53 protein-coding genes and 1 pseudogene (1 of these 54 running past the window's edge) are annotated in these 57671 nt (G+C 66.7%); 32 read left to right on the top strand and 22 right to left on the bottom strand.

Going from position 1 to position 57671, the window contains the following annotated elements:
* On the top strand, window positions 1-255 hold the 3' portion of the coding sequence (locus D1832_RS01900) for an SCO1664 family protein (RefSeq protein WP_206609336.1). The gene continues 582 nt to the left of window position 1, outside the view; the window shows 255 of its 837 coding nt (coding positions 583-837); its start codon lies beyond the left edge, outside the window; the stop codon is at window positions 253-255.
* Between the two features lie 19 nt (window positions 256-274).
* A complete protein-coding gene (gene mshC, locus D1832_RS01895; protein WP_118912376.1) occupies window positions 275-1537 on the top strand; it encodes a cysteine--1-D-myo-inosityl 2-amino-2-deoxy-alpha-D-glucopyranoside ligase in 1263 nt (420 codons plus the stop codon).
* 69 nt (window positions 1538-1606) lie between these two features.
* Here the strand turns inward: mshC and D1832_RS01890 are convergent, their stop codons facing one another.
* On the bottom strand, window positions 1607-2485 hold the full coding sequence (locus D1832_RS01890) for a PAC2 family protein (RefSeq protein WP_225910760.1): 879 nt from the start codon (window positions 2483-2485) through the stop codon (window positions 1607-1609).
* A 100-nt stretch (window positions 2486-2585) separates the two neighbouring features.
* Here D1832_RS01890 and metH point away from each other — a divergent pair, with 100 nt between their 5' ends.
* Together metH and D1832_RS01880 are read left to right on the top strand one after the other, a co-directional pair.
* Window positions 2586-6362, top strand: a complete 3777-nt coding sequence (gene metH, locus D1832_RS01885; protein WP_118912557.1) for a methionine synthase — start codon at window positions 2586-2588, stop codon at window positions 6360-6362.
* Between the two features lie 2 nt (window positions 6363-6364).
* Complete coding sequence (locus D1832_RS01880; RefSeq protein ID WP_241510811.1) at window positions 6365-7084, top strand: HAD family hydrolase; 720 nt, start codon at window positions 6365-6367, stop codon at window positions 7082-7084.
* Between the two features lie 171 nt (window positions 7085-7255).
* Here the strand turns inward: D1832_RS01880 and thiC are convergent, their stop codons facing one another.
* The 3 genes from thiC to D1832_RS01865 form a co-directional block, all read right to left on the bottom strand.
* A complete protein-coding gene (thiC, locus tag D1832_RS01875) occupies window positions 7256-9121 on the bottom strand; it encodes a phosphomethylpyrimidine synthase ThiC (RefSeq protein WP_118912555.1) in 1866 nt (621 codons plus the stop codon).
* Between the two features lie 298 nt (window positions 9122-9419).
* Window positions 9420-10130: a CE1759 family FMN reductase gene (locus tag D1832_RS01870; RefSeq protein WP_118912375.1), complete on the bottom strand. Its 711-nt coding sequence runs from the start codon at window positions 10128-10130 to the stop codon at window positions 9420-9422.
* Window positions 10131-10232: 102 nt separating this feature from the next.
* The gene (locus tag D1832_RS01865; protein ID WP_118912374.1) at window positions 10233-11423 is read right to left on the bottom strand and encodes a CE1758 family FMN-dependent luciferase-like monooxygenase; all 1191 of its coding nucleotides are present in this window, start codon (window positions 11421-11423) and stop codon (window positions 10233-10235) included.
* 188 nt (window positions 11424-11611) lie between these two features.
* Between D1832_RS01865 and D1832_RS01860 the strand changes: the two genes are divergently transcribed.
* The gene (locus tag D1832_RS01860) at window positions 11612-12724 is read left to right on the top strand and encodes a type I restriction enzyme HsdR N-terminal domain-containing protein (protein ID WP_118912373.1); all 1113 of its coding nucleotides are present in this window, start codon (window positions 11612-11614) and stop codon (window positions 12722-12724) included.
* A 41-nt stretch (window positions 12725-12765) separates the two neighbouring features.
* Here the strand turns inward: D1832_RS01860 and D1832_RS01855 are convergent, their stop codons facing one another.
* Window positions 12766-13611 carry a RecB family exonuclease gene (locus tag D1832_RS01855; protein ID WP_118912372.1) on the bottom strand — a complete coding sequence of 282 codons (846 nt, stop codon included), beginning with the start codon at window positions 13609-13611 and terminating at the stop codon, window positions 12766-12768.
* 69 nt (window positions 13612-13680) lie between these two features.
* Here D1832_RS01855 and D1832_RS01850 point away from each other — a divergent pair, with 69 nt between their 5' ends.
* The 3 genes from D1832_RS01850 (at window position 13681) to arc (ending at window position 17759) form a co-directional block, all read left to right on the top strand.
* The gene (locus D1832_RS01850) at window positions 13681-14844 is read left to right on the top strand and encodes a site-2 protease family protein (protein ID WP_052947153.1); all 1164 of its coding nucleotides are present in this window, start codon (window positions 13681-13683) and stop codon (window positions 14842-14844) included.
* A 10-nt stretch (window positions 14845-14854) separates the two neighbouring features.
* Window positions 14855-15997, top strand: a complete 1143-nt coding sequence (locus D1832_RS01845) for a tRNA (adenine-N1)-methyltransferase (protein WP_118912371.1) — start codon at window positions 14855-14857, stop codon at window positions 15995-15997.
* 157 nt (window positions 15998-16154) lie between these two features.
* Window positions 16155-17759 (top strand): proteasome ATPase, encoded by a 1605-nt coding sequence (gene arc / locus D1832_RS01840; RefSeq protein WP_118912554.1) that lies wholly within the window; start codon window positions 16155-16157, stop codon window positions 17757-17759.
* 76 nt (window positions 17760-17835) lie between these two features.
* Here arc and D1832_RS01835 read toward each other — a convergent pair whose 3' ends face one another.
* Complete coding sequence (locus D1832_RS01835) at window positions 17836-18207, bottom strand: DUF3054 domain-containing protein (protein WP_118912370.1); 372 nt, start codon at window positions 18205-18207, stop codon at window positions 17836-17838.
* A gap of 141 nt (window positions 18208-18348) precedes the next feature.
* Here D1832_RS01835 and D1832_RS01830 point away from each other — a divergent pair, with 141 nt between their 5' ends.
* The 12 genes from D1832_RS01830 to D1832_RS01775 all read left to right on the top strand — a co-directional run bounded on the left by D1832_RS01830 (window position 18349) and on the right by D1832_RS01775 (window position 31827).
* Window positions 18349-20373, top strand: coding sequence for an MFS transporter (locus D1832_RS01830; RefSeq protein WP_241510810.1), 2025 nt, complete (start codon window positions 18349-18351; stop codon window positions 20371-20373).
* Between the two features lie 52 nt (window positions 20374-20425).
* Entirely contained in the window at window positions 20426-21943 is a 1518-nt protein-coding gene (gene dop / locus D1832_RS01825; RefSeq protein ID WP_206609335.1) for a depupylase/deamidase Dop, read from the top strand.
* Between the two features lie 108 nt (window positions 21944-22051).
* Entirely contained in the window at window positions 22052-22249 is a 198-nt protein-coding gene (locus D1832_RS01820; RefSeq protein ID WP_047312837.1) for a ubiquitin-like protein Pup, read from the top strand.
* A gap of 50 nt (window positions 22250-22299) precedes the next feature.
* Window positions 22300-23673, top strand: a complete 1374-nt coding sequence (pafA, locus tag D1832_RS01815; protein WP_118912368.1) for a Pup--protein ligase — start codon at window positions 22300-22302, stop codon at window positions 23671-23673.
* A 78-nt stretch (window positions 23674-23751) separates the two neighbouring features.
* Window positions 23752-24798, top strand: coding sequence for an FKBP-type peptidyl-prolyl cis-trans isomerase (locus tag D1832_RS01810; protein ID WP_118912367.1), 1047 nt, complete (start codon window positions 23752-23754; stop codon window positions 24796-24798).
* A gap of 33 nt (window positions 24799-24831) precedes the next feature.
* The gene (locus D1832_RS01805) at window positions 24832-25251 is read left to right on the top strand and encodes an FKBP-type peptidyl-prolyl cis-trans isomerase (RefSeq protein ID WP_118912366.1); all 420 of its coding nucleotides are present in this window, start codon (window positions 24832-24834) and stop codon (window positions 25249-25251) included.
* 140 nt (window positions 25252-25391) lie between these two features.
* Complete coding sequence (locus D1832_RS01800; RefSeq protein ID WP_118912365.1) at window positions 25392-26429, top strand: helix-turn-helix transcriptional regulator; 1038 nt, start codon at window positions 25392-25394, stop codon at window positions 26427-26429.
* Window positions 26426-27436 (top strand): helix-turn-helix transcriptional regulator, encoded by a 1011-nt coding sequence (locus tag D1832_RS01795; RefSeq protein WP_241510809.1) that lies wholly within the window; start codon window positions 26426-26428, stop codon window positions 27434-27436. The genes D1832_RS01800 and D1832_RS01795 overlap by 4 nt, the downstream gene beginning before the upstream one ends.
* Complete coding sequence (locus D1832_RS01790) at window positions 27433-27786, top strand: hypothetical protein (protein WP_118912364.1); 354 nt, start codon at window positions 27433-27435, stop codon at window positions 27784-27786. The genes D1832_RS01795 and D1832_RS01790 overlap by 4 nt, the downstream gene beginning before the upstream one ends.
* Before the next feature lie 52 nt (window positions 27787-27838).
* A complete protein-coding gene (gene tatA / locus D1832_RS01785) occupies window positions 27839-28117 on the top strand; it encodes a Sec-independent protein translocase subunit TatA (RefSeq protein WP_118912363.1) in 279 nt (92 codons plus the stop codon).
* A gap of 64 nt (window positions 28118-28181) precedes the next feature.
* Window positions 28182-28964, top strand: a complete 783-nt coding sequence (gene tatC, locus D1832_RS01780) for a twin-arginine translocase subunit TatC (protein ID WP_047312844.1) — start codon at window positions 28182-28184, stop codon at window positions 28962-28964.
* 73 nt (window positions 28965-29037) lie between these two features.
* A complete protein-coding gene (locus D1832_RS01775) occupies window positions 29038-31827 on the top strand; it encodes a DEAD/DEAH box helicase (RefSeq protein WP_118912362.1) in 2790 nt (929 codons plus the stop codon).
* Window positions 31828-31848: 21 nt separating this feature from the next.
* Here the strand turns inward: D1832_RS01775 and D1832_RS01770 are convergent, their stop codons facing one another.
* Both D1832_RS01770 and ybaK read right to left on the bottom strand, forming a co-directional pair.
* Window positions 31849-32775 (bottom strand): 5'-3' exonuclease, encoded by a 927-nt coding sequence (locus D1832_RS01770; protein WP_118912551.1) that lies wholly within the window; start codon window positions 32773-32775, stop codon window positions 31849-31851.
* Between the two features lie 37 nt (window positions 32776-32812).
* Entirely contained in the window at window positions 32813-33310 is a 498-nt protein-coding gene (gene ybaK / locus D1832_RS01765; protein WP_047312912.1) for a Cys-tRNA(Pro) deacylase, read from the bottom strand.
* Window positions 33311-33599: 289 nt separating this feature from the next.
* Here ybaK and lnt point away from each other — a divergent pair, with 289 nt between their 5' ends.
* Window positions 33600-35174: an apolipoprotein N-acyltransferase gene (lnt, locus tag D1832_RS01760; protein WP_241510808.1), complete on the top strand. Its 1575-nt coding sequence runs from the start codon at window positions 33600-33602 to the stop codon at window positions 35172-35174.
* A 7-nt stretch (window positions 35175-35181) separates the two neighbouring features.
* Window positions 35182-35781: an FxsA family protein gene (locus D1832_RS01755; protein WP_240730118.1), complete on the top strand. Its 600-nt coding sequence runs from the start codon at window positions 35182-35184 to the stop codon at window positions 35779-35781.
* 75 nt (window positions 35782-35856) lie between these two features.
* Here D1832_RS01755 and D1832_RS01750 read toward each other — a convergent pair whose 3' ends face one another.
* The 8 genes from D1832_RS01750 to D1832_RS01715 all read right to left on the bottom strand — a co-directional run bounded on the left by D1832_RS01750 (window position 35857) and on the right by D1832_RS01715 (window position 41698).
* Window positions 35857-36213, bottom strand: coding sequence for an RNA polymerase-binding protein RbpA (locus D1832_RS01750; protein WP_047312847.1), 357 nt, complete (start codon window positions 36211-36213; stop codon window positions 35857-35859).
* Between the two features lie 140 nt (window positions 36214-36353).
* Window positions 36354-37727: an MFS transporter gene (locus D1832_RS01745; protein ID WP_047312848.1), complete on the bottom strand. Its 1374-nt coding sequence runs from the start codon at window positions 37725-37727 to the stop codon at window positions 36354-36356.
* 122 nt (window positions 37728-37849) lie between these two features.
* Complete coding sequence (locus D1832_RS01740) at window positions 37850-38038, bottom strand: antitoxin (RefSeq protein ID WP_118912359.1); 189 nt, start codon at window positions 38036-38038, stop codon at window positions 37850-37852.
* Between the two features lie 10 nt (window positions 38039-38048).
* Window positions 38049-38750, bottom strand: coding sequence for an HAD hydrolase-like protein (locus D1832_RS01735; protein WP_118912358.1), 702 nt, complete (start codon window positions 38748-38750; stop codon window positions 38049-38051).
* An 86-nt stretch (window positions 38751-38836) separates the two neighbouring features.
* On the bottom strand, window positions 38837-39661 hold the full coding sequence (locus tag D1832_RS01730; protein WP_147362590.1) for a DUF1206 domain-containing protein: 825 nt from the start codon (window positions 39659-39661) through the stop codon (window positions 38837-38839).
* Window positions 39658-40200 (bottom strand): YbaK/EbsC family protein, encoded by a 543-nt coding sequence (locus D1832_RS01725; protein WP_118912356.1) that lies wholly within the window; start codon window positions 40198-40200, stop codon window positions 39658-39660. The genes D1832_RS01730 and D1832_RS01725 overlap by 4 nt, the downstream gene beginning before the upstream one ends.
* A gap of 66 nt (window positions 40201-40266) precedes the next feature.
* On the bottom strand, window positions 40267-41226 hold the full coding sequence (locus D1832_RS01720; RefSeq protein ID WP_118912355.1) for a pseudouridine synthase: 960 nt from the start codon (window positions 41224-41226) through the stop codon (window positions 40267-40269).
* Between the two features lie 10 nt (window positions 41227-41236).
* Window positions 41237-41698, bottom strand: coding sequence for an SRPBCC family protein (locus D1832_RS01715; RefSeq protein ID WP_118912354.1), 462 nt, complete (start codon window positions 41696-41698; stop codon window positions 41237-41239).
* 59 nt (window positions 41699-41757) lie between these two features.
* On the opposite strand from D1832_RS01715, the gene D1832_RS01710 reads away from it, so the two are divergent.
* Both D1832_RS01710 and D1832_RS01705 read left to right on the top strand, forming a co-directional pair.
* Complete coding sequence (locus tag D1832_RS01710; RefSeq protein WP_241510807.1) at window positions 41758-42195, top strand: PH domain-containing protein; 438 nt, start codon at window positions 41758-41760, stop codon at window positions 42193-42195.
* Between the two features lie 16 nt (window positions 42196-42211).
* Window positions 42212-43156 carry an aminoglycoside phosphotransferase family protein gene (locus D1832_RS01705; RefSeq protein WP_118912352.1) on the top strand — a complete coding sequence of 315 codons (945 nt, stop codon included), beginning with the start codon at window positions 42212-42214 and terminating at the stop codon, window positions 43154-43156.
* Here the strand turns inward: D1832_RS01705 and D1832_RS01700 are convergent.
* Window positions 43137-43544, bottom strand: coding sequence for a RidA family protein (locus D1832_RS01700; RefSeq protein ID WP_118912550.1), 408 nt, complete (start codon window positions 43542-43544; stop codon window positions 43137-43139). The two genes, D1832_RS01705 and D1832_RS01700, sit on opposite strands and share 20 nt — an antisense overlap.
* A 349-nt stretch (window positions 43545-43893) precedes the next feature.
* On the opposite strand from D1832_RS01700, the gene D1832_RS01695 reads away from it, so the two are divergent.
* From D1832_RS01695 to D1832_RS15100, 6 genes are all read left to right on the top strand, one after another.
* Window positions 43894-44322: a PH domain-containing protein gene (locus tag D1832_RS01695; protein WP_118912351.1), complete on the top strand. Its 429-nt coding sequence runs from the start codon at window positions 43894-43896 to the stop codon at window positions 44320-44322.
* 151 nt (window positions 44323-44473) lie between these two features.
* The gene (locus D1832_RS01690; protein WP_147362589.1) at window positions 44474-45178 is read left to right on the top strand and encodes a Pr6Pr family membrane protein; all 705 of its coding nucleotides are present in this window, start codon (window positions 44474-44476) and stop codon (window positions 45176-45178) included.
* A gap of 76 nt (window positions 45179-45254) precedes the next feature.
* Window positions 45255-45713: a hypothetical protein gene (locus D1832_RS01685; protein ID WP_118912349.1), complete on the top strand. Its 459-nt coding sequence runs from the start codon at window positions 45255-45257 to the stop codon at window positions 45711-45713.
* Window positions 45714-45948: 235 nt separating this feature from the next.
* Window positions 45949-46701 (top strand): TnsA-like heteromeric transposase endonuclease subunit, encoded by a 753-nt coding sequence (locus tag D1832_RS01680; RefSeq protein WP_182434616.1) that lies wholly within the window; start codon window positions 45949-45951, stop codon window positions 46699-46701.
* Window positions 46702-46712: 11 nt separating this feature from the next.
* Complete coding sequence (locus tag D1832_RS01675; RefSeq protein ID WP_182434615.1) at window positions 46713-48743, top strand: Mu transposase C-terminal domain-containing protein; 2031 nt, start codon at window positions 46713-46715, stop codon at window positions 48741-48743.
* A gap of 9 nt (window positions 48744-48752) precedes the next feature.
* Window positions 48753-49322: a TniB family NTP-binding protein gene (locus D1832_RS15100; protein ID WP_147362588.1), complete on the top strand. Its 570-nt coding sequence runs from the start codon at window positions 48753-48755 to the stop codon at window positions 49320-49322.
* Here the strand turns inward: D1832_RS15100 and D1832_RS01670 are convergent.
* Window positions 49270-50573, bottom strand: a protein-coding gene (locus tag D1832_RS01670; protein WP_415557091.1) for an IS3 family transposase whose coding sequence is annotated in 2 segments (ribosomal slippage) — window positions 49270-50225 and window positions 50225-50573 — 1305 coding nt in all. Because the reading frame shifts where the segments join, the coding sequence is not laid out codon by codon here. The two genes, D1832_RS15100 and D1832_RS01670, sit on opposite strands and share 53 nt — an antisense overlap.
* 273 nt (window positions 50574-50846) lie before the next feature.
* On the opposite strand from D1832_RS01670, the gene D1832_RS15230 reads away from it, so the two are divergent.
* Together D1832_RS15230 and D1832_RS01655 are read left to right on the top strand one after the other, a co-directional pair.
* The gene (locus D1832_RS15230) at window positions 50847-51206 is read left to right on the top strand and encodes a hypothetical protein (protein WP_182434614.1); all 360 of its coding nucleotides are present in this window, start codon (window positions 50847-50849) and stop codon (window positions 51204-51206) included.
* 796 nt (window positions 51207-52002) lie between these two features.
* Window positions 52003-53247, top strand: a pseudogene (locus D1832_RS01655) (IS256 family transposase).
* Window positions 53248-53588: 341 nt separating this feature from the next.
* Here the strand turns inward: D1832_RS01655 and D1832_RS01650 are convergent.
* The 4 genes from D1832_RS01650 to D1832_RS01640 all read right to left on the bottom strand — a co-directional run bounded on the left by D1832_RS01650 (window position 53589) and on the right by D1832_RS01640 (window position 57474).
* Window positions 53589-54425 (bottom strand): GNAT family N-acetyltransferase, encoded by an 837-nt coding sequence (locus D1832_RS01650; RefSeq protein WP_118912344.1) that lies wholly within the window; start codon window positions 54423-54425, stop codon window positions 53589-53591.
* A gap of 257 nt (window positions 54426-54682) precedes the next feature.
* Entirely contained in the window at window positions 54683-54904 is a 222-nt protein-coding gene (locus tag D1832_RS01645) for a DUF2188 domain-containing protein (RefSeq protein WP_118912343.1), read from the bottom strand.
* Window positions 54905-55514: 610 nt separating this feature from the next.
* On the bottom strand, window positions 55515-56678 hold the full coding sequence (locus tag D1832_RS15095) for a hypothetical protein (RefSeq protein WP_147362586.1): 1164 nt from the start codon (window positions 56676-56678) through the stop codon (window positions 55515-55517).
* A gap of 517 nt (window positions 56679-57195) precedes the next feature.
* Window positions 57196-57474: a hypothetical protein gene (locus tag D1832_RS01640; RefSeq protein ID WP_118912342.1), complete on the bottom strand. Its 279-nt coding sequence runs from the start codon at window positions 57472-57474 to the stop codon at window positions 57196-57198.
* Between the last annotated feature and the right edge of the window lie 197 nt (window positions 57475-57671).

The following is a 57671-nucleotide window of genomic DNA, read 5'->3' as shown; positions in this document are numbered from 1 at the left end:
GGCCTCACCTTCCACACCGACGACAAGCTGCGCACCGTCCTGTGGGGCTTCGCCGGTGACCCACTGGAGGAGCCGATCGAGGCGGCGCTTCGCCGCCTTGTCGCGGCGCGAGGGGAACTCACACAGGGGTTGGCCCCGCTCCTCACACCCGCCGAGATCAAGGCGCTGCACGCGCGCACCGACGCACTGCTCGAAGCCGGCACCTTCCCGGACCCACCCGAGGAGCGCTACGGCCTGCCCTGGCCGCCGCTGTGAGCGCGTTAGGCTGGGCCGCGTGAAATCGTGGTCCGCGCCCTCCCTGCCCGCCGTCTCGACCACCGCAGGAGCGGACACGCCGTTCGCCCTCTTCGACACGGCCGCCGGGAAACCCCTTCCGATCGAGCCCGCCGAAGCAGCCGGCATGTACGTCTGCGGCATCACTCCGTACGACGCGACGCACCTCGGTCACGCGGCCACCTACGTCACCTTCGACCTGGCCCACCGCGTCATGCGGGACATGGGCATGAAGGTCACCTACGTCCAGAACGTCACGGATGTCGACGACCCACTGCTCGAACGTGCCACCCGTGACGGTGTCGACTGGCGCGACCTCGCCACGAGCGAGATCGAGCTCTTCCACGGCGACATGGAAGCCCTTGCCGTTCTGCCGCCGCAGCACTACATCGGCGTCGTCGAGTCCATGGGCTCACACGCCGCCAATGTTACGAAGCTCGTCGAGTCCGGCGCGGCCTACGCCTCGCCGGTGCCCGAGGGTGAGGACGTCGCCGACGGCGCGGCGGACATCTACCTCGACCTCGCGCAGCAGCCGACGTTCGGCGACCTTTCGCACTGGAGTCGCGAGCAGATGCTCGACGTCTACGCCGACCGTGGCGGCGACCCCGAGCGGCCCGGTAAGCGCGACGCGCTCGACCCGCTCCTGTGGCGCGCGGAGCGCGCGGGGGAGCCCGCCTGGAACGGCGGTTCGGTCATCGGACGCGGTCGCCCCGGATGGCACATCGAGTGCACCTCGATCGCGCTCGAGCACCTCGGTACCGGTTTCACTCTCCAGGGCGGCGGCACCGACCTCGTCTTCCCGCACCACGAGATGAGCGCGGTCCAGGCCGTCGCGCTCACCGGGCAGGTGCCCTTCGCCCGCCACTACGCCCACCAGGGCATGGTCGGGTACGAGGGCGAGAAGATGAGCAAGAGCAAGGGCAACCTCGTCAAGGTCTCCGTGTTGCGCCGTGAGGGCGTCGACCCGATGGCCATTCGTCTCGTCATGCTCGCGCAGCACTACCGCAGCGACTGGGAGTACACCGACGCCATGCTCGAGGCGGCCAAGGAGCGACTGGCACGCTGGCGTGCCGCCACGTCGAACGATCGCGGCGACGCCGAGCTCGTCGTGGCCGCCGTGCGCCGGGCCCTGCGCAACGACCTCGACACCGCGTCGGCGCTCGCCGCCGTGGACGCTTGGTGTGAGACCGCGGAGAACGAGGCCATCGGTTCCGGTGGCCAGGTCCGCGAAGCGGTCGAGGCCCTGCTCGGCGTCCGCCTCTGAGTCACACTCCGACTCTCGCGAGGATCGGCCCGTCCCCACCTGGAGGCGGGCCGGTCCTTGTTCGTGCGCTCAGAGCTGGTCGTCGTCGCGGCGGCGCAGGAACTGCTCGAACTCCTGCGCGATGGCGTCTCCCGACGCCTCGGGCAGTTCGGTGACGTCGACGGTGTTCTCGAGCGTGTCGACGTAGGACGCCATCTCACCGTCCTCCGCCACGAGGTCGCTCACACCCCGTTCCCACGCACGCGCCTGCTCCTCGAGATCGGCCAGGGGAAGCGGCGTCTCGAGAAGGCGCTCCAGCGCGCTGACGACGGTCAGGGAGACCTTCGGCTGGGGCCCACCGAGCGCGTATCGAGGAACGGTCACCCACATCGAGAGCGTCTCGTACGCAGTGCGACCGAGAGCATCGACGAGCACCCCGACGATGCCCGTCGGTCCGATGTAGGTGGGTGTCCGTGCGTCGTGGGCCGCCCGGGTCACCGGCTGAGGGGACGTGAAGGCGACGGGGAACGGACGCGTGTGGGCCACTTCGCCGTCGAGCACGCCGCACAGGACCACGCGACGGGGGTTCACGTCGTCGAGCATCGTGAGCAGTTCGTCGAGGAACGCCTTCCAGCGGAACGACGGTTCGATGCCCTTGACGAGCAGCACATCACCCACCCCGGCCATCACCGCGTGGTGGACCTCGGTCGTGCGCCAGATGATGCGCCGCTCGCCGTCGACGACGTCGACGCGCGGCTGGTTGACCTGGAAGTCGTAGTAGTCCTGAGGATCGATGTCGGCCCACAGCCGGGCCTTCGTCTGGGTGACGAGGTGGTCGACGGCGTCCAGGGCCGCACCGGACACGTCGTTCCACCCCTGGAACGCGACGATGACGGTGGGCGCGGTCTCGGTGACGAGTTCGAAGTGACGACGCACTGCGGGCACCCCTTCGGGTCGAAAGATCGGCAAGCGTTCCAGTATGCGGCCACGAGGCTGCGCGCACCAAGGCCGGTACCTCGCTCCCGCTTAGCATGTGGCGTTCAGACCATCTTCGGTGAAGGGACGTCACGTGAGCAGCCGCTCCAAGACAACGACCGACCAGGACGAGTTCGTCACGACCAGCACGGATCGCACGGACGAACTCAGGCGCCTCCTGAGCGATCGCCTCCTCATCATGGACGGCGCCATGGGAACGATGATCCAGCGCGCCGGGCTCACCGAAGCCGACTACCGCGGCGAGCGTTTCGCCGACTACCCGAGCGACCTGCGGGGCAACAACGACCTGCTCTCGCTCACCGCGCCCGACGTCATCGAGGGGATCCACCGCGAGTACCTCGAAGCCGGCGCCGACATCGTCGAGACGAACACCTTCAACGCCCAGCGAATCTCGCTCGCCGATTACGACATGAGCGACCTCGCGTACGAGCTCAACGTCGCCTCGGCGAAACTCGCGCGCAACGCCGCCGATGCCGTCGCCACCGACGAGCGTCCCCGCTTCGTGGCCGGGGCCATCGGCCCGACGAACCGCACCGCGTCCATCTCGCCGGACGTCAACGACCCGGGCAAGCGCAACATCTCCTTCGACGAGCTTGTCTCGGCCTATCTCGAGCAGGCCGAAGGCCTGGCCGACGGCGGCGTCGACATCATGCTCGTCGAGACGATCTTCGACACCCTCAACGCCAAGGCGGCTCTGTTCGCACTCGACGTCCTGTTCGAGCAGCGCGGCCGCCGTTGGCCCATCGTCATCTCGGGCACGATCACCGACGCCTCGGGACGTACGCTGTCGGGCCAGACGAGCGAGGCGTTCTGGAACTCGGTGCGCCACAGCAAGCCGCTGGCCGTCGGCCTCAACTGTGCACTCGGCGCGGACGAGATGCGACCGTACGTCGCCGAGATCTCCCGCATCGCAGACTGTTTCGTTTCCTGCTACCCGAACGCGGGGCTGCCGAACGCCTTCGGTGAGTACGACGAGACGCCCGACGCGATGGCGGGGGTCGTCACGACGTTCGCCACCGACCGACTCGTCAACATCGTCGGTGGATGCTGCGGCACGACCCCGGACCATATCGCGGCCATCGCGGAAATGATCGAGAAGCTGCCGCCACGCCCGGTGCCCGAGATCGGTTCTGCTCTAAGGCTTTCCGGCCTCGAGCCCTTCACCGTCGACGACGACTCGCTCTTCGTCAACGTCGGTGAGCGCACGAACATCACCGGTTCGGCTCGATTCCGCAAGCTCATCAAGGACGGCGATTACCCCACCGCCTTGTCTGTGGCTCGTCAGCAGGTCGAGAACGGCGCTCAGATCATCGACGTCAACATGGACGAGGGGATGATCGACGGCATGGAGGCGATGGACCGCTTCTGCAAGCTCATCGCGTCCGAACCCGACATCAGCCGTGTTCCGGTCATGGTCGACTCCTCGAAGTGGGACGTCATCGAAGCCGGGCTCAAGTGCATCCAGGGCAAGTCGATCGTCAACTCCATCTCGATGAAGGAGGGCGTCGAGCCTTTCGTCGAGCAGGCGCGACTCGTCAAGCGCTACGGCGCTGCGGCCGTCGTCATGGCCTTCGACGAGGACGGCCAGGCCGACACTCTCGAGCGGCGCAAGGACATCTGCCGACGCGCCTACGACATCCTCACCGGCCCCGAGGTGGGCCTGCCGGCCGAGGACATCATCTTCGACCCCAACATCTTCGCCATTGGTACGGGTATCGAGGAACACGCCAACTACGGCGTGGACTTCATCGAGGCCACGCGCTGGATCAAACAGAACCTGCCGGGTGCCCTTGTCTCCGGCGGCGTCTCCAACGTCTCGTTCAGCTTCCGCGGCAACAACCCCGTGCGCGAGGCGATCCACGCTGTCTTCCTCTTCCACGCCGTCTCCGCGGGGATGGACATGGGCATCGTCAACGCGGGCGCGCTCGTCGTGTACGACGAGATCGACCCCGAACTGCGCGACCTCGTCGAGGACGTCGTGCTCAACCGTCGACCCGACGCCACGGAGCGCCTCCTCGAGGCCGCCGAGCGCTTCAACACCGGCGACGCCGTCGCCGAGACGAAGTCCGAGAGGTGGCGCGAGGAGCCGGTGCGCGACCGCATCACGCACGCCCTCGTCAAGGGCATCGACGACTTCATCGAGGACGACACCGAGGAGATGCGCGCGGAGCTCGAGGCCGAGGGAAAGCGCCCGCTCGAGGTGATCGAGGGCCCGCTCATGGACGGCATGGGCGTCGTCGGCGACCTCTTCGGTGCTGGCAAGATGTTCCTGCCCCAGGTCGTGAAGTCGGCCCGGGTCATGAAGAAGGCCGTCGCGTACCTCATCCCCTTCATCGAGGCGGAGAAGGTGAAGAGCGGCACGACGGGCAAGCAGACGAACGGCACGGTCGTGCTCGCCACCGTCAAGGGCGACGTCCACGACATCGGCAAGAACATCGTCGGCGTGGTTTTGCAGTGCAACAACTACGAGGTCATCGACCTCGGCGTCATGGTGGCCGGGCAGAAGATCCTCGACGCTGCCCGTGAGCACGAAGCCGACATCATCGGCCTGTCGGGCCTCATCACGCCCTCGCTCGAGGAGATGGTGAACGTCGCTGGGGAGATGCAGCGGCAGGGCTTCGACCTGCCCCTGCTCGTCGGGGGCGCCACGACGTCGCGCGCACACACCGCCGTCAAGATCGATCAGCGCTACGACCAGCCCGTCGTGTGGGTCAAGGACGCCTCGCGCTCCGTACCGGTCGTTGCCGCGCTCCTGTCGAAGGGCGCCCGTCGCGAGGCGCTCCTCGCGGACGTGACGGCCGACTACGACTCCCTGCGTGCGCGCCACGCGGCCAAGCGTGACGACCGCGCGCTGCTCAGTCTCGATGCGGCTCGGGAGAACCGCCCGCCGCTCGACCTCGGTGCTGTGCCCGCCGCGCCGACACTCGCCGCGGACGGTGCTCCGGTGACACGCACGTTCGCCGACTACCCCGTGAGCGAGCTGCGCGAGTACATCGACTGGCAGCCCTTCTTCGCCGCGTGGGAGATGAAGGGTCGCTTCCCGGACATTCTGAGCAACCCCGCCCAGGGTGAGGCAGCACGCAAGCTCTACGACGATGCGCAGGAGATGCTCGACCGTGTCGAGGCCGAGGGCTGGCTCCACCCGGCCGCCGTCATCGGCTTCTGGCCCGCCGCGGGCGACGGCGACGACACCGTCCTGTTCACCGACGCCAAGCGTTCCGACGAGCGTGCTCGTCTGCATCACCTGCGCCAGCAGGGTCAGCACCGCGAGGGCGTGCCGAACCGTTCCCTGGCCGACTTCGTCGCGCCGCAGGGCTCCGGCGTGGACGACTGGGTCGGCGCCTTCGCCGTGACCGCCGGTACCGAGCTTCCGGCTCGGATCGCCGCGTTCAAGGAGGAACTCGACGACTACTCCGCGATCCTGCTCGAAGCCCTGGCCGACCGATTGGCCGAGGCGCTCGCCGAGCGCATGCACGAGCGCGTTCGCACCGAGTTCTGGGGTCACGAGGCAGGGGAGAACCTCTCCAATGAGGACCTCATCGCGGAGCGCTACACCGGCATTCGTCCCGCGCCCGGGTACCCGGCGTGCCCCGAGCACACGGAGAAGGACACCCTCTTCGAGTTGCTCGACGTCACGCGTGAGATCGGTGTCGAACTCACCGAGTCGCGTGCGATGTGGCCGGGAGCGTCGGTGTCCGGGTGGTACTTCGCCCACCCCGAATCGCGCTACTTCGTCGTCGGACGGATCGGGCGCGATCAGGTGGAGGACTACGCTGGGCGAAAGGGCTGGTCGGTGAAAGACGCGGAGCGTCATCTCGCCCCCAACCTCAGCTACGACCCGGAAGACTGACCGTGAACCCGACGCCCCACCTCACGCGCCTCGAGCAGCGTGTCACGCACGCCCCGACGAGGCCTCACGGCGTGCTGTGGGACATGGACGGAACACTCATCGACACCGAGCCGTACTGGATGGAGGCCGAGAACGACCTCATCGAGTCGCACGGCGGCACGTGGAGCGACGCCCAGGCGTTCCAACTGGTCGGCAACGCGCTCATCGTCTCGGGGCGCATCATCAAGGAACAGACCGGCATTCCCCTCACGCCGGAGGAGATTGTCGACGCCCTGCTCGAACGTGCCGTCGTCAAGCTGCGTGAGCACGTGCCGTGGCGACCGGGGGCTCGCGAGCTCCTGCTCGCGGCGCGCGACGCGGGTCTGCCGTGCGCCCTCGTCACGATGTCGTACGAGTCGTTCGCCCGGGTTCTCGTCGATTCCCTGCCTGCGGGGACGTTCGAAGTCGTCGTCACCGGCGACATGGTCGAACACGGCAAGCCGCACCCGGAGCCGTACCTGCGGGCCGCACACAACCTCGCGCTCGCGCCCGAGCAGTGCGTCGCGATCGAGGATTCGGCGACGGGCGTGCGCTCGGCCGTCGCGGCCGGCGTCCCCACGCTCGCCGTGCCGCATCTCGTCGAGATTCCGCAGCTCGACGGCCTCGTGGTCGTCCCCGACCTCGCCGCCGTCAGCCTCGACGACCTGCCGCGTCTGGCAGAGCGGGCTCGGGCGACGCGCTGACGCTCGAGCCGGCCCGGCAGGCCGTGGCACAGGCGAATGTGACCGAAAATCGCAGATGGGTACGCCGTTCGCGCATGTGGACGTAGATCGCAGATGGGGTGGACACGGACGGAGACAAGAGTCGGTGAGGGGCGGAGTCGCGTCGCTCCACGCCTCACCGTTGCGAACCCGTCAGTCCTGGGGCGTGGGGGTTGCCAGGGCGTGGGCGGTGTCGGGTTCGACGTAGACGCTGCGCCCGAGCTCGACGAACGTCTTCGACATCTGCTGCATGCCCTCACGGGCCTCGCTCTCGCTGACGACGCGCTGCTGGGCGCCGGCGTCACCGAAGCGGTCGCGCACGTCCTGACTGATGCGCATCGAGCAGAACTTCGGCCCGCACATCGAGCAGAAGTGTGCCGTCTTCGCCGCCTCGGCGGGCAGCGATTCGTCATGCAACTCGCGCGCGGTGTCGGGGTCGAGCGACAGGTTGAACTGGTCGTTCCAACGGAACTCGAAGCGCGCCTTGCTCAACGCGTCGTCCCACGCTCGCGCGCCGGGGTGGCGCTTCGCGACGTCGGCGGCGTGCGCCGCGAGCTTGTACGTGATGACGCCGGTCTTGACGTCATCACGGTTCGGCAGCCCGAGGTGCTCCTTCGGCGTGACGTAGCACAGCATCGCGGTGCCACCCATCGCGATCGTCGTCGCGCCGATGGCGGAAGTGATGTGGTCGTAACCGGGTGCGACGTCGGTGACGAGCGGGCCGAGCGTGTAGAACGGCGCGCCGTCACACCACTCCTGCTGCAGGCGCACGTTCTCCTCGACGAGGTCGAGCGGCACGTGCCCGGGGCCCTCCACCATGACCTGGACGTCGAACTGCCATGCCCGCTTCGTCAGCTCGGCGAGGGTGCGCAGCTCGGAAAGCTGCGCCTCGTCGTTGGCGTCGGCAGTGCAGCCAGGGCGCAGGCCGTCACCGAGGGAGAAGGCGACGTCGTAGCGGGCGAAGATCTCGCACAGCTCGTCGAAGTGGGTGTAGAGGAAGTTCTCCTCGTGGTGCGCGAGACACCAGCCGGCCATGATCGAGCCGCCGCGGCTGACGATGCCCGTGATGCGCTCGGCCGTCATCGGCACATAGCGCATCAGCACGCCGGCGTGGATCGTCATGTAGTCGACGCCCTGCTCGCACTGCTCGATGACGGTGTCGCGAAAGATCTCCCACGTCAGCTTGTCGGCCTCACCGTTGACCTTCTCGAGGGCCTGGTAGATCGGCACAGTGCCGATCGGGACGGGGGAATTGTGGATGATCCACTCGCGCGTCGTGTGGATGTCGTCACCGGTCGACAGGTCCATGACGGTGTCGGCGCCCCACGTCGTCGCCCACGTCAGCTTGTCGACCTCCTCGGCGATCGACGACGTCACGGCCGAGTTGCCTATGTTCGCGTTCACCTTGACGAGGAAGCGGCGCCCGATGATCATCGGCTCGCTCTCCGGGTGATTGACGTTGGCCGGAATGATCGCGCGCCCGGCGGCGACCTCGTTGCGCACCAGTTCGACGGCGCAGTTCTCGCGGGCGGCGACGAATCGCATCTCGGGGGTGATCAATCCCCTGCGGGCGTAGTGCATCTGGGTGACGACGGCACCGCCCTTGGAGCGCAGCGGTGCGCGACGTTCGCCGCGCCACTCGCGGCTCGCCTCACCGCGTCGGACGGCCGAGCGGCCGTCGTCGAGCAGGGTGCGTTCCCGACCGGCGTAGGTCTCGACGTCGTCGCGCTCGGCGATCCACTCGGCGCGCAGCGGCGGCAGCCCGACCTCGGGGTCACTGCCCGGGCCGGAGGTGTCGTACAGCTCGACGGGAGCGTTGGCCGCGCCGGTGCCGGGGGAGTTGTCGAGGATGACCTCGGTGTAGGGCACGCGCAGGCCGTCCGCGTCGCGGTACTGCTTGCGGCGAGCGTCCGATCCGTCAGCGGGGGTGGTTGCGCGCGTCTGAACGGCGGCCGACGTCGGCGACGTGGCTGCTCGGTCGGTGGTGGCCGCGAGCTCGCGGGAGTTGAACGTCGTCATGATGGTGCCTCCTTCGGATCGGGCGAAGGCACGGCAAGACCCCACGCAACAGATGTCGACGAACGTCGGCACCGAACGGAGGATGAGCGACCACGAGGTCTCCTTGGCTGCCTGCGCCGGCATGATCCGGGTCAGGTCGGGTAGCGGTCGGAGCAGTATCAGCTCCCTCTCAGCCCTGTTCTCAGGACTCCCACGAAGGACGCTTCCGACTATGGCACATCCCGGCAGACGAACGTGACGAAGGGGTCCGTCAGGTTCATGACGAACCTGACGGACCCCTTCCGGTCACGAGTCGTGCTCAGCCGCGCAACATCTCTTCCATCGTCGGCACCGCGACGAACGGATCGCGCGCCCGATTGCGCGTATCGGCAAGCGTACGAAACGATTTCGACGATGTTCTCGGCGCCTCTTCAACCTTGGACGAGCGCGCCTCAGAACTGCCGTTCACCGCCACGTCCGCTCCGCCGAGCCCGCGCTCTAGCTGCTGCGTCAACTCATCGGCAGCCTCGCTCGCACGCGCTTCCAGGCCTCGCCCGGCCCATTCGTCGGGCGAGGCGTAGACGGCCGTCGGCATGACGAGCGCCTTCATGTACGCGAACAGCGGTCGCAGGGCCGTGTCCGTCACAAGCGAGTGTCGGGTGGAACCGCCCGTCGCGCCGACGATGACGGGCACGCCGCTCAGCACGCCGTCTGCAGTCGCGTCCCAGAACGACTTGAACAAGCCCGTGAAGCTCGCCTTGTACGTCGGCGTCACCGCGACCACGGCGTCGGCCGCGCCCAGCACCTCGTAGGCGTCCGCGAGCGCCGGGGGAGCGAACCGCGTCAACGACGCCGTCGTGATGTCGTGCGCCAGCGCCCGCAGGTCGATCCGCTGGACGACGACCTCGCCGCCCTGCTCCCGCGCACTCTCGACAACCGCGTCGCACAGCAGCTGGGCGAGACGATGCGTCGACGATTCCTCACTCAGCCCGCCGCTGATCACGGCGAGGCGTGCCGTCCAGTTCGTCATCTGTTCTCCTTCGTCTCGTTGCTCTGAGTCTGGGCCGAACGTCGCCACCGGCGTCGCCCGCCGGGCCCGGTTATCCGAGTTGTCGGCGAACCGGGCTGATGCTCAACGGTCTTCGGCGCGCGTTCCCGTCACGTCGTCGACCTTCGGAGCGCGCGGCGCACCTGTCTCGACGCTGCCCATCTGACCGGCGTCAGCCGAGGGCGTGTCGGTCGCCTGGGCAGCGCGCGCAGCCAGCAGGCTGGCATGCGTCGGGGCGTCTGGCACGCCAGCGGCGCGTCGGACGTCCATCTCGGCGCGCAGCTGCGGCACGACCTTCGTGCCGAGCAGCTCGATCTGGTGCATGACCTCGGCGTGCGGCAACCCGGCGTGGTCGATGAGGAACAGCTGACGCTGGTAGTCACCGACGTAGTCGCGGAAGCCGAGCGTGGCCTCGACGACCTCGTCCGGCGTGCCGACCGTCAGCGGCGTCTGACGCGTGTAGTCCTCCAACGAACCCGCCCCGCCGTAGACCGGCGCGTGATCGAAGTAGGGGCGGAACGTCTCCATCGCCTTCGCCTTCGACTCGGCCATGAACACCTGCCCACCCAGACCGACGATCGCGTCCTGCGCTCGGCCGTGACCGTAGTGCTCAAAGCGCTCCCGGTAGAACTGCACCATCTGCGCGGCGTGCTGCGGCGGCCAGAAGATGTGGTTGTGGAAGAAACCGTCACCGTAGTAGGCGGCCTGCTCCGCGATCTCGGGGCTGCGAATCGATCCGTGCCAGACGAACGGCGCGACGCCGTCGAGCGGGCGCGGGGTCGAGGTGAAGCCCTGCAGCGGCGTGCGGAACTTGCCCTCCCACGTCACGTTCTCCTCGCTCCACAGCTTGCGCAGCAGGGCGTAGTTCTCGATGGCCAGCGGGATGCCCTCACGGATGTCCTTGCCGAACCAGGGGTAGACCGGTCCGGTGTTGCCGCGTCCGAGCATGAGGTCGACGCGCCCGTCGGCGAGGTGCTGCGCGTAGGCGTAGTCCTCGGCGATGTGCACCGGGTCCGTCGTCGTGATGAGCGTCGTCGCGGTCGACAGGATGATGTTCTTCGTCACCGCGGCGAGGTTGCCCATGAGGACGGGCGGGCTGGCGGGGGCGACGAAGGGCGGGTTGTGGTGCTGACCGGTGGCGAAGACGTCGAGACCGACCTCGTCGGCGACCTTGGCCATCTCGACGGTGTTCTCGATGCGCTGGTGCTCGCTGATCGTGCGACCCGTCGTCGGGTCCGTCGTGACGTCACCGACCGTGAAGATTCCGAACTGCATGACCCCTCGGGAAAGTAGTTGAAATTGAAACCATATCTGCCAACCACATCCCGGGTGACTCTATTCCTGCACTACTCCAGGCGCTCCCGGGCGGTTGCCCAGACCCACACAACGCCTCACGACTTCGGGACACCGGCGACCAGGTGTGACATCGTTCACTAAAACCGAACCCTTGAAGGGACCCCACCATGAGCTTTGAGCAACGGCTGTTCACCCTGGCCGAGAAGATCGCAAGCCAAAAGGACGTTATTCAAACGGAAGAGGCGACAAAGAACGCTTTTGTAATGCCCTTCATCAGCAGCATCCTAGGCTACGACGTCTTCGACCCGCTCGAGGTGGTTCCAGAATTCACCGCAGATGTCGGAATAAAGAAGGGCGAGAAAGTCGACTATGCCATCCTGAAGGACTCGGAGGTTCAGATTCTCATCGAGTGCAAGCCCAGCATGGCAGAACTCCGAATTGAGCACGCGTCACAACTCTTCCGCTACTTTTCGGTCACCAACGCGCGGATCGCCATACTCACCAATGGGCAAGTATACAACTTCTACACCGACCTAGATGCACCCAACAAGATGGATGACCGCCCATTTCTAGTTCTAGATCTTCTTGAGGTCGACACAACCCTTCTTCCCGAGCTTCAAAAGCTAACAAAGGAGACCTTCGATCTTGATTCGATCATCAACGCAGCCGAGGAGCTAAAGTACGTCGGCGCCATCAAACGCCTGATCGCAGACGAGTTTTCCGCACCACAGGACGACTTCGTCCGCCTGTTCGCGTCGCAGGTCTACAGCCGTCGACTGACTGTCGAGGTTCGCGACACTTTCACAAAGCTAGTCGAGAAGGCTTGCTCCCAATTCTTGAACGAGAGAGTCAACGATCGCCTCAAGAAGGCACTCGGAAGTGACTACTCGCCGACCTCCCCCAGCGAGCGGGGCGAGACGCCTCAGGGTGAGCATGAGAGTGTCACGAGTGGGCCGGCCGTCGAGGATCACATTGCCATAGACTCCGATGTATTCACCACGGAGGAGGAGCTGGAGGGATACCAAATCGTCAAGGCTATCGCATGCAGCGAACTAAAGCCAATTAGGATTGCGGGCCGTGACGCAAAGTCGTATTTTGCCATCTTGATCGACGACAACAACCGAAAGCCTATCGCTCGACTTTGGTTTAACGGGAAGAGCAAGAAGTATCTCGGATTATTCGACGAAAACAAGAACGAGACTCGACACGAGATCGAGACCCTAGAGGATCTGTACGAGCACGCCGAGGCCATCCGCGCATCCGCACGTCGATACGCCTAGCCAGACCGACACTGCAGGGTAGCGAAAGCGCTCACTCGGGCTCAGTCACCGTCGACATCCCCCAGGTCGGCGCTCGCGTGCGGGTCGAGGGCGAGCACGCCGGCATTGTCGGGCAGCGGCGGGGGAGTGCCGCCCCAGGCGGGACACAGCGACTTGTGGTCGCACCAGCCGCAGAGGAACGACTTGCGTGGACGCCAGTCACCCGTCTGCGCGGCGCGCTCGATGGCTCGCCACAGAGCCGTGATTTTGCGCTCGAGAGCCCGCAGGTCGTCCTCGCCGGGCTGGTAGCGCACGAATTGGCTGTTGCCGAGGTAGACGAGCTGGAGCATGAGCGGCATGACGCCTCGAGTTCGCCAGATGACGAGCGCGTAGAACTTCATCTGGAACAGGGCCTTGCCCTCGAAGAGCTCCGACGGCGAGCGCCCCGTCTTGTAGTCGACGACGCGGATTTGCCCGCCGGGTGCTACGTCGAGCCGGTCGATGTACCCACGCAGGGTGAGGCCGTCGAGGTCGGCTTCGACGTAGAGCTCGCGTTCGGCGGGTTCGAGGTGCTGCGGGTTCTCCAGGTCGAACCACTTCTCGACGAGCTTCTCGGCGTCGCGCAACCACGTCGCGAGGTCGTGGGGCGTGCCGCCCGCGAGTTCGGCGAGTTCGGGTTCGTCGGCGAGCATGTCCTCCCACGCGTGCGGGACGAGGGAGAGCGCGTACTCGAGTGTTCGCTGCGGCGCCTCGACGTCGAAGATGCGCTCGAGCACCGAATGGACGAGCGTGCCGCGCGCCGCGGCCGGGCTCGGCGGCTCGGGTAGCTTGTCGATGACGCGGAAGCGGTAGAGCAGCGGGCACTGCATGAAATCGGACGCTCGTGAGGGGGACAGCGCGGCGACCATTCAGCGAGCCTATCGCGCGTAACTCACACCGCCCGAGCGACGCCGAGCCACGCCGCTTAGGCTTTCCTCATGCCGTCGACGTCCCCGGGTCTCAAGATCGCCACGCTGCGCGGCGTGCCCGTCTACATCGGCCGATCCTGGCCGATCATCGCCCTCGTCATCGTCGCGCTCTTCGGCCCGCAGGTCGCCCGACTGCACCCCGAATGGGGAGCCGGCGCCTACCTGCTCGCGGCCGCGTACGCCGTGCTCCTGCTCGTCAGCGTGCTCGCGCACGAGGCTGCTCACGCCGTCGTCGGCCAGGCCTGTGGTTACCGCGTCAACCGCATCGTCGCCGACCTGTGGGGCGGCCACACGGCCTACGACTCACCCGACGCGACACCCGGGCACTCGGCGCTCGTCGCCGTCGTCGGGCCCCTGACGAACCTCGTCCTCGCCGGCGCCGGATGGTTCGCCCTCACCCAGTCGAGCGGTGACGGCGCGGGCCATCTGCTGCTGCTCGCGTTCACCTTCAGCAACGGCTTCGTCGGGTTGTTCAACCTCCTGCCCGGGCTGCCTCTCGACGGCGGGTTCATCGTCGACGCCCTCGTGTGGAAGGTCACCGGTAGCCGGGCCAAGGGCATGAAGGCCGCGGGCTGGTGCGGCCGAATCGTCGCTGTCGCCGTCGTGCTCTGGGCCCTCGTGCCGGTGCTTCGCGGCGAGGGCTCGACGTGGAACCTCATGTGGTTCGCGCTCATCGCCATGTTCCTGTGGCGAGGTGCCAGCACCGCCGTCACCGTGGGCACGAACCGGGAATTCCTCTCCGGCATCCGAGTGGCCCAGGTGATGCGCCCCGCAGTGTCAGCCGCCGCCGACACGCCCGTCTCGGCGCTCCCCGAGGGGCCGGACCCCGTCGTCCTGCTCGGAGCTTCCAACGAACCCGTCGCCGTCGTCCCGCCCGGCGCTCACGTGCGGGTTCCGCTGGAGCAGCGTGACCGGGTGCCGGCCAGTGCGATCGCCGAAGCAATCGTTTCCGGCGCCACCGCCATCGTCGCCGACACCCAGGCTGACATCACCGCCGTCCTTCCGGGTTTCGAGGGCGACACAACGCCGCAGCTCGTCGTCGTCACGCAGCCCGCGCCGGCCGCCGCGCCGCCGCACGGCGAGCAGGTCATCGGCGTCGTCCTGCTCAGCGATCTCGAGCGCGCCCTGCAGGCGCACGCGGGAGCGCAAGGCCGCGACCTGCGTACCACCTAAACTTCTCGGCATGACCGACGCCGATCGCCCGTCCGACCTTCCCGCCGCACCCACGGGAGCCGAGTACCGCCGCGGCCCCTTCCGCGAGGGTGAGCGCATCCAGCTCACCGACCCCAAGGGCCGCATGCACACGATCACGCTGACGCCGGGCAAGCAGTTCCACACCCACCGCGGCTTCGTGCGCCACGACGACCTGATCGGCTCGCCCGACGGCGTCACCATCACGAACACCGCCGGCGTCGAGTACCTCGCCCTGCGTCCTCTGCTGTCCGACTACGTCATGTCGATGCCGCGCGGCGCCGCCGTCGTCTACCCCAAGGACGCCGGCCAGATCGTCACCATGGCCGATGTCTTCCCCGGCGCTCGCGTCGTCGAGGCCGGTGTCGGTTCGGGCGCCCTGTCGATGTCGCTGCTGCGTTCGGTCGGCGAGCACGGCCGTGTCTACTCGTTCGAGCGTCGTGAGGACTTCGCCGCCATCGCCGCCGGCAACGCGCGCGAGTTCTTCGGCACCGACCACCCGGCGTGGAGCATCACGATCGGTGACCTCGTCGACATGCTCCCGCAGATCGTGGAGGCCGGCACGATCGACCGCGTCGTGCTCGACATGCTCGCGCCGTGGGAGTGCCTCGACGTGACCTACGACGCGCTCGCCCCCGGCGGCGTCCTCATCTGTTACGTGGCCACGGCGACCCAGTTGTCGCGCGTCGCGGAGGCCACCCGCGAGCACGGTGGCTTCACCGAACCGCAGGCATGGGAGAGCCTCGTGCGCGGCTGGCACCTCGAAGGTCTCGCGGTGCGCCCCGAACACCGTATGCACGCCCACACCGGCTTCCTCATCTCCACGCGCCGTCTCGCGGACGGCGTCGAGGCCCCGCTGCGCAAGCGTCGCCCGGCCAAGGGCGCCTACGGCGAGGACTCTGCCGGAGGCGGCGCCACGGACAACGGCAACCCGCCGCAGACGCCGGACGACGCGTGGACCCCGGACGCCGTCGGCGAGCGCCCCGTGTCCGACAAGAAGATGCGCAAGCTCGTGCGCTCCTTCGAGAACACCCCGACCGCGCAGGCGCTCGCAGCCGAGTCGGGCGCGGTCATCGACGACGAGCCGCGTGACGAGGCCGACGCGACGGACGGCGTCGCCACCGATCAGGACTGACGCGTCCCCGCCGAGGTTCGTCGGCTGACCACAGCGAACCCCCGGATGCCGCACGTCCGCGCCGGGGGTTCGCTCTACCCGGCGAGCCCTGCTCGATAGGGTGGGCGAAAAGGCGCGCTCGACGCGCCACCCCGGCTTCGAAGGAGGACGAGCGGCGATGAGCGTCCCGCAGTTCGACCCGAGCGACACGTCAAAGCCCACCGACGCCGACGTGCGTCAGTTGCGCTCCAACCTGTCGACCATCTCTGCGCAGAACGAGCGCCTCGTGCGCACGCTCAAGGACGCCCGCGAGCAGATCTCCTCGATGAAGAGCGAGATCGACCGGCTCGCGCAGCCGCCGAACAACTACGCGACGGTCATCGCCGCCCACGGGGACGGCAGCGCCGACATCTTCTACATGGGCCGCAAGATGCTCGTCTCGTACTCGCCGACCCTCAAGGCCGAGGACCTCCGCCCCGGCCAGGAAGTCATGGTCAACGAGGCCATGAACATCGTGAAGGTGCTCGGATTCGAGAAGGCCGGCGAGATCGTCACGCTCAAGGAGACGCTCGAGGACGGGCGTCTACTCATCGCCACGTCGAACGACGAGGAGCGCGTCGTGCGCACCGCCGGCCCGCTGGCCGAGCTCACGGTGCGCCCCGGCGATGCCCTTCTGTTCGAACCGAAGAGCGGTTTCGTGCTCGAACGCGTGACGAAGGCCGAGGTGGCCGACCTCGCACTCGAAGAGGTGCCGGACATCGACTACACCGACATCGGTGGCCTCGCGGGACAGATCGAGACGATCCGCGACTCCGTCGAGCTGCCGTTCCTGCACTCCGACCTCTACACCGAACACCACCTGCGCCCGCCCAAGGGCGTCCTGCTCTACGGCCCGCCCGGATGCGGCAAGACGCTCATCGCGAAGGCCGTGGCCGCGTCCCTGGCCAAGCAGGTGGCGCAGCGCCAGGGCACGAGCGACCAGGCGAGCTACTTCCTCAACATCAAGGGCCCGGAGCTGCTCAACAAGTACGTCGGTGAGACCGAGCGTCACATCCGCGTGCTGTTCCAGCGCGCCCGCGAGGTGGCGAGCTCGGGTACTCCGGTCGTCGTCTTCTTCGACGAGATGGAGTCGCTGTTCCGCATCCGCGGCGCAGGCGTGAGTTCCGACGTCGAGACGACGATCGTGCCGCAGTTGCTCGCGGAGATCGACGGTGTGGAGAGCTTGGAGAACGTCATCGTCATCGGTGCGAGCAACCGTGAGGACATGATCGACCCGGCCATCCTACGCCCGGGCCGTCTCGACGTGAAGATCCGCATCGAGCGTCCCGACGCCGATGCGGGCCGTGACATCTTCGGCAAGTACCTCACGGCCGCGTTGCCGTTCCACGAGAGCGAACTCGCCAAGCACGACGGTGACGCGGGCGCGACGGCCGAGGCGCTCATCGACGCCGCGGTGGGGGAGTTGTACGCCCGCGACGACACCCACGCCTATCTCGAGGCCACGTACGCCGACGGCAGCCGCGAGACGCTCTACTTCGCGGACTTCGCCAGCGGCGCGATGATCCAGAACATCGTCGACCGCGCGAAGAAGTTCGCCATCAAGGCGCTCATCACGAACGGCGAGCGCGGCATCACGCGCGAGTTCGTCCTCGCCGCGTGCCACGACGAGTTCCGAGAGAACGAGGACCTGCCGGGCACGAGCAACCCCGACGACTGGGCGCGCATCTCCGGCCGTCGCGGCGAGCGGATCGTCGACATCCGCACCCTCGCCGACAAGAACTGACCGGCGCGTTCCCGGAACGCAGTGAACCTCCCCGACCATCCGTGGTCGGGGAGGCTCACTGTTGTTGTCGAGTGGGTCAGGCGTGGGCGCGGCGACGCTCGAGGAAAGCGACGAGGGCACGCCAGCCGAGCATGAAGAAGCCGTTGAAGACGAGCGAGACGATGACGAACGAGATCGCGGTGCCCTGGTCGCTGAGCTGACGCAGCAGCATGCCGACGACGATCGTCGAGAGCCACACGACGACGCCGCCCGTCAGGGCCCTGCCCGCGAGCAACGAACGTCGGGCGACGAGCACGATGGCCCACCCCACGCAGGCGCCCACGAGGAAAGGCCATGCTGTCGTCAGTACGCCCTCGAGCGCACCCGTTTCGCCGTGGTTGCGTCGGCCGGTGGCCGCGAAGACGAGAACGATGACGAGGTCGAGAACCGGAGCGAGGGCGGCAGGCATGGCCTCACGCTATCGCGACCGCTCGTGCCGCCTTCGGCCTGTCCGAGCGTGAGCTGAGCCTCGTTCAGTCCCGCCGAGATGACACGGGCTCCCCACCCTTTTATATTGTTTATCAATACGACACCACCGATGAGGAGCCCTGTGACCGCCCGCCACGCCGCAACGGCGAGATCCACCCGCCAAAGTCTCGTCGTCGCCGTGTTGTGTGTGGCCGGCACGGTCGTGGCGCTCCAGCAGACGCTCGTCGTACCGCTCATCCCGGAGTGGCCGACGTTGCTCGACACGAGCGCGGAGAACGCGGCCTGGCTCGTCACCGCAACGCTGCTCGCAGGAGCCGTGGCAACGCCGATCCTCGCGCGCCTGGCCGACATGGTCGGCAAGCGGCGCATCATGCTCGTCTCGCTCGGGTTCGTCATCGCCGGATCGCTTCTCGGCGCCCTGGGTGACGGTCTCGCCGCCCTCATCACAGCTCGCGCCCTCCAGGGTGTGGGCGCCGCGATGATTCCCATCGGCATCAGCATCCTGCGCGACGAACTGCCCCGCGAACGCGTCGGGGGAGCGGTCGCCACGATGAGCGCCACCCTCGGCATCGGCTCCGCCATCGGTCTGCCGCTGGCCGGCGTCCTCGTCGAGCACTTCAGCTGGCACATGGTTTTCTGGGTCTCCGGTGCGTCGGCCGCCCTCATGTTCCTCGGCGTCGTGCTCGTCGTGCCCGAATCCAAGGTGAAGTCATCGGGCTCGTTCGACCTCGTCGGTGCGCTGCTCCTGTCGGCTGCGTTGCTGTGCTTCCTCGTGCCCATCACGAAGGGCGGACACTGGGGATGGACGAGCGAGAAGGTGATCCTCGGGCTCGCCGCAAGCGTCGCCATCCTCGCGGCGTGGGCGCCCTGGGAGCTGCGTCACCGCTCACCGATGGTCGACCTTCGCACCTCGGCCCGACGCCCCGTACTCCTGACCAACGCGGCGTCCCTGCTCATCGGCTTCGCCATGTACGCCAACATGATGACGACCACGCAGCAGTTGCAGATGCCGGAAGCCACCGGTTACGGCTTCGGCCTCTCACTCATCGCCGCGGGCATCGCGATGCTGCCGGGCGGTCTCGCCATGGTCTTCCTGTCGCCCGTGAGCGCCGGCATCACGAAGCGCTTCGGGGCTCGGACGACGCTCATCGTCGGTGCCACGACGCTGGCGCTCGCCTACGGCATGCGCGTGTTCCTCACCGGCTCCGTGTGGCAGATCGTGCTCGGTGCGACGCTGTGCAGCGCCGCCACCGCCATCGCCTATGCGGCGATGCCGACGCTCATCATGCGCTCGGTGCCGATCACCGAGACGGCCGCCGCGAACGGTCTCAACACGCTGCTGCGCTCGATCGGCACCTCGACGTCGTCGGCCGCCGTTGCCGCGGTGCTCACGAGCATGTCGTTCTCGCTGGTCGGCCACGAGGTGCCGAAACTCGACGGCTTCAAGACGGTCTTCGTCATGGCTGCACTCGCCTCGCTGGCGTCGGCGCTCGTGGCCGGCTTCGTGCCCAAGGCAGCCGCTGCGCCGCGGGCCGTGCCCGCGCGCGAGGAGGGGGCCGCGAGCGCCGAGGCGCCCACGCGCGCCACGAGCAGCGATGTCCGTGCGGGCGACAATCGCGACGTCGTCGCCTCCGGCGTGCTCACCGACCTGGGCGGGCGTCCCCTGCGTCGCGGCGTCGTCACAGCCCTCGCCCCCGACGGTGCCCACCTCGACTGGGGCCGCGTCGACGAGGACGGCCGCTACCGACTCGCCCTCCCGGGGGCCGGTCACTACGTCCTCGTGGCGTCGGCCGACGGGTGGGCCACGCGCTCGCAGTTCGTCGACGTCACGGGACCGGAGCTGCCGCAGTTCACGCTGTCGCGGCCACTGCTGCTCACGGGCACCGTCGTCTCCAGCGGCGGGCCGACCGCCGACCTGCCCGTGACGCTGCTCAAGCACTCGGGCGAGTATCAGGCGGCCACGCGCACTGACGCCGAAGGCCGTTTCGAGATGTCGCTGCCGCCGAGCGGTCGATACGTCGTCACCGCGCTCTGCGAGGAGCGAGGGGAGTCGGCGGCGCGTGGCCTCACCGTCCTGACACAGCCTCAGGACATCGAACTCGAGCTCGCGAGTAGCCACCGCCTGAACGTCAACGCGCCTGCCTGACGTTTCGCGCCGGCCCCCGCCGCGAGATGGGGCCGGCACTAGGGTTGATCCCATGACCGTTCAGCGCATCATGGGCATCGAAACCGAGTACGGCGTCCTGCGTCCGGGGGACACGCGCACGACGCCGATGGTGCTGTCCGGGCAGGTCGTGCGTGCCTACGCCGACGCCGTCGGGCTCAACGCCGCGCAGAGCCGCTGGGACTACAGCGACGAGTCGCCGCTGCGCGACCAGCGCGGCTACGACATCGCCCGCGAGGTGGCGCACGAGAGCCAGCTGACCGACGAGGCCGACCCCAGCTTCGCCAACGTCGTGCTCGCCAACGGCGCCCGGCTCTACGTGGACCACGCGCACCCCGAGTACAGCTCGCCGGAGGTCTCGAACCCGCGTGACGCCGTGCGCTACGACCGAGCGGGCGAACTCGTCATGCGTCGCGCGGCCGAACTCCTCGCGGAGCACCCGGACGGCGCAACGCAGCTCTACAAGAACAACGTCGACGGCCAAGGCGCCTCGTACGGCACCCACGAGAACTACCTCCTGCGCCGCGAGGTGCCGTGGGCGCGCGTCGTCGCCGGCATGACGCCGTTCTTCATTGCCCGGCAGGTGATCACCGGAAGCGGTCGTGTCGGTATCGGCCAGGAGTCGGAGCGTGCCGGTTTCCAGTTGACGCAGCGCGCCGACTACTTCGAGACCGAGGTCGCCCTCGAGACCACGCTGCGCCGCCCGATCGTCAACTCGCGCGACGAACCGCACGCCGACCACACGAAGTACCGGCGCCTGCACGTCATCGTCGGCGACGCCAACCACGCCGACGTCGCGAACCTGCTCAAGATGGGCATGACGAGCCTCGTCATCGGCGCCCTCGAGGACGAGGCGCTGCCGGGCGTCATCGTCAAACAGCCGGTGGCGACCCTGCGCGCCGTCAGCCACGACGTGTCGCTCGCGCAGGAGTACGAACTCGTCGACGGGCGCACGGTCACGGCCCTCGACCTGCTCGAGATGTACCGCGACGCAACCCACGCATGGTGGACCCGCCGCGGCAACGACCCGATCGCCGTCGCCACGAGCGAGGTCTTCGAGCACTGGACGCGCGTGCTCGAAGACCTGCGCGCCGACCCGATGACGCTCACGAAGGATCTCGACTGGGTCGCCAAGAGGAGCGTCATGGAGGGCTTCATCGCGCGCCACGACACAGGCTGGGACGATCCGCGCCTGCGCGCTCTCGACATCCAGTGGTCCGACGTTCGCGCCGACAAGGGCGTCTTCCACACCCTCGAACGCGGCGGGCGTTTCACCCGCCTGTTCTCCGACGACGAACTCGTCCAGGCCGTCGTCGAACCGCCCCGCGACACGCGAGCGTGGTTGCGCGGCAAGAGCATCGAAGCCTTTGGTGACGACGTGGCGTCGGCGTCCTGGGACGCTATGGTCTACCGCACCGCGCAGCCGTCGAGCTACACCCGCGTCACGATGCCCGAGCCCTTCGCCGGTGACGCGGGCTCGACCGACGGTTGGTTCGACGGGGGCGTCGCCGAGCTGCTCGAGCGGGTCGGCGACGACAAGGTGGTGCGCTGAGGGTCACCCCTGCCCGCGCCCCTGCGGCGAACTAGGGTGGTGGCGAAGCGACCACAGGCGCGCCACGGCCACACGGCGTGAGCGCGGCCGGCGACGAAGGAGTACACGATGAGCGACCAGCAGCAGTTCGGCAAGCGCGGCGGCAGCGGCGACGACTTCGACGGCGCGGGGGAGGCCGGCCAGGCCCAGGTGACGAGGGAGTCGAACACGAGCGACATCGACTCGATGCTCGACGAGATCGACGGCGTGCTCGAGTCGAACGCGAGCGAGTTCGTCTCCGGCTTCGTCCAGAAGGGCGGCGAGTGACGGCTCGCTGAGCCCCTCACCTCCATTTCGCACGCACCCCAGGAGCACCCATGGAACGCCGCATCTACGGCCTCGAGACCGAGTTCGGGGTCACCGCGACCACGAACGGCCAGCGTCGGCTCACCCCTGACGAAGTGAGCCGGGCCCTGTTCCGCAAGGTCGTGGCCTGGGGGCGTTCGAGCAACGTCTTCCTCGACAACGGCTCGCGCCTCTACCTCGATGTCGGTGCCCACCCCGAGTACGCGACGGCCGAGTGCGACACGCTGCTCGACCTCGTCGCCCACGACCGCGCGGGTGAGCGCATCCTCGACGACATGACGAGTGAGGCGCAGGAGCGCCTCGCCGAGGACGGCGTCGAGGGCTCGATCTACGTCTTCAAGAACAACACCGACTCCGCGGGCAACTCCTACGGCTGCCACGAGAACCTCCTGCTCGAGCGCAGCACCGACATGAACCGCATCTCGGAGGTGCTCGTCGCGTTCCTCGTCTCGCGCCAGCTCATCACCGGCGCGGGCAAGCTCCTGCAGCGCGACGGCCGCACCGTCTTCAACCTCACCCAACGCGCCGAACACATCTGGGACGGCTTCTCGAGCGCCACGACCCGATCGCGGCCCATCATCAACAGCCGCGACGAACCGCACGCCGACTCGGCACGCTTCCGCCGCCTCCACGTCATCGTCGGCGACTCGACGATGAGCGAGACGACGACGCTGCTCAAGGTCGGCGCCGCGCACCTCGTCCTGCGCCTCATCGAGGCGGGGGAGTCGTTCCCGCGCATGCACCTGGCCAACCAGGTCAAGGCCATCCGTGACGTCTCGGCCGACCCGACCGGTCAGGCCGTCATCGACCTCCAGGGCGGCACCTCGATGACGGCGCTCGCGATGCAGCGGCTGTTCCTCGAACGCTCCAAGGCGTTCGTCGAGCGCGAAGGCGACCCTGACCCGTCCGTCGAGCTCGTGCTCGACCTGTGGGAGCGCGCTCTCGACGCCGTTGAGAGCCAGGACTTCTCGAGCGTAGAGACCGAGATCGAGTGGGTCATCAAGCGTCGGCTGCTCACCGACTACGCCACGCGCCACGGCCTCGAACTCGACGACCCGCGCATGGCACAACTCGACCTCACCTTCCACGACATCCGTCGGGGCCGCGGCCTGTTCGGCATGCTCGAGAAGGCCGGGCGCGCGCGTCGCCTCGTCGATGACGAGCGCATCGCCGCCGCCGTGACGACGCCGCCCCAGACGACGCGCGCCAAGCTGCGCGGCGACTTCGTGCGCGAGGCCCGTGCGGCCGGGCGCGACTTCACCGTCGACTGGGTGCACCTCAAGCTCAACGACCAGGCCGGGCGCACCATCATGTGCAAGGACCCGTTCCTCGCCGAGGACGCCCGCGTCGAGCGCCTCATTGACAGCCTCTCCACGCCTCTGTGACGGCCCACGCACAGCTCGTCCCGAGGTCCACGCGTTATCGTGGGCCGGACTCACTTCCCACTGCTAGGACTTTTCTGCGTGTCTTCCCCCAAGCGTCTGTTCGCCCTCGCCGTCCTCCCGGTCGTCTTCCTCGCAGGTTGCGGCGACGACTCGTCCAAGGCTTCCTCGTCGGGTTCGGGCTCCGGTAGCTCGTCGGCATCGTCGTCGCCCTCGTCCTCCTCGTCGTCCGGCCTCGCCTCGCCCGCGACGAAGGGCAACGTCTCCGACGTCAAGGTCGACACGAAGAACGCCAAGAAGCCCACCGTCTCCATTGCGAAGGACGAGCTGCCCTTCGGCACGAAGTCCGCGACGACCAAGGTGCTCTCCGAGGGCAAGGGCAAGGCCATCGGAGACAAGGACCTCGTCAAGGCCGACTTCGTCATGGTCAACGGCACCACCGGTAAGACGCTCGGTTCGACGTTCGGGGAGACGGTGCCGAGCTTCAACATGGCCGACAACAACAACCTCCCGGGCCTCCTCACCCAGCTGAAGGGGAAGAAGGAAGGCTCGAAGGTCGTCATCTCCCTGCCGTCCGGGCAGGCGTTCGGCAAGGCCGGTAACCAGAACCTCGGCATCGGTTCCAACGACAACCTCGTGCTCTACATGGACATCAAGGGTGTCGACACGCCCCTGACCGAGGCCAAGGGCACGAGCAAGCCCGCAGAATCCGGGATGCCGACCGTCAAGGTTCCCGCCGGTGCGGGCAAGCAGGCGGCCATCACGATGCCGAAGGGCGCCAAGGCACCCACGTCACTCAAGACCTCGACGCTTGTCGAAGGTGAGGGTGACACCGTCAAGTCGGGCGACTCCATCGCAGTCACCTACACGGGCCAGATCTGGGGCAAGAACACCGTCTTCGACGCCACGGCCAAGCACCCCGACGCGCCCAACCCGTCGGTCTTCGTCATCGGCAAGAAGCAGGTCATCACGGGCTGGGACAAGGCCCTGGTCGGCAAGAAGGTCGGCAGCCGAGTGCTCGTGGTCGTGCCGCCGGCCGACGGTTACGGCGCTCAGGGCAACCCGCAGGCGGGCATCCAGCCCACCGACACCCTCGTCTTCGTCGTCGACATCCTCGCGGCCAACTGACGCATCATCACGAACGGACTCAAGGAGATTCACATGGGCTTCGACCCGAACACCGAAAAGCCGGAGATCGACTTCCCGGGTGACAACCCGCCGAGCGAGCTCGTTCTCGAGGACATCTGGGAGGGCGACGGCGCCACCGCAGAGCCCGGCAACATCATCAAGGCGCACTACGTCGGCGTCTCGTGGTCCACGGGCGAGGAGTTCGACGCCTCGTGGAACCGCGGTGAGCCGCTCGAGTTCCAGGTCGGCGTCGGCCAGGTCATCCCGGGCTGGGACCAGGGCCTGCTCGGCATGAAGGTCGGCGGTCGCCGCAAGATCACGATCCCGCCGCACCTCGGTTACGGCGAGCGCGGCGCGGGCGCCGCGATCAAGCCCAACGAGACGCTCATCTTCGTCGTCGACCTCGTCTCGACGAACAAGCCGGGCGCCGGTCGCTCGTTCGGCATTCGCTGAGCGAAGCACTCATGACGAGGCCCCGTTTCCGCCACGCGCGGAAACCGGGCCTCGTCGCACATGTGTGCGAAAGAACGAGTATCCTCACTCGGTGTGACGCCCGCAGCCGTCACGAGACCTCGGCAGAAAGGTGGCACGCGGTGGCCTCACGCTCGACGCCCGAAGCCAAGACCGAACGCCTGCTCAACCTCGTCATCGCGTTGCTCTACACGCGCCGCGCGCTGACGAAATCGGCCATCCGGCAGGCGGTGCGTCAGTACGCCGACGCGCCCAACGACGAGGCCTTCGACCGCATGTTCGAGCGCGACAAGGACGAGTTGCGCGATCTCGGCATCCCGCTGCGCACCGAGCACATCGACACGTTCTTCGAGGACGAGACGGGCTACCGCATCGATCGGCGCGAGTACGAACTGCCCGACCTGCACTTCGACGCCGACGAGCTCGCCGTCCTCGGTCTCGCCTCACGCGCGTGGCAGCAGGCGAGCCTCGCCGGCCCCGCCGCGGCGGCCCTGCGCAAGCTCGAAGCGCTCGACATCGAGCACGACGCCGCTTCCGTGGTCGGGCTGGAGCCGCGCATCCGCACGGCCGAGCCCGCCTTCGAGGCCGTCAAGGACGCCGTCATGGAGCGGTGCGCCATCACCTTCGACTACCGCAAGGGTGGGGGAGAGTCGACGCGCCGCTCGCTGCAGCCCTGGACCGTCACCAACCGCAAGGGCCACTGGTACGTCACGGGTTTCGACACCGACCGTGACGCACCCCGCGTCTTCCGGCTCTCCCGGATCGACGGCGCCGTGCGCAAGGTCGGCAAGCCCGGTAGCTACGAGGTGCCCGCCGATCACGACGCGCACTCGATGATCGCCGGCACCGAGCGCGTGGCCGACTGGGCGCCCGCCGTGCTGCGGGTGCGCATCGAACGCGGTCACTCGCTCGTGCGTCGCGCCCGCACCGTCGGCGTCGTCGACGACGAGTGGCAGCTCGTCGACATCGAGTACGCCGACCTCGGTGTGCTGGCCGACGAGGTGGCTTCCTTCGGCGCTGACGTGCTCGTCGAGCAGCCACTCGAGCTGCGCGACGCCGTGATCAGCCGCCTGACGGGCGCGCTGCAGGCGATGACTAGCGACGCGGCGTCGAGCGGGGCAACATTCGCCGCTGCGGATCACCAGGAGGAGCGGGTATGAGCGAGTCCACCACCCCCATGCCGATCTCCGGCGAGGCCGCGACCACCCGTCTCGCGCGCCTGCTGACCATGGTGCCGTGGCTCATGGGCCGTCAGGGCATCGACATCGAGCAGGCGGCACGCACCCTCGGCGTGAGCCGCAAGCAGATCGAGGCCGACCTCGCCCTCCTCTTCGTGTGCGGCACACCGGGCCACATGCCCGACGACCTCATCGAGGCCGAATGGGAGGAGGGCTACGTCTACGTGCGCAACGCCGACACGATCGCCAAACCGCTGCGCTTCACGCGCGACGAGGCACTCGCTCTCACCGTCGGTCTGCGCACGTTGCTCGATGTTCCCGGCCTCACCGAACGCGACGCCGTGGACCGTGCACTCACCAAACTCGTCGAGGCGACGGGGGAGAGCGGCGATCCGAGCAACCGGGTGCGCGTCAGCCTCGAACGCGACGGCGACGAGGTGCTGCGCCTGCTGCGCGAGGCGCTCGACGCCTCCCGACGCGTGCACCTGCGCTACGTCGTACCGTCCCGTGACGAGATGACCGAGCGCGACGTCGACCCGATGCGGCTGCTCAACACCGAGGGTCATTGGTACCTCGAGGGCTGGTGCCACCGCGCGCAGGACGTGCGCATGTTCCGTCTCGACCGGGTGGAGTCGGTCGAGGTGCTCGACGCTGCCGCAACGGTGCCCACCGACGCCGCCACGACGGACCTCTCGCGTGGATTCTTCGCCCCCAACGACTCCGACCCGAGCGCTCGCATCAGGCTCGCGCCCGAAGCGGCCTGGGTGGCCGACTACTACCCGTGCCACGACGTCGAGCGCTCCGGCGAGTATCTCGACGTCACGCTGTACGTGGGTGACGGCCGATGGCTGCGCCGCCTGCTGCTGCAGCTCGGCGGTGCCGCCCGCGTGCTGCGTCCCGCCTCGCTCACGGACGACGTCGCCGACGAGGCTCGCCGCGCGCTCGAGGCCTACGGTGTCGACCCGTCCCAGACGGCGCGGGCGCTGTGACGTGGTGGTCGTGGATCATCTTCTGGGTGATCTTCTGGGCCGTGGCCTTCGCCTACCTCGCGAGACGCGTGTGGAAGGTGTGGCCCCACGCACGTGACTTCGGTCGCACCGTGAGTGACGCGCTGGATCGCACCCAAACCGCCCGCGACGAGGCGGACAAGGCTCGCGCCGCGGTGGCCACACGGGGGAGCGGTGAGCTCGTGGTTCGTTCCGGGGCCGACGAATTGGCGTGGGACAAGCCCGCATCCCATTGGCGCGACCAACTGCGCAGAGCCCGTAAGCGGCACAAGGACGAGCGCCTCGACGACCACACGCAGGTGTGGGCCAGTTGGCGTCGTCCTCTAGACTGACCATCAGACCGGGTGGCCCCGCGCCGCTGTGGCACTCTTCGTAAGGACGCTCATGTTTCGCTCTCTCTTCGACAACCCCGTGATCCTGCTCGTACTCATCGTGCTGATCGTCGTGCTGCTCGGCTGGAAGCGTCTGCCCGACATGGCACGCAGCCTCGGCCGTAGCTCCCGCATCCTCAAGAGCGAGATCGACGAGATGAAGACCGAGAAGGAGTCGAAGGCCTCCTCGGAGACCGTCGAGGGCGAGGCCACGCGTCGCGACGCCGCAGCTCCGCGCGACAACGCTCCGCACGACGGCGCCACCCGCGCCGACGAGCGCCGCGACTACTGAGCACGGGCACCGCACGCACATCGTGGCTCGATTCGGTCGACGCAAAGACAATCCCGAAGCGCGGATGTCCCTCGGGGGGCACCTGCGTGAGTTTCGCAACCGCGCGATCGTCTCCGTCATCGCGATCCTCGTCGGCTGCGTGGTCGGTTGGATCGTCTACCAGGACGTCTACGACTTCCTGAAGCAGCCGATCACCGACATCGCCGCTCTTCACCCCGGTTCGAACATCGACGTCAACTTCAACGGCGTCACGGCCCCCTTCAACCTCAAGTTGAAGGTGTCGATGTGGATCGGCTTCATCGTGGCGAGCCCCGTCTGGCTCTGGCAGATCTGGGCGTTCCTCGTGCCCGGCCTCACGAAGAAGGAAAAGCGCCTGGGGCGCATCTTCATCGGTGCCGCCCTCGTCCTGTTCGCCGGCGGTGTCTACATGGGCACTCAGACGTTCACGAACGCGGTCGAGCTGCTGCTGGGAGCCACACCGGACAACGCCTCGAACCTGCCCAGCGCGACCGAGTACTTCTCGTTCGTCACGCGCTTCATTCTCGCGTTCGGGCTGTCGTTCATGCTGCCGATCCTCCTCATGGCACTCAACGTGCTCGGCATCCTCTCGGGCCGCATGATGCTCAAGGGGTGGCGCTTCGCCATCATCGTCATCGCCACCTTCGCGGCCATCATGACGCCCACCCCGGACGTCTGGACGATGTTCCTGCTGTCGGCACCGCTGCTCGTCCTCTTCTACGGCTCTGCCGGACTCGCCCTCGTCCTCGACAAGATTCGAGGCCGACGGGAGGCGAAGTCCCGTCCGGAGTGGATGGAGATCAGCGACGACAAGGCCTCCGCACTCTGATCGGGCGCGGCACGAACACTCGACACAGGCGGGCTACCGAGCGGTGGCCCGCCTGTGTCATAGCCTGGTGACCATGTCGTCTCCCGCCGAGAAGTTCGCCCAGGCCGTGTCACGCCGGAAGTTCGACTCGAGTCACCTCGGCCACTTCATGGAGCAGCTGCCCTACCCGCTGGACGAGTTCCAGCGAGCGGCTGCACAGTCGGTCCAGGAGGGGCACAGCGTCCTCGTCGCGGCCCCCACGGGTGCGGGCAAGAGCGTCGTCGGAGAGTTCGCCTGCTACCTCGCCCTCCACACCGGGCGCAAGGCGTTCTACACGACGCCGATCAAGGCCCTGAGCAACCAGAAGTACGCCGACCTCGTCGAACAGCACGGCGAGAAGAACGTCGGCCTGCTCACCGGTGACACCTCGCACAACGGTGAGGCGCCCATCGTCGTCATGACGACCGAGGTGCTGCGCAACATGCTGTACGCCGGTTCTTCCACGCTCGCCGGTCTCGGCTTCGTCGTCATGGACGAGGTGCACTACCTCGCCGACCGTTTCCGCGGCGCCGTCTGGGAGGAAGTGCTCATTCACCTGCCCGAGTCGGTGCAAGTCGTCGCCCTGTCGGCCACGGTGAGCAACGCCGAGGAGTTCGGCGACTGGATGCAGCAGGTGCGCGGCGACACCGACGTCGTCATCACCGAGCACCGGCCGGTGCCGCTCTACCAACACATGATGGTCGGGCACTCGATGTACGACCTGCTCGTCCAGGACGACGAGAAGCGCCTCAAGGTGAACCCGCGGCTCCTGGAACGCATCAGTCTCATCACACGCGGATCGCGCGGTGGACGCCGCTTCGACGCGGGGGCTCCGTCCGGTCGCCGCGGGCGCGGTCGGCGTCCGGCACCGCAGAGCAAGCCGGGGGAGTCATTCCGCCCCGCGCACCGCGCCGACGTCATCGACTCCCTCGATCGCGCCGGGTTGCTCCCGGCCATCACGTTCATCTTCAGCCGCAACGGCTGTGAGGCGGCCGTCGCCCAACTCCTCGGGTACGGCACGCAGCTCGTCTCACCCGAGGAGGGGGAGTCGATCCGCGCGTACGTCGCCGAGCGCGTCGCGAACATCCCGACGCAGGATCTCGCCGTCATCGGCTACCACGACTTCGTCGAGGGCCTCACACGCGGCTTCGCAGCCCATCACGCCGGCATGCTGCCGACGTTCCGCGAGATCGTCGAGGAGCTGTTCGTCACGGGTCGGATCAAGGCCGTCTTCGCGACGGAGACGCTGGCCCTCGGCATCAACATGCCGGCGCGCAGCGTCGTGCTCGAACGCCTCGTCAAGTACAACGGCGAGTCGCACGTCGATATCACGCCGGCCGAGTTCACGCAGCTCACCGGACGTGCGGGCCGTCGCGGCATCGACGTGGAGGGCCACGCCGTAGTGCTCTACAACCGCGGTGTCGAAGCAGAGGCCGTAGCCGGGCTCGCGTCACGGCGCACCTACCCGCTGCGCTCCAGTTTCCGCCCGACGTTCAACATGGCCGTCAACCTCGTCCACACCGTCGGGCGCGAACGTGCCCGCGAAGTGCTGGAGTCGTCGTTCGCGCAGTTCCAGGCGGACCGCAGCGTCGTGGGACTGTCGCGCAAGCTGCGTCAGAACGAGGAGGGCCTCGAGGGCTACGCGGAGGCCATGCAGTGCCACCTCGGTGACTTCACCGAGTACGCGGGCATGCGCCGGCGCATCAGCGAGCTGGAGAAGAACGCCGCGAAGAAGCGCGCTGCCGCCGTTCGGGCGGCAGCTGATCGGTCCCTCGGCGAACTCGCCCCCGGCGACGTCGTGCGCATCCCGAGCGGCCGGCGTGAGGGCCTCGCCATCGTCGTCAAGGCCAACCGTGGCGGTAAACGCGAGGGCCCGTCACCGAGCGTCATCACGGCCGACGGACAGCTGCGCCAGGTGACGTCGAGCGACATCGACGCTCCGCTCGACCCGCTCACGCGACTGCAGATCCCCAAGGGCTTCACGACGCGCTCGCCCAAGTCGCGCCGCGACCTGGCCGCAACACTGCGGGCCAAGGTGCCGCACGACCCGCCGAAGCCGATGCGTCGCACGGCCATCGAGCCCGACCGTGCGATCACGGCCGAGATCGAGGAGTTGCAGCGCCGCCTGCGGGCGCACCCGTGCCACACGTGCGAGTACCGCGAGGACCACGCGCGCTGGGCCGAGCGCTGGTGGAAACTGCGCCGCGAGACCGACACGCTCGTCTCCAAGATCAACAACCGCACGCACACCGTCGCCAAGCAGTTCGACCGCATCTGCGACGTGCTCGTCGAGTTCGACTACCTCGAGCCGAACGACACCAAGCACGGCGGGCTCGCGCTCACCGAGCGCGGAACGTCGCTCATGCGCCTGTACTCGGACAAGGATCTGCTCACGGCCGAGTGCCTGCGCGCCGGCATCTGGGAGAAGCTCGACGCCCCCTCGTTGGCTGCCGCCGTCTCGGCGCTCGTGCACGAGTCGCGGCGCGACGTCGTGGGGGAGGCGCCACGCATGCCCAACCGGGACGTCGCGGACGCCCTCGAGGAGACGCACAACCTGTGGTCGGTCATCGACGACGCGCTCGTGCAGCACCGCCTCACCGAAATGGCGGCTCCGGACGCGGGCCTCGCGTGGGCGGTTCACCGCTGGACGGCGGGCCAGGGGCTCGAGGCCGTTCTGCGCGACGAGGAACTCACCGCGGGTGACTTCGTGCGACGCTGCCGTCAGCTCGTCGACCTGCTCGATCAGATCGCGGGTGCCACCCACCACGAGGGCTTGACGAAGACGGCCAAGGCTGCCATCGCCGGCATTCAACGCGGCGTCGTGGCGGCCGACCGTCTCGACTGAACCCGTCGGGTGGAGCTTGCGTCAGCGCGTGAGCGCGGCGGAGAGTCGCTCCGCGCTGCCACCGAGGTCGTAGCGGGCTGCGAAGTCGGCGAACCTGTCAGGCTGTGCAACGCCGTCGGGCAGGGCCGTGACGAGGTCGCCGGGCACCTCGACGTCCAGCGCCACATCGACGACCTTCGGCGCCACATCGAGATAGTCATGAGCGGCTTCCAGCCGCGTTCGGCGCGCTCCCTTGATGCGGGGATCGCCGTTCGCCACGGCCCGACGGATCGCGGCGAGGGTGCCGAACTCGGCGAGCAGCCCGGCCGCGGTCTGCTCGCCGATGCCCGCGACACCAGGCAGTCCGTCACTCGTGTCGCCGCGCATGACGGCAAGATCGGCGTACGCGCGCCCGCCGGGCACGCCGTACTTCGTCATGAGGAAGCTCTCGTCGACGAGGTCGGGGGCACGCACGCCGCCCTTGGCCGTGTAGAGCACGCGAACGCTCATGGCGTCGTCGACGAGTTGGAAGAGGTCACGATCGCCGGTGACCACGTCGACCGGCCCCTGGCCGGTGAAGCGGTGTGTCAGCGTGCCGATGACGTCGTCCGCCTCGTAGCCGTCGACGCCGAGGCGGGTGATGCCGACGAGCTCGAGCATCTCGCGGATGAGCGGCACCTGCGGCGTGAGTTTCTCCGGTGACTCCTCGGAGCCGTCGGTGCCCTCGAGCACGCGGTGCGACTTGTACGACGGGATGGCCTCGACGCGGAACGCGGGGCGCCAGTCGTTGTCCCAACACGCCACGAGGTCGGTGGGCTCGTAGGTGCTGACGAGCGTCGCGATCATGTCGGTGAAGCCGCGCAGCGCGTTGTTGGGGGTGCCATCCGGTGCCTCCCGCTCGGGCACACCGTAGAAGGCCCGGAAGTACAGGCTCGCGGAATCCAGCAGCATGAGTCGACGCGGCGTCATGAGCGTCATCGTGCCACAGCGCTCGAGGCGTCGAGCCTCAGCGCGCGATCGGGGCGAAGCGTCCGTGAACGTTCTCAACGAGGTCGGCCGGCGCCAACCCGATGTCGAATCCGCGCCGCCCACCCGAGACGTACACCGTCGCCAGGGCTTCCGCGCTCGCGTCGACAACCGTGGCGAGGGCGGTGCGCGTGCCGACGGGGGAGACGCCTCCGAGCACGTACCCGGTGAGACGTTCCACGTCACGCGGTTCGGCGAGGCGACACTTCTTGGCGCCGAGCCCTGCGGCCACGGCCTTGAGGTCGGCCGTCGTCGAGACCGGGACGACGGCGACGCCGAAGGATCCCGAATCCAGCGACACGACAAGGGTTTTGAACACGTGGCTGGGGTCGAGACCGAGAGCTTGCGCGGCTTCGTCACCGTAGGAGGTCACCGACGGATCGTGCTCGTACGGCAGCCCTTCGTACGAGACACCTGCCGCGTCGAGCGCGCGCGTCGCGGGGGTGGTCGGGCCGGTGTTCACGTTTCGAGACGCCATGATCACTGTCTATAGCGCAGTTCGAAGTCGCCCCGAAAGACGACACGCCGCACCTCTCGGGAGTTTCTGCGGCAGGGCCGAAGCGCCGACCCAAGGGGCCCGAATCCGATCCTGACGATCACGTTGAAGGCCCGCCCGTGCGTGGCTATCTTTGCTTGAAGCACGTGACGCGATCGCGTGCGACTACGGACGGGTCTCACACCTAGTAGAAAACTTCCGGCTCCGGCTGGTCGGCCCCAACGGTGTGAGCCCGTCCGTCACACTTTCCCCGCTGACTTATGCTTGTGCGGTGCTCCCTCGTCGCTTCCTTCGCCTGGCCGCCGCAATGGTGGCCGGCCTCGCGCTGTGGCTCGCATTTCCCGATCACGGGCTGTGGTGGACGGTCCCGATCGCCCTGGCACTCTTCGCCGTCAGCGTCCTGCACGTCCGTGCCCGCTGGGGAGCTCTGCTCGGTTTCGTCTTCGGCATGGCGTTCTTCGCGCCGGTGCTCTCGTGGTCGGGTGTGTACGTCGGCACGTTCCCGTGGATGGCGCTCGCCGTCCTGCAGTCGTTGTACTTCGCCGGCATGGGCGCGCTCATCGCGTCCTTTCAGCGTCGACGCCTCGCGCCTGTGCTGGGCGCGGCAGCGTGGGTGACACAGGAGTGGTTGCGCGGCACCACGCCGTTCGGCGGCTTCCCCTGGGCCCGCCTCGCCTTCTCGCAGGCCGACGCCCCGTGGGCGCCCCTCGTCGCGTGGGTGAGCTCACCAGGCCTGACGTTCGTGCTCGCCCTCGCCGGTGGCGCACTCGCCGGGCTGGGCGTGTGGGCGTTCACCTCATGGCGGGGCGTCTCCTCCCGCGAGACGACACAGGCCGATGCGGGTAGCCGCTTTTCCAGCGCTTCCGCCGTCGGCGCAGTGGCTGTCGCCGCCGTGGCCCTTCTCGCGGGCTCCGTCATCACACCCCCGACGGAGGGGCGCACCATCGACATCGCCGGCATCCAGGGCAACGTGCCGACCGCGGGTCTCGACTTCAACGCTCAGCGCCGCGCCGTGCTCGACAACCACGTGCGAGCCAGCGAGAAGCTCGCCGACGCCGTCGCGGCCGGCGCCACACCCAAACCTGACATCGTCGTGTGGCCCGAGAACGCCTCCGACATCGACCCCAAGCGCAACGCCGACACCCGTGACGAGATCGCGGGCGCGCTGCGCCGACTGGACGCGCCGCTCGTCGTCGGAGCGGTCCTGTCCGAGCCGATGCCGAAGGTCTCGAACGCCTCGATGCTCTACCTTCCGGGCAAGGGCCTGAGCGACACCTACGTCAAACAGCACCCGGTGCCGTTCGGCGAGTACATCCCGTACCGCTCGTTCTTCCGCACGTTCTCCAAGCAGGTCGATCTCGTGCGCGCGGACTTCACCCAGGGACAGAAGGTCGGGGTGTTCTCCGTGCCCACGAAGTCCGGCGCAGTGAAGGCGGCACCGATCATCTGCTTCGAGGTGGCCTACGACGACCTCCTGCGCAAGCCGGCGAACCGTGGCGCGCAGCTCTTCCTCGTTCAGACGAACAACGCGACGTTCGGCTACACCGCCGAGTCGACGCAGCAACTCGCCATCTCGCGCCTGCGCGCGCTCGAGTACGGCCGCTCGATCGCGCACGTCTCCACCGTCGGTGTGAGCGCGCTCATCACCCCGGACGGCGTGACGCACGAACGCACGTCGCTGTTCACCCAGGCGGTGCTGACGGGGGAGTTGCCGCTGCGCTCGCAAGCCACGCTCGCTCAGCGTCTCGGCCGCGCGCCCGAGATCGTGGCGACGGCGGCCTGCGTCATCGCGTTCGCGCTGAATCTGCGCCGCGGGCGGAAATCTTCGCGCGCCGTCGTTCGTTGAACCTGATGTGACTACCTACTCGAGTCGTCCTCGCCGCAAGGGCTGGGCGCGTTGGCTGATGCTGGCGCTGCTCGTCGTCCCCGTCATCGAGGTGTTCATCATCATCAAGATGGGGCAGACGATCGGCGGATGGCCGACGTTCGGCCTCCTCGTCCTGTGGTCCGCGCTGGGTGCGTGGATCGTCAAGCGTGAGTCGGGTCGTGCCTTCGGGGCGCTGCGCCAGGCGTTCGGTTCCGGACGGATGCCTGCGCGAGAACTCTCGGACGCTGCCCTCATCCTCGTCGGCGGCACGCTGCTGCTCGCACCGGGTTTCTTCACCGACTTCCTCGGCCTGTTCTTCCTCCTGCCGTTCACGCGTCCGTTCACGCGCAAGCTGCTCGAGAAGGTCGTGGCCGCCAAGCTCCTCGGCTCGGTCCAGGTGGCGAGCTTCGGCCCCGGCGGCTTCTCTGCCACCCGCGGGTTCGGCGGGCCGGATCCGCTGAGCCGGCCGTACCCGACCTCGGACAGCTTCGGCGGTTACGGGTCGACCTCCTCGACGCACACCTCGTCGCGTCGGCGCACTCGATCTGCGTCCGACGACGTCGTCGAGGGCGAGATCATCGACTGACGCGCTCACGCGCCACACACGAAGGCCGTCACCCTCTCGGGGTGACCGGCCTTCGTGGTGGACGAGCGCGGCTCGTCAGGACTTCTTCTTGCGCGGCTTCTCGCCACGCGACTCGCGCAGGAGCGTCAGACGCTCGTCCAGCAGCTCCTCCAGCTCGGGAACGGAACGACGCTCGAGGAGCATGTCCCAGTGCGTACGGGCCGGCTTGACGGGCTTGCGCTCCGGCTCGGGGCCGTCGATGAGCTTGGCCTCGAGGCCGCAACGGCACTCCCAGAGCGCCGGCACGTCGGCCTCGACGGAGAAGGGCAGTTCCACGACGTGCCCCTGCTCGCAACGGTAGCTGACCATCTGACGCTCGCTGAAGGCGATGCCCTCGTCCGTCTCGAGAGAGAGGGTGCTGAGGTTGGTACCTCGCAGAGAACGTTCGGCCATGGATGTCTCCCAACTTCACACGTACAGCGCGTCTGTTTGGTGAGAGCGCTCACCGCGCTGCTTCACGCAGAACAACGCCACAGACGTGACAAATGTTCCATCTGTCATCGTATGGCCTCAAGCGGCCCGCGACCAAAGCGTCAGCCCTGGCCAGCGCGCGCCATGCCGCGCTCGACGTCGACGCGGGAGAGCAGGTAGGCGCCGAGAGCGAAGAACATGACGAGCGCGATGATCGACAGACGGTAGGAACCGGTGAGCTGGTGGACGAGGCCGAACGTCAGGGTGCCGAACCAACTCGTGCCGCGTTCCATGGCCTGGTAGAGGCTGAAGTACTCCGACTCTCGCCCGAGCGGTACGAGCTTGCTGTAGACCGAACGGCTGAGCGCCTGCGAACCACCGAGCACGATGCCGATGCCGACGCCGAGGCACAGCCACAGCGCGAACTGCTTCTCGGGCAGGAAGAACGCGACGGCGATGACGAGGGTCCACAGGCCGAGCGAGAGCAGGATGGCCTTCTTGGCGCCCATCACGGCCGCGAGGCGGCCGAACAACAGGGCGCCGAGGAACGCCACGAACTGCACGAGCAGGATCGTCACGATGAGCTGGCTGTCGCCGAAGCCGAGCTCCTCCTTGCCGTACAGGCTGGCCGAGACGATGACCGTCTGGATGCCGTCGTTGAAGAAGAGGTAGGCGAGGAGGAATACGAGGGTGTCGGGGTAGTGCTTGAGTTCACGGAACGTGCTCGTGAGCTGACGCAGGCTGCCGCGCACGGTTCCGGCGTCACTCGCCGCCGCGGGGCGTTCGGGGTGGCGTACGTCCTTGAGCCCGAGCACGGGGATGAGCGTGAAGATCGCCCACCACAGGCCCGCGCTGAGGAGGCTCACGCGGACGGCTTCGCCCGTGCTGAGGCCGATCTTGTCGTGCAGCGTGACAACGGCCAGGTTGGCCGCGAGGAGCAAGCCACCGCCCAGGTAGCCCAGAGCCCAACCGCGCGAACTGACACGGTCACGTTCCGACTCGTCGCTGATCCGCACGAGCAGGCCGTCGTAGACGACGAGGGAGGCACCGAGGCACTGGTTGGCGATGATGAGGAGCACCACGCCGAGCTGCCAGTTCGTACCGGTGACGAAGAACATCGCCGACGCCGCGGCTGCGCCCACCCAGGCGAACGCACCGAGCAGGCGCGAGGGGCGCTGTACCCGGTCGGCGATGGCGCCGACGAGAAGCAGGAGGACGGCGCTCAGGATCGTCGAGACGGTGATCGTGTACGGCGCGAGCGAGCCGGGGGAGACCGGGATGCCGAGCACCGAGAGATTCGCGTGACATGCGACGTCCGTGGGCTGATCAGGGCAGGCCGCCGCTTTGGCGACGGACGTGAGATAGGGCGAGAACAGCACCGTCGACGTCGTCGTGACGAAGGCCGAGTTGGCCCAGTCGTACCAGTACCAGCTGCGTTGGCGACGGGCGCGCGTGGCGGCGTCGGGCGCGAGAGGCGAGGCGGCTGCGGTGTTCACGGGTGAAGCGTGTCACATCCGCGGCTCGTGCGGACGTGACTGTCCCCAACCCGCATTGGCGGTGGGGAAAGCGACCGCCCCGGGGCACCGTTCGGCGTCTCGGGGCGGAGCGTGTCAGCTGCTCATCGCTGCTTGTCGATGAAGCGGTCAGCGGCGCCGGTGGCCTTGTCGATCTTGGCCGTGTGCTTGCGGCCCGTCTTGGAGTCGACGAACGAACCGGCGCGCTGCGTCGCCTGACGCACCTTCTCCGGGTTCTGTCGCACGTACTTGCGGCCCTGGGCGATCGCCTGGGTCAGGAGGTTGATCTTCATGGCCTGAATCCTAGTCGAGGGGTCTCGACGCGCCCGGGAGCAGAAGGGCCGCAAGGTCGTCGGCCGAATCGACGACGGCGGCGGCGCCCGCGTCACGCAGTTCGTCGGGTGCGGCGTAACCCCACGAGACGCCGATCGTCGCGATGCCGTGCTTCGCGGCGCCCTCGACGTCGTGCAGGCGGTCACCGACCATGACGACGTCCGCATCCGGTTCGCGCTGCAGGTGGGCCAGGGCTCGAGCGATGACGTCGGCCTTGGTGTCGCGGGGGTTCGTCACGTCGGCGCCGAAGACGCCCTCGAGGCCGCCTGCAAGGTGCGGCGAGAGGCCGAAGTGCTCGACGATTCGTCGCGCCGTCGCCTGTGGTTTCGAGGTGGCCACGGCCACGGTCGTCCCGGCGTCCGCGAGCCCGGCGAGCACGTCACGGATGCCGGGGTAGAGCTCGTTTTCGAACAGCCGGCCTGCCTCGTAGTCGCTGCGGTAGGTGGTGACGACCTCGTCCACGCGTTCGGGTGGCAGACCGATTCCTTCGAGCGAGACGCGAAACGGCGGCCCGACGAAGGAGTTGAGGACGTCGTCGCGCGGCACCTCCAGACCGTGGTGCGTCAGGGCGGTCCGCATCGAGGAGGTGATGCCCGGCGCCGAGTCGGACAGCGTGCCGTCCAGGTCGAACAGCACGAGGCTCACTCGGGTTCCGGGGCTCCAGCGCGTCATGCGCCCATCCTCACAAACACGCCCCGTGCACGACGAAACGGCCGCCTCACCCGAGGATGCGACGGCCGTTTCGTGCGAGCAGAGGGTCAGACGCGCGCGTACTTCGACCGTGCCGCCGAGTACACGGCGAAGGCCACGAACCCGATGCCGATGACGGCCACCATGACGGAGCCGAGCGGCTTGTCGAGCAGCGACTTCAGCGCCGTGTCGAGGCCGCCCGTGTCCTTCGGGTCGTGCGTGATGGCGCCGTTGACGAAGAACACGCCCGTGAGGACGAGGGCCAGGCCCTTGAGCGAGTACCCGATGACGCCCGACCACTCGGCCCACTTGCCCGGGTTCTTCTGCAGGTCCTCGAAGAACTTCTTCTTGACGCCCTTGACGACGTGGTAGATGCCGACTCCGACGATCACCGCGCCGGCCAGGCCCACGAGGATGACTCCGGCGGTGTTCTCCATGAGCTTGCCGGTCATCGAGGCGTTCTGCTGCTTGCTCGAACTGCTCTGGCCGCGCGCGAGCGTCATGATGCACATGCCCGAGAGCACGGCGTACGTGCCCGCTTTGGCCGCGGCCTTGAGCCGCGTCTTCGCCTCGTGGAAGGAGAGGCACGCCTCGCCGATCTGCCAGAACGCGAGCGCCGCCCAGCCGAACGCGCCGATGCCGAGCAGGACCTTGCCCCAGGTGTTCTCGGTCAGCATCCCCAGGGCGCCGCCCTGGTCGGCGGAGCCACCTCCGCCCGTGGCCAGACGGACGGCGACGATGCCGATGAGCAGATGCATGACGGCGTTGGCCGCGTAGCCGATACGTGCCGCGCGCTCCACCCACGGGTGGTTGGCGGCGTCGTTGATCGCCTCCTGTGTGTCATCGGCGATGTCGGGCTTCTTGTCGCCCATGCGCTGAGCTGAAGTGTTCACGACATCTCCTCGGTCATGGCCAGGGTGAGCACCTCGGCCTTGGGCAGCCCGGCGAGCTCCGCAGCGTCCACGATGATCTTGGCGCCGCGCACGCCGCCGCCGACGAGCACCTCGCCGCGTTCGACGACCCGCTCGTCGATGAGGAGCTTCCAGTCGCTCGGCAGGCCGACGGGCGTGATGCCGCCGCGCACCATGCCGCTTTCGACCTCCGTCTCGCTTTGGTCGGCGAACGAGATCTTGCGCGCCCCGAGGTGGCGACGCACGACGCCGTTGATGTCGGCCTTGTCGGTGGCCAACACGAGGACGGCGGCCGTCGTCTTCGTCTCCCCGCGCCGGCCCGTCACGACGACACAGTTGGCGCTCGCGGCAGGGTCGACGTCGTAGGCGTCACAGAACGCAGCGGTGTCGGCCAGGTGCGGGTCGATGATCGCGACGCGCGCGCTCGGCACCGTGTTCACCGCGTCGGCAACGGGTTTCGCTACGTCGTCGAGGCGCTCGGCGAGGGGCGCCCACGAGAGGTTTCCTTCGAGTGATGGCATGAGCGGATGCTACGACGGATGCGGCCTTCGAGGGTTGAGGTCGACAGCGGCCCGCACGCATGCGCGTCAGGTCGCGTCCTCAAGGGTGAGTTCTCGACGTGAGGTGAACACGCGAGTGCGACCGTCGAGGGGATCGACGAACTCGAGGCGTCGCGCCAACAGCTGCAGGGGAGTGGAGTAGTCGTCGATGTCGACGGCGAGCTCGCGGGGGTAGAGCGGGTCGCCGCAGATCGGTACGCCGAGTCCGCTCATGTGAACGCGCAGTTGGTGGGTGCGACCGGTGCTCGGCTCGAGCCGGTAAAGGCCGACCTGGCGGGCGCGAGCGTCGTCATCGCCGTCCGCCGTGACAACGCGTCGCTCCTCGAGGTGGACGTCGGTGATGGCGTTGATGGCTGCGCCCTCCACCTCGTACGCCTGCGCGGTGCCGTGGTCCTTGCGGATGTGTGATTCGACGCGACGCGGCAGCTCGAGGTCGTCACGCAGGGGAGCGAGCGCCTCGTACGTCTTCACCGGGACGCGGGCTTCGAACATGCGCTGGTAGGGAGCTCGCCAACGCTGTTCGGTGGTGAGGACGAGTACGCCCGCCGTCAGCCGGTCGAGGCGGTGGGCCGGCCCGAGTTCGGGCAGGCCGAGCATCTCGCGCGCCTTGACGACGACCGACTGGGTGACGTGGCGACCACGGGGGATCGAGGCCATGAAGTGCGGCTTGTCGACGACGACGATCCGCTCGTCGACATGCAGGACGTCGAGCTCGAACGGAAGCTCCGGCTCGGGCCGCAGGTCACGGTGGAAGTGCACGAACGTGTGGGGACGGTAGATCTCGTCACCGTTCCAGGGGCGTCCGTCGTCGTCGACGAAACGCCCGTCGGCGAGCATCGCGTCGACGTCGACCTCTGCGGGCAGCTTGTGGCGCAGGAAGTCACGCATCGATGCCCACGGCATCGGGTTCGCGGGGTCGCGATCCGGCGTGCGCACCCACGCGGCGCGCAGCCCGTGACGCATGGGCAGCGGGGAGTGCGTTGGCATGGTGGGTGACTCAGCTCCGCTCCGCGGCAGCGGCGAGTGCGGCCAGGCCCTTGTCGAAGTCCTTCTCCACCTTCTTGTTCATGCGGAACACCGTGAAGAAGATCTTCTGCGCGACGCTCTGCGGACCGGTCATCGTCCAGCTGACGTCCGTGCCGCCGTCGGCGCTCGGACGAAGGTCGAAGACGGTCGTGTTGTCCGACGAGAACGGCTCGGTGAACGTCAGCGCGACGGTGATGCGCTGCGGCGTCGACTCGGTGATCTTCATGTGCCCGGAGCCGGCCTTCTTGTTGCCCTTCCAGGCGTAGCGGCTGCCGACCCCCTGCTCGGGGCCCTCGTATGTACGGGTCATGTTGTCGTCGAGTCCCTCCCACGGCGACCACTGCGGCCAGTTGCGGAAGTCGTCGATGAGAGCGTGGATCTGCGACGGTGCGGCGCTCGTGTGACGCGCGCGGCTCACCTTGAATTCACCCATGCGCACAGGGTAGGCGGATGCGGAGCAGAACCCGCCACGGCGCAGTCCGCCGGACTACCGTGTCGAGCACGGCTCTCATCAACGCACTCACCGGCAACGCCTCGCTCATGAAGGAGGAGAAGGCGCGCGAGCAGTACGGGCCGTGGCTGCTCGAGAACGAGCGCCTCGAGGGCGCTTTCGAACTCGTTCTCGACTCGTTCTGCCTGACGAATCTGCGCCTCATCGCCCTCGACCGGGAGGGGCCGGTCAACCCGAAGGTCGACGCGCGTTCCATCCCGCTCGCGTCGATCGTCGACGTGACTGCTCGGACGGCAGGCATCGGCATCGACGACTCGGATCTCACGATCACCTACATCACGTCGCCCCGGCTGCGAGCACACACGGTGGAGTACAGCACCATGACCTTCACCTTCAACAAGAGCTTCGACATTGCGGGGCTGTACCGCCACCTCATGACGATCGCGCAGCGCAACTACGCGTCGCTCAACGACGCCTGACGCCTACGCTGGACCGATGCCCGCACGAGCCGATCTCATTCCTGACGCCTTCCGCGCTCGTGTCGCGGGACGCCCGGCGGACGCCGAGGGGGGAGTCGACGGCAACGCGTGGCTCGCGTCACTGCCGCGTCTGCTCGACGAGTGCCTGTCGACGTGGAAGGCACAGCCCGACGGCCCGGCCGCCTTCGGCGAGTGTGCGCTCGTCGTCCCGGTCAGGGTCGGCAAGGAGCGCGCGGCGTTGAAGGTGACGTGGCCCCACGCGGAGGCTCGTCACGAGCACCTCGCACTGCGCGCGTGGCGGGGCACGGGCGCCGTCCGGATGAGAGCGGCCGATCCCGCGCGGTGGGCCTTGCTTCTCGAGCGCTGCGAGCCTGCCGTGCGCCTTCACGAGATGTCGGCTCTCGACGCCTGCGAGATGATCGGACTCATCCACGCCCGGCTCACCCACCCGGCGTTGCCACAACTCGACACAGCGAGCGCGTGGTGTGCCCGCATCCGGGAGCGCCTCGAGTCGTCACCGCCGCCGATGCCGCGTCGGTTCGTGCAGCAGGGCATCGCGCTGGCCCGCGACCTGCCGCAGTCCGAGCGAATCGACGCCACGCTCGTGCACTCCGACCTCCACGACGACAACGTCATGCAGACCCGGCGGGCGGGCACGGTGGACGGGTTCGTCGCCATCGACCCCAAACCCCTCGCGGGAGAGCCGGCGCTCGCCGTCGCACCGCTTCTGTGGAACCGCTGGGACGAGGCTGCCGGAGCGTACAACCTGCGCAACCACCTGCGTTTTCGCGTCGACTACGCCTGCGACCCCATGGGCGTCGCACCCGAACGTGCGCGCGCCTGGAGCATCCTGCGGCTCCTCGACAACGCGTGGTGGGATGCCCACGCAGCGCTCCGGCCCGGAGCTGCGGCTCCTGACCTGACGAAGGCCGTGTCGATCATCAAGGCGATGCAGGGCTGACGGCGTTCTCCACCTCCGCGGTCGGTACGTGGGCCACGGCTTCAGTCTCGGGAAGGCTGTGCCAGTGCAGAGCGGGAACGGGCACGACGCACCGGGCCGGACGATGGTCGCCGAGCCACGCGCGGTACATGGCGTCAACGCGTGGCCACAGTTCGACGTCGGTGACGTAGACGCGCACCTGCGCCAAGGCGTCGCGTGGTGCACCTGCCGCCGCGAGCACCCGGTCGAGGTTGGTGAAGACAAGTTCGGCTTGCCCCTCAAGGTCCAGGTCAGTGCGCGGGGTGCCTGTCTCGTCGAGGGGGAGTTGACCCGACAGGAAGAGCAGGTCGCCGACGCGGGCGGCATGGGAGTAGTGCCCCTTCGGCGTCGGCAGATCGACGCCGCTCATCCGCCGAACACCTCCACCATCCGGGCGGCGGACTTGTGACCCGAACCGAAGAGGGATGTCGTAGGGGCCTGCGTTCTGACCGGGTCCGCCGAACCACGTCATCGTCTCCGCAACGCATCCCTTCGCGGCGAAGAGGCGCGCACGGGCGTCATCGAGACGGCCGCTCGAGCCGGCGACCGTGAGCACACCCACGCCATTGGGCACGTGCGGCCGAATCCGAAAGCCGGTGCCGTCCGAGAAGGGTTCACGCGTCGCTTGGTGGCCCATGGTTCGACGGTAACCGAGGGCACCGCCCGGACTTTCCTGATTTTGTCATCACGACCCGGCTCGCTTCTCTACCTTCGTGCCTATGGGAATCTTCCAAGGCCTCGCAGGCAACATGCAGCAGATGGACCCGCAGCAAGCACAGGCGGAGTACGCGCCGTGGCTGTTGCCGGGTGAGCAGATCCACAACGCGTTCAGGATGCTGCGTGACGGTTTCTGCATCACGAATCTCCGCATCATCACGCTCGACCACCAGGGTGCGACGGGCAAGAAGACGCGAGTGAAGTCGATTGCCCTCAACACGATCGTCGACGTGACCGCCGAGACCGCCGGCGGCGGGATGGACGACTCGGAGATCACGATCACCTTCGTCACGACACCGAGGCTTCGTTCCCACAACCTTGCCTACGACTCCTACCGGTTCGAGTTCCCCAAGAACTTCGACCTGCCCGGGCTGTACCGCTACCTCATGGGAGTGGCACAGGAGAACGTCCGCTTCATCAATCAGGACTGAGTCGGCCTCCGCGGCACGTCGTCGCGGGAAGAAGGTTCACCGTCAGGTCGGGACAGGAGTGCGGATGTGACTGCGGCGCCGGGCAACCGAGGATTAGTGTCGGGGTTCCTGTCGTCACGCCCGTGATCCGGCGGGGGAGAGGTGGCAGCACATGAGATCGGCTCGACGCGTGTGGGGGTTCGTGGCTGCGCTGGCCTGGTTCGGGGTGGCACTCGACGTGACGTTGTCCGCAACCGACAACTACTCGCACGCAGAAATCGCAGCACACGCCTACGGGAACAACCCGACAGGTGCGGCCGGCGCTCTGCCGCGCGTGGTCGACACCCTGAGCTACTTCACGGTGTGGTCGAACGTCGTCGTGGCCCTCGCGTTCACGCTGCTCGCGTTGCAGGTAGGGCGAGCCACCGCGACGTCGGGGGACAGACCGACCGGGGACCGCTTCTCGCGCCTGGCTCGCGTGCTCCTGCTCGACGCGCTCGTCATGATCACCGTGACCGCGATCGTCTACCAGGTCGTTCTCGCGCCGGACGCGAATCCGACCGGCGTCGCTGTTGTCACGAACTTCCTCGAGCATCAGGCGGTTCCGGTGCTGTCGGTGCTCGCGTGGCTCGTCGTCGGGCCACGGCGTGCCTTCGACCGCCGGACGTTCAGCCTGTTCCTCGTCGTGCCGGTCGTGTGGGTGGTCTACATGCTCGTTCGCGGCGCGTTCATCGAGGCGTACCCCTATCCCTTCGTCAACGTGTCGACGAACGGATACGCCTCGGTGGCGGTGGCGTTGTGCGCGATTCTGGCGTTCGGCCTCGCTCTGGCAGCGCTCTACACCGGGCTGGACAAGGTGCTCAGCCGGCGGCGCTGACCGTCGGCAACTATCTCGATCGTCTATTCAATTTTAGGGGAGTCACGCCGCCCGGGTTGGGGCGTAGGTTGGCTCCATGAGCACTCAGGACATCGACAAGGAAACGCTGAAGGCGGATCTCGTCAAGCACCTCAAGGAACAGGCGGAAGCGAACAGCGAAGCCGTCGCGTTGGAGAGCCACGAGGCGCAGGCCACGGAGACCGACGAGGTCGACGTCGACGATATCTCGCACGAGGACGAAGCCGGCGACCTGCACGCGATGTACCAGGAGACCGACGACCGCCAGCAGGAGCTGATCACGACGGCCGAGAACCTCGACGTGTCCGCAAAGGAGACTGTCGAGCCAGGCGCCGTGGTGAGCTTCGGCGACGAGGTCTACCTGGTGGGCGTCGCCGTGAGCGAGTTCGAATCACAAGGCCGTAGCTTCTCGGGCATCTCGACGGACGCACCGATCTACGACGGCATCAGCGGCAAGCGCGCAGGCGACACGTTCGATCTGAACGGCACGACGCAGTCGATCACGTCGGTGCAGTAACGCCACGCAGAAGGGGGCTGACGAAGCAGGTGCGCAAGCACGCGTCGTCAGCCCCTTACGACGCTCCCGTCAGTTGCCGATAATATACATTATGTAAAGTTGAGTTGAGGAAGCCCTCTTCCACCCGAGGCTCTGTTGTTGTCGCTCATAAAAGACTGCCATTTTCTCACTCAACTTCTCCTGTTACCTTTTGATGGTTCACTCTCACGATTCATCGCCACTAGATCGAGGGACCATGGGTAAGACCTTCGTAGCCGCCAGTGACGAGACGATGTGCATGATCCGCACAGCGGACGGTGAGCGACTCGTAACTCCCCTCGGGCCCGATTTAGCCAGGGTGGCCGTTGAGCACGCTCGTCCCATACGGGAAGTCATCTCGTACAAGCAGAAGCGCTCATTTGAGGGCGATTATTGGTCCGCGACGCTGGGGTGCCTCGTTCACCACGAATCAGGGCTCGAGAAGAGGTTCGCGGTCGAGGCTGACTTCCGCCGGGAGGTGGTCGCGTACTCATGGCAGCCGCTCATCTTCTCCTGGCCGCGAGGAACGCCCGGACGACGTGACCACGTCCCAGACTTCTTCTGCCGACTCGATAACGGTGACGGTCTCGTCGTTGACGTCAAGTCCGCCGATCACACTGAAGCTGCCGCAGATCAGTTCGCCCTCACCCGCACAGCCTGCGAAACCGTTGGATGGCAGTACGAGGTGTTCTCAGGTTGGGAACCCCAGCGGGCATTCAACATGGAACACCTGTGCACCTACCGGCGCACGCGCTTCATTCCCACTCCCCCAGTGCGTGACGCAGCGCTAACGGCGTTCGACGGTGGCGCGTCATTCAACCTCGGGATGAGGCGTCTGATGCGGGAGGCCGCGCTACCCGAACACGAAGCGCGCATGCACCTCTACAACATGATGTGGCACCAGCAGCTTACGTTTGACCTCGAGCAGCCGCTACGCAGCAGCACCATAGTCACGGCGCAGAACCCATGAAATCTGTCAGGTTGTACGACTTCATTCTCTTCGACGCCCAGGCCTGGCAGGTCGTCGGCGTGGATGGCCCGAGAGCCGCGTTGAAAAGCCAAGCGAGTGGGCGCATCCGCCACGTCGCGCTCACCGAGCTACTCGCCGATGACTCCTTCCAGCCAGAGACCCCGGACCGCTTGCCAACCCTCGACGATGTGCGCTTTTTGGAGAACGTCCCCCAGCAGGTCGCAGAGGATGCCCGCTGGCTCCAGAGGCACATCGTGGAAATCATCCGCGGTGTGCCACCCATCGACGACACCCCCCAGGAGACTATCCCGAATCCGGCCTACGCCGACGACGTCCCCCGCCACCGCCGCATTGAAGCCAAAGTAGCCGAGCTCGCCTCAACGGCACGACCCCTAAAGGAGCGGCAACTTCGGCAATACGTGAAGGCATATGAACGCGATGGCGTGGCCGCCCTCGTCGACAAGCGCAAGTTGCGCGACAAGCGGCCCGGTCTCCGACAAGATCCGCGCATCATGACGCTGCTACACGCGTACGTCGCCGACCAAACGGAGACGTCTACCGGAACCCGTAAACGCGCATTGGATCATCTGAAGTACCAGGCCCGGCTTGAGGGCATCACGGTTCCTTCCGACGCGACCCTCTACCGCCTCCTGTCCCAAGTGGAAGGTGACCTGCACCCATTTGGCAACGCCACGACCAGACGAACCCGCGCCAACCGGCCGAACCAGCCCTTCAGCAGGCGCCGGGCCACGCTCCCAGGCCAACTCGTTGAAATCGACTCGACCCCACTCGACCTCGCCATCGTGTACCCAGACGGAAGCACCGGGCGCCCAGAGCTGTCCGCAATGATCGACGTAGCCACCGGGACCATTTGCGGCGCCATCCTCGTGCCCGAGGGAACGAAGGGAGTGGAACTCGGTACTCAATTGTTGGCGCGCTCTCTGACCCCACTTCCCATGCAGCCCGGATGGGACGACGCCCTCTCTCTCGCGCGATCCACCCTGCCCGTCGAAATGATGGTTCCCGACCCCGAACTGAGAGCGGGGATCGCCGCCCGCCCCCTCATCTACCCCGAAACGATCACGATCGACCGGGGAAAGAACTACATGAGTGAGGTTTTCAGGAACGCATGCGAACGCCTCGAAATCGGTCTAACGCTAGCCTCTCCGGGCACGCCCACAGATAAGCCACACATCGAACGGTTCATGCGAGCAGTCGAGGAGCAGTTCACGCAGTACCTCAACGGATACACCGGTCGAGATGTCGCCAACCGTGGCCGCGACGTCGAACGAAGGGCCCGATGGGCTCTCCACGAGGTTCAATCACTTCTCGACCAGTGGCTCGTCACCGTCTGGCAGAACCAACCGAAGGACCGCCTGCGACACCCCGCCGTTCCCAAGCGGGCGCTGACACCCAATCAGATGTACACGGCACTGTCGGGGGTCGCGCCGACAGCCACGAGGGCTCTCACCCGCGACGACTACATCAGTATGCTCCCGATGAAAATGCGAACCGTCCAGCACTCCGGAATTAATCTGGACGCGATGTCGTACAACTCCCCTGCCCTCAACCCCTACCGCAAACAACCATCCGGATTGTCGAACACCGACAAGTGGGAGGTGCGCTACGACCCTTCTCGCATGAACGTCATCTTCTTGCGTGACCACCGCAAGCCGTCTGGCGAGCAGTGGATTGAGGTGCCGTGGATCTTGCACACCGACGCCGTCCCAGCGTTCTCGGAGAGCGTGGCCAAGGTGGCTGTCAGACTCGCGAAGGAAGCATCCCGGGGCCAAGAAGCACCGTCAAACCTTGTACTCGACCACATCATGCGCATTCAGTCCGGACTGAACCTATCGACAGCGACGGAACGTAAGGCCAGGCGACGGAACAGCCAGCCGAACGTTCCGGAGGTAGCCCTCGCACCTGAGGCGCGGACACCTGTCCCCCGGAATGGCGACGCTAGCGCCCCCACACCGGAAGAAGAGCCTGACGCCGAGGACCAGACGAAGCAACGCGAACGAGTGCGCCGCGCCGAGTACTGAGGAGCCACCATGAGCGACATCCAACTGACTAGCGCACCAATCACACTCGACCAATGGCGACGCTTCATGGCATATGAGCCGGTGATCGTCGACGCCCTTAGTCCAGAGCAAGTTGAACGGCTTACACACGAAGAAGCTGAGCGTTACCTTGAGCGTCGCGCCGCCGCTATCAACAGCCACGACGTGCTCCTCACGCCCGACTTGGATCGCCTTGAACGTCAATTCAGGGTTCATCGGCTCGGCGCGCACGGCCCCCAGTTCGGGCCCCGCCAGAGCATGGCGGTCTCGGGAGCCCAGCGCCTGGGCAAGAGCACCGCAGCCCTCCATCTCGGCAAGCTCCACGAAATCACCGAGCGAAAGAAGACGGGCCGTGCCGGCACGGACTTCGCACCGACCCTCTACCTGTCGACACCCCCCGGGGCTACGCCCAAGACCCTCATGAGTGCATTCGCCGCCGCACTGAACCTCCCGGTGCACGTACGTGACACCACCGAGACATCACCGCTCAGGTCGTTGACGTCGGGCCCTACCCCCGGATCTTGGACACGGGGTGTGATGACGCAGCAGGTCGCAGCGTAGCGGTGTAGCCGGTCTCGAAGGCGACCGGCGAGGTGTAGCGACACCACGAGTGGCGTCGCTTGGTGTTGTAGCGGACGAGCCATCTGAAGACCTGCCGACGGCAGGTCAGCTCGTCACTCCAGCAGGCGGCGTCTTGGAGGACCTCACGCTTACTCGTGGCGTTGAACGACTCTGCGAGGGCGTTGTCCGCGCTGGATCCGACGGCGCCCATGGACTGGGTCACGCCGAGCTTGCGGCAGAGCGTGGCGTAGGCCTTCGAGCAGTAGACCGACCCGTGGTCGCTGTGGAACACAGCGCCCTTGAGGCTGCCCCGGGTCGCGGCGGCGGCCTTGAGGGCGTCCTCGACGAGTTCGGTGCGCATGTGGTCGGCGATGGCCCACCCGGCCAGCCGACGGGAGTAGCAGTCGATCACGGTCGCCAAGTACAGGTTCGTCCCGTCGGCCAGCGGCAGGTAGGTGATGTCGCCGACATAGCGCTCGTTGGGGCGCTCGGCGGTGAAGTCACGCTTGAGCAGGTCGGGGTACTTCTGCCCCGACGGCTCGGGGATCGTGGTGCGGACCCGGCGCTTCTTCATGTAGCCGCGGATGCCCTCAAAGCGCATCACCCTCGCGACACGCTTGTGGTTGACCCGCTCACCGGCAGCCGCGCTGTCGCCGAGTTGAGCGTTGAGCTCGGCGGTGATCCGCGGCGCGCCCTGAGTGTTGTCCTCGGCATGGACCGCTCTGATCCGCTCAGCCAGCGCTGCGTCGTCAGCTGCTCTGGCTTCGCGGGCCGGCGCGGCCTTGAGCCAGGCGTAGTAGGACGAGCGCTCGATCTCGACGAGCTCGCACAGTCGCTTCACCTCGAAGGTGGCGGAGTTGTCGGCGACGAACTGGAAGCGACTCACCAGCGCGTCTCCCCGGCGAAATACTTGGCCGCCCGCTGCAGGATCTCCCGCTCGGTCGTGAGCTTGGTGGTCTCCGCTCGCAACGCCGCGTTCTCGGCCTCGAGCCGGGCGATCCTCTGCTCCGGCGTCTCGTCCGTCGGTGCCGACGAGCTCGCGGCGGACGTCTTGGCTTGCAGCGGGCTGGAGGTCAACGTCCCGTCAGCGGCGGTCTTCTTGCCGGTCCCGTAGGCCTCGAGCCAGTGCCGCAGGGTGCCGCGGACGATGCCGAGGTCCTCGGCGATGCCGCGGACCGTGGCGCCCGGGGTGGACTCGTACAAGTCGACGGCCTGACGACGGAACTCTTCGGAGTAGTTCTTCCTGGCCATGGTTCTTCGATCATCTCGCTTCCCCAGCACCAGGTGCTGGATTCAGCGTGTCCAAGAACCGGGGTCAGGCCCCGTCTTGCCAGCCTCAGCACCAGTCTCATCATCGTTGACGAGGTGCAAAACCTCCGCACACGAGCCCAATCCGGCCTGGACGCAGCGTCAGCACTCAAGGCCTTCATGGACCGCGTGCCAGCGCTATTCCTATTTGTCGGAGTCGACCTTCCGGACTCTGACCTGTTCGCGGGCCCTATGAGCGCCCAAATGCAAGGGCGCGTGACCATGCACTACCTCAAGCCCATGAGCAGAGGCACCCAAGAGGACCGTGACGAGTGGGATTCGCTCATCGACCTCCTTGAGGAGTCATTGCCTTTGATGAGCCAGCCCGCCGGCCACCTGTCGAGTCAAGCGAGCGAGTTCCTGCACGCCGCAACAGGCGGCAGCATCGGCTCCCTGCGCACCCTCGTGCGCATGGCAGCGCTCGGCGCCCTCATCGACGGCAAAGAAACCATCGGCTTACGCGAGGTCAAGACAGCTCACCGCGACTACCGCGCGGAACTGGCCGCCAAGGAGGAACACCTCACACAGACCCGCCAACACAGCCCAGGTCGACCCGACGCCCGATCGAGCGCGTGATACCCACTCAAGTGACCAGCTCAGAGAGCGCCGATGCCGCGCCAAACGTGCTTCCGCCACCCGCCACGAAGCCACTACCAGTACCGGTCCGCTGCTTCCACGGCGAAAGTATCCGTTCATACGTTCGCCGACTCGAGGCCGCAAACGGATACGCTGCCGGTCGCCTCCTCTACACGCTTCAATCCCGTGGCATCCTCTCAAAATCCTCCCCCTACTCCCCTGCCGCCGTTCCGACCTGGCGTGCACTCGGCTCGCTCGACCGCCGCTGCTTCACCACACCACGACTCGTAAACGGCAACTGGGTACGCGATCGTCGATTGTGCCTCGCATGTTGCAACGGAGAGTCGGCCACCGGGGCCTTGCCGAAGGCCGGCTTAGTGTGTCTACGCCATCAACGATGGATCTCCTGGGACGAGGATGTGATGCCCAGATGCACCAACCTCGCCCTAGCCGCAGAGCGGCAATTCCGGCGGCACCTCGTCCCCACAGGGACGACCTTCGATGCGCCGCTGATGGTGCTAGCCCTCGAGGTCGCCGCCATCGCTGTCTCCCCTGCGAGCCTCGAAGAACCCGCCTTGACGACACACCCCTACTTGTACGCGGGATTGTCGCATCCGGCGATCCGCCTATACCCCCTCCAAGTGCCGATCGCTCGACAGATCCACCGCGCGTCGAGTTGAGTCCCTGATAGTGGTGTAGCGCGGTCGCCGGGTTCGTCGTCGTGATGGACATCGACGCGGCCACCGCGTGATCCTTCGAGTTCACCTTCCACAGATCTCTCGAACGGAACCACACGATGACCGCTCCACATATTGTCGACCCTGCTGGCCTGCTCAGCGAAGCCCTTACCGATGCCAGTCCGGACCTGATGCGGTCGTTGCTGCAGTCGCTCATCAACGCGTTGCTCTCGGCCGACGCTGACGCTGTGGTTGGTGCCGAGTGGGGTCGTCCCTCGCCGGACCGGACGGCCCAGCGCAACGGCTACCGGCACCGCGATCTGGACACCAGGGTCGGCACGATCGATGTTGCGATCCCGTAACTGCGTTCGGGAACCTACTTCCCCGACTGGCTCCTGGAGCGCAGGAAGCGAGCCGAGTCCGCACTGATCACCGTGGTCGCGGACTGCTACCTCGCCGGCGTCTCGACCCGGCGGATGGACAAGCTGGTCAAGACGCTCGGCATCGACTCGCTGTCGAAGTCCCAGGTGAGCCGGATGGCTGCCGATCTGGACCAGATCGTTGCTGAGTTCCGCCACCGTCCATTGGGTGAGGCGGGGCCGTTCACGTTCGTCGCCGCTGACGCGCTCACGATGAAGGTCCGCGAAGGCGGCCGAGTCGTCTCGGCCGTCGTGTTGGTCGCGACCGGCGTGAACGCTGACGGCAGGCGTGAGGTCCTCGGACTCCAAGTCGCCACGAGTGAGACCGGACCGGCCTGGAACACGTTCCTGGCCGACCTCGTCGCCCGCGGGCTGACCGGAGTCCGACTCGTCACCAGCGACGCCCACCCCGGGTTGAAGGACGCGATCGCCGCGAACCTGCCCGGAGCGGCTTGGCAGCGTTGCCGCACCCACTACGCCGCGAACCTGATGTCCGTGACACCCAAGAACATGTGGCCCGCGGTCAAAGCAATGCTCCACAGCGTCTATGACCAGCCAGACGCCCCAGCAGTGGCTGCCCAGTTCGACCGGCTCATCGACTACGTCGACGACCGCCTGCCCGACGTCGCCGAACACCTCGGAGCAGCTCGTGAAGACATCCTTGCCTTCACCGGCTTCCCCGAAGGGCTCTGGCAGCAGATCTGGTCCAACAACCCGAACGAGCGGTTGAACCGCGAGATCCGCCGCCGCACCGACAGCGTCGGCATCTTCCCCACCCGCGACGCGATCACGCGCCTCGTCGGAGCCGTGCTCGCCGAGCAGACCGACGAATGGGCCGAAGGCCGCCGCTACCTCGGCTTGGACATCCTCGCCAAGTCCCGCCTCACCATCGTCACCAACGACGACACCCTCGAGAAGGAGGAACTGCCCGCACTCACCGCCTGACCCACGAAAGATCACGCAGCGCTACACCACTCCCGGGGACTTGACCCAACGTCTCCGGTCAGTACATCTAAGCCTGCCGGGTCACCCGAGGGATGGCCTCGAGGGCCGTGGGGCGACAGGCCGCCTCCGGTAGGCGTCTGGTCCCCTTCATTGCATTAGTACGGGATGGGGTACACCCCGCCCTCGGCAAGTGTGCATGCACAACGCCCACCCCAAATGCAGGCTGCAGCACGGTGTGGACGGTGCACAAACCTTCCTTTGAGCTACGGGGGGCAACGCGTTCCCTCCCCCCGCCTGCCGCGTGGTCTTGCCAGAGCGCCCTCCACGCGCGTCAAGGAAATTCAATGGGTCGGCCGGACAAGGTCGGGGACATCAGGAAGTCGGCGCATGGTTGCTTCGTACAAGGGAACTGCGGGCCACTGTGTCACCGGTGTAGCGACCTTCATCGAACTGGCATCCATGTCTCGGAGCTCCGCAGCGCAGGCATTCACGATCTCGCGTCCGTACCCTCGACCGCGCTGGTCGCGGTCGACTCCGAGGGGTTCGATCAGCCCTGGGCGTCCGGGACCAGCAGACCAGACTGCGGCGGTAGCCACCGGAACATCGTCGGCATACAAAACGATGAATCTGCCGTGACGGAACGCTGGTCCTACCGCCATTTCGTGCCACTTCTTCACAGTGAGAGTCGAACGCTCCCATGCTGCAAGATGAGCCCTCACGATGTCATGGACCACGGCGTCCGGCACCCCTTCGGCAGCGGATCCGTCAACCACGGCTTTCCGCACTGGATGGCTGGGAGTGGGGTGCGAGAGATCTGATGTGAAGCAGGCCCAACCATCCCCGTCGGTCCACCCTCGATCTCGCAGGACCTGCTGCAACGCGGAGCCAAAACGCACTTCAGCGCTTGCCGGTTCTTGGGGGAGGAGATCGCGCCCATCGAGATCGTCAGCGATGCGTGTAGCAATCGTCTCATCGTCGCCCACCGTCGGCGAGACCGCCAACCGGATGACTGAGGCGTCGGTGTCGGTGTCGAGCATGCCGATCGCGATGGGATCGCCGTTGTGACTCCAGAGGCGCAGCACTTTCGCAGCGGAGGCTGCGCCGTCCCTCATGTTCCACCCCAGGTCGCCTGGATGCAGCTGTGCGGGTCCGGCGTCATCGCCCTGGAAGGTTTCCATAGCTGCGATGACTCTCGGAAGATCCCCGACCAGGGGAGTCGTTAGTTCGACTGACACCGGCTCACTATGACGCGGAAGCGATATGACCGCAAACCATTTACGTGCGGCGTGTAGCCAAAACGGTCGTTTCTGCTACATCGCAGCTCGAGGCGGTTTTGCACGTAGTTGAGCTACCGAATCGTGTAGCACAACTACGTGCAAAACTAGATGTAGCAAAACGGTCACCTTAATGATCGTTTATGCACCGCGGGCCAGGGTCAGCCCTTTGGCGGGTGCGGATCGTTCCCATAGGAGTTGCGCTCTCCGATGGTGCCGTCCATCTTCTTGATGATGTGTTCAGCTCCTCGGTCCTTGGCCATCTCGCGCCCCACGCTCTGAGCGGCCGCCTTGGTCTCGTGCGTGTTGCTGGCGCGGCTGTTCCCCTGGGGCCGGTTCTTCCACTGGCCGCCTTCGTAGTAGGTCTCGATGCTGTTCGCCATGTCGTTTCACCCCCTCTCCACCCTCGTCCTGCAATCAGCATGAAGGAGTTGAGGCACCTTAGGGTGGGTGCGGCCTTACGGAGTTATGCACTGTGGCTCAAACGACCGTTTTGGCTACACCTGCGGCTGGAGGAAACGATCTTCGGCGGGTATGCCTGCTCTCGATACCTTGGTCGCCCCAGCCCGTGAGTCTCTTGCCCGCGAGGCGCAAGGATCGGCGCTCAAGTGGAGTTGTCCAAGGGGCCTTGGTTCGGTTTCAACGGACCGTCTAGAAACCGGGCCGTGCAAACTGCTGAAGCAGCACCCAAAATAGGATAGCCTAACAGCACCATAAAGCCGCCTAGGACGCCGCAAATAAAAGGCGCCAAGAAAAGGATTAGCGATATCGGGAGTGGCAGGCCTCGCCAGTCACGTTGATTTCTGCTAATAAAGAAGTTTGTTATGAAAATAGTTAATCCAGTGAATGTGAAACGTTTCAGAACGTCCGAAATATCAGGAGCATCGCTAAGACCTATATAGAAGGGCAGGCAGTACGCACACCATACTAAGGTGGGTGCGAGAGCAACGCATGCTGCTCTCGCACCCACCGTGCGTGGCCTGTGTGAGCGAGTCACTCGGCCCCTGCGTCGAACGTGGCGACCTCACACAGAAATCCCGTGAGACAGGCAGGGTTTGCATAGTCCCGCTTATAGATATGTGTGGGGGCCACTGCCTTGTTTGGCATATCAACAGTCGCCACTATCTCGTGATTAGGCATAAGTCGGTGTTTTCCGCTGATCCAAACCCCCCCGTAACTGTACATGCTCAACCGGTAAGAAATTCCGATCGAGTTTGTGTTCACTGTCACACCCAGTGGGCGGGAGGGGCCGCAGAAAGGATTGGCAGAGTCTACGGAGGCATCAAAATCGACGTACTCGCCGTTCCATGCACTGAGCTGCTTGATTCGCATCCCGGACGTGGATGCGGTCTGTTCTTCGATGAGTGTACCGACGGGGGTATAAGCGTGACTCTTGCCCACCTGATTCGATGTCACGATGCCGCCAGGCGCTGTCGAGCCCCAGTTCCAGTCAACAGCGATTGCTTGTTGCGTGCGGAAGCTGGCGTAAGGGTTTGTGCTGTACCCTCGGTTATCGCCGCCATATTTGTTCGGGGACTTGTACTTGCAGACAAAACCACCCAGTACTGTCGACGGAGCATCTATGAATCTTTGAGGTATAAACGTTCGGTACCAGATTTTCATATATTTCTTCTGGCCGCCAACGGGTGGTCCCACAGCGTACGTTTTTGATCCTACTTTTTGAGTTCCCGGCACGGCTACCGCCCAAATATCGTCACCGTCCTCGGACGTAACCGTGTACAATGATGGTTTGGCGTCTTTCGGTGACGGCTTTTCGATGAAACTGCCGCCGGTGACGTGGGCTATAAGCTTCCCATCCCTTTGAATCGAATATTTTGCCTTTCGGCCCTGATCGCCCCAAATAAGTTGGGTCCCCTGCTGGCCCTTAGCCCAAGTGACGCGCCCTTCTTTGTTTGGGTTTGATCTGGCACCCTTCGGTGTGATAAAACTATCATCCTGGGCCCTAGATAGATCGGGGTCGCGAGGATCATCTTTCAACGCCCTATTGGTGCCAGCATAATAGATCGAATCTTTCGTTACTTTATTCGTGGCCGCCAGCGACAGCTGCGCGAGGCTGTCGCCATGCGGAGCCGGTTTGTTTTGCGTTGTTGGAGCGCTGCCAACTCCAGCGCCCGCAGCTAGAAATGCTGCGGCCAAGAATGACGCTGTTGATTGCATGATTTCCCATTCGTTGCGCGGTCGTAGCCCCCACAGGGCGGCTGGTGCATATATGAAGGAAGAATACCACCACGGCGTGTTCGGCAGTTGTAGATAGTGGGGTCTCGTGGCGGGCGAGCCATTGGTCGATACGCCCGAGGGGTACCGACGTGAGGTTCCACGCGTCGAGGCCGACATGCAGCTGCAGGCACGCGTCTGCGGGGCCGCGAACGCGCCATGGGCGCGGCTGCCGGGTGCGGCCACGGACGCCTACGGGGCGTCGCGTTCGTGTGCCGGCGAAGAGTGGGGTGACGTCGATCAGGTGGTGGTGGTTCTGGCGCGGCACATGCTCACCGCTGCGTGTCACTCGGCGCGCGGCATTCATGCACCTCATCGCCGATCCCTCACCGATCCGGGACAGCTCCGCTGGTCCCGGCGAAGGTCAATCAAGGTGGCGGGACACACGAAGGACCGCCCTCAGAAGGATGGCCTCGGGCCTCCGTTGTCCGCCGTAGCTTCAGATTGACTGGAGTCGCTTGATGTTGGCGTCGAGAACCTCACCCTCGGGCTCAGTCACGAGATACCCGAGAGCTCGCAGCGTAGCGACAGCCTCGTCCGGCGCATCACGAACAACAGCCCGCGTCTGAATGCGCCGCCAGCGTTCGCGCCCCTGTGCGAGATGTTTGCGCCAACCATCAACGGCATCGACGCCGAACTCCTCGACCAGCATCTGCAACACGTCCTCCAGGGCTGGCCGGAATCTGGCTCCGCCGAGGGGAAAGTGCAGTTCATCCATCCGCGGGGGCGCACCATCCGCGCGACGCTTGGATCTCGTTGTACGCTTACCGGCTCGCGTCATCGCGTAAGCCAGGGCATCCCGATGGCCGTGGATTTGCGGCTCTTCACAGATGAGGGTGTAGTGGGCGCTGGCGCGTCGGTCCGGAGGTAGGTGTCGAGGTCTTCCGAAGATGGAGGTTCCTACACGCAGCCATC

This window comes from Dermacoccus abyssi (genome assembly GCF_003515945.1).
In the GTDB taxonomy this organism is placed as follows: domain Bacteria; phylum Actinomycetota; class Actinomycetes; order Actinomycetales; family Dermatophilaceae; genus Dermacoccus; species Dermacoccus abyssi.
Note: the sequence above shows the minus strand (reverse complement) of the source record. Positions and strands in the feature narration are given on the sequence as shown.

What these genes read in the sequence shown, in the direction of transcription:
- D1832_RS01835 (WP_118912370.1), bottom strand. Translation starts at nt 18,207, where the DNA reads ATGCCTGCCGCCCTCGCTCCGGTTCTCGACCTCGTCATCGTTCTCGTC.
- D1832_RS01775 (WP_118912362.1), top strand. Translation starts at nt 29,038, where the DNA reads ATGTCGTCTCCCGCCGAGAAGTTCGCCCAGGCCGTGTCACGCCGGAAG.
- arc (WP_118912554.1), top strand. Translation starts at nt 16,155, where the DNA reads ATGAGCGTCCCGCAGTTCGACCCGAGCGACACGTCAAAGCCCACCGAC.
- D1832_RS01855 (WP_118912372.1), bottom strand. Translation starts at nt 13,611, where the DNA reads ATGGTCGCCGCGCTGTCCCCCTCACGAGCGTCCGATTTCATGCAGTGC.
- D1832_RS01820 (WP_047312837.1), top strand. Translation starts at nt 22,052, where the DNA reads ATGAGCGACCAGCAGCAGTTCGGCAAGCGCGGCGGCAGCGGCGACGAC.
- D1832_RS01680 (WP_182434616.1), top strand. Translation starts at nt 45,949, where the DNA reads ATGGGTAAGACCTTCGTAGCCGCCAGTGACGAGACGATGTGCATGATC.
- D1832_RS01695 (WP_118912351.1), top strand. Translation starts at nt 43,894, where the DNA reads ATGGGAATCTTCCAAGGCCTCGCAGGCAACATGCAGCAGATGGACCCG.
- D1832_RS01720 (WP_118912355.1), bottom strand. Translation starts at nt 41,226, where the DNA reads ATGCCAACGCACTCCCCGCTGCCCATGCGTCACGGGCTGCGCGCCGCG.
- pafA (WP_118912368.1), top strand. Translation starts at nt 22,300, where the DNA reads ATGGAACGCCGCATCTACGGCCTCGAGACCGAGTTCGGGGTCACCGCG.
- tatA (WP_118912363.1), top strand. Translation starts at nt 27,839, where the DNA reads ATGTTTCGCTCTCTCTTCGACAACCCCGTGATCCTGCTCGTACTCATC.
- thiC (WP_118912555.1), bottom strand. Translation starts at nt 9,121, where the DNA reads ATGACGACGTTCAACTCCCGCGAGCTCGCGGCCACCACCGACCGAGCA.
- D1832_RS01850 (WP_052947153.1), top strand. Translation starts at nt 13,681, where the DNA reads ATGCCGTCGACGTCCCCGGGTCTCAAGATCGCCACGCTGCGCGGCGTG.
- D1832_RS01645 (WP_118912343.1), bottom strand. Translation starts at nt 54,904, where the DNA reads ATGGCGAACAGCATCGAGACCTACTACGAAGGCGGCCAGTGGAAGAAC.
- D1832_RS01640 (WP_118912342.1), bottom strand. Translation starts at nt 57,474, where the DNA reads ATGGATGAACTGCACTTTCCCCTCGGCGGAGCCAGATTCCGGCCAGCC.
- D1832_RS01715 (WP_118912354.1), bottom strand. Translation starts at nt 41,698, where the DNA reads ATGGGTGAATTCAAGGTGAGCCGCGCGCGTCACACGAGCGCCGCACCG.
- D1832_RS01725 (WP_118912356.1), bottom strand. Translation starts at nt 40,200, where the DNA reads ATGCCATCACTCGAAGGAAACCTCTCGTGGGCGCCCCTCGCCGAGCGC.
- ybaK (WP_047312912.1), bottom strand. Translation starts at nt 33,310, where the DNA reads ATGGCGTCTCGAAACGTGAACACCGGCCCGACCACCCCCGCGACGCGC.
- D1832_RS15100 (WP_147362588.1), top strand. Translation starts at nt 48,753, where the DNA reads ATGAGCGACATCCAACTGACTAGCGCACCAATCACACTCGACCAATGG.
- D1832_RS01770 (WP_118912551.1), bottom strand. Translation starts at nt 32,775, where the DNA reads ATGACGCCGCGTCGACTCATGCTGCTGGATTCCGCGAGCCTGTACTTC.
- D1832_RS01865 (WP_118912374.1), bottom strand. Translation starts at nt 11,423, where the DNA reads ATGCAGTTCGGAATCTTCACGGTCGGTGACGTCACGACGGACCCGACG.
- tatC (WP_047312844.1), top strand. Translation starts at nt 28,182, where the DNA reads ATGTCCCTCGGGGGGCACCTGCGTGAGTTTCGCAACCGCGCGATCGTC.
- D1832_RS01860 (WP_118912373.1), top strand. Translation starts at nt 11,612, where the DNA reads ATGAGCTTTGAGCAACGGCTGTTCACCCTGGCCGAGAAGATCGCAAGC.
- D1832_RS01845 (WP_118912371.1), top strand. Translation starts at nt 14,855, where the DNA reads ATGACCGACGCCGATCGCCCGTCCGACCTTCCCGCCGCACCCACGGGA.
- D1832_RS01690 (WP_147362589.1), top strand. Translation starts at nt 44,474, where the DNA reads ATGAGATCGGCTCGACGCGTGTGGGGGTTCGTGGCTGCGCTGGCCTGG.
- D1832_RS01750 (WP_047312847.1), bottom strand. Translation starts at nt 36,213, where the DNA reads ATGGCCGAACGTTCTCTGCGAGGTACCAACCTCAGCACCCTCTCTCTC.
- D1832_RS01650 (WP_118912344.1), bottom strand. Translation starts at nt 54,425, where the DNA reads ATGGAAACCTTCCAGGGCGATGACGCCGGACCCGCACAGCTGCATCCA.
- D1832_RS01870 (WP_118912375.1), bottom strand. Translation starts at nt 10,130, where the DNA reads ATGACGAACTGGACGGCACGCCTCGCCGTGATCAGCGGCGGGCTGAGT.
- D1832_RS01740 (WP_118912359.1), bottom strand. Translation starts at nt 38,038, where the DNA reads ATGAAGATCAACCTCCTGACCCAGGCGATCGCCCAGGGCCGCAAGTAC.
- dop (WP_206609335.1), top strand. Translation starts at nt 20,426, where the DNA reads ATGACCGTTCAGCGCATCATGGGCATCGAAACCGAGTACGGCGTCCTG.
- D1832_RS01795 (WP_241510809.1), top strand. Translation starts at nt 26,426, where the DNA reads ATGAGCGAGTCCACCACCCCCATGCCGATCTCCGGCGAGGCCGCGACC.
- D1832_RS01685 (WP_118912349.1), top strand. Translation starts at nt 45,255, where the DNA reads ATGAGCACTCAGGACATCGACAAGGAAACGCTGAAGGCGGATCTCGTC.
- D1832_RS01705 (WP_118912352.1), top strand. Translation starts at nt 42,212, where the DNA reads ATGCCCGCACGAGCCGATCTCATTCCTGACGCCTTCCGCGCTCGTGTC.
- D1832_RS01805 (WP_118912366.1), top strand. Translation starts at nt 24,832, where the DNA reads ATGGGCTTCGACCCGAACACCGAAAAGCCGGAGATCGACTTCCCGGGT.
- D1832_RS01700 (WP_118912550.1), bottom strand. Translation starts at nt 43,544, where the DNA reads ATGAGCGGCGTCGATCTGCCGACGCCGAAGGGGCACTACTCCCATGCC.
- D1832_RS01735 (WP_118912358.1), bottom strand. Translation starts at nt 38,750, where the DNA reads ATGACGCGCTGGAGCCCCGGAACCCGAGTGAGCCTCGTGCTGTTCGAC.